Raw genomic sequence first — 57,264 nt, forward strand, 5'->3', positions numbered from 1 at the left:
GTGGCGCGGGAGAGCACCTCGCCGCGCTGACGCTTGTCGAAGTACGACAGCGGCAGCCGCGACAGCTTCGTCTGCACGTCCTCGCGCATCCGGAACACGGTGCGGTTGACGGCCCGGTTGACCAGGCGCGTCGCCCCCGCCATCAGCAGACCGGCGACCAGGAACACCCCGACCGCGAACAGCAGGACCTCACCGACCTGGTCGAAGTCGATGCCCTTGCCGGGTGTGAAGTCGGTGCTCCTGAGCATGTCGGCGACCTGACCCTCGCCGCGCTCGCGCATCGAGTCGAGCACCTGTTCCTTGCTCGCGCCGGCCGGCATCTGCCGGCCGATGATGCCCGAGAACACCAGGTCGGTGGCCTTGCCGAGGATCTTCGGGCCGACCACGTTCAGCCCGACGCTGACGACCACGCACAGGAGCATCACGTAGAGCGTCAGCCGCTCCGGCTTGAACTGGGCGAGCAGCCGCCTGCCGGACACCTTGAAGTCCAGCGAGCGGCTGTCGGGACCGGTGCCGGCCATCATGCGCCCCATGGGCCCGGCCATCAGGCAGCCTCCGCTTCCGTCAGCTGGGAGAGCACGATCTCCCGGTAGGTCTCGTTGTCCGTCATCAGCTCACGGTGGGTGCCGCTGCCGACGACCCGGCCCTCGTCGAGGACGATGATCCGGTCGGCGTCCCGGATGGTGGCCACCCGCTGGGCGACGATCACCACCGTCGCCTCGGCCGTCTCCCGGCCGAGCGCCGCGCGCAGGGCCGCGTCGGTGGCGTAGTCGAGGGCGGAGAAGGAGTCGTCGAAGAGATAGATCTCCGGCCGCTGCACGAGCGTCCGGGCGATCGCGAGCCGTTGCCGCTGACCGCCGGAGACATTGGTGCCGCCCTGGGCGACGGGGGAGTCCAGCCCGTTCTCCAGCTTGCTCACGAAGTCCTTGGCCTGGGCCACCTCCAGCGCGTGCCACAGTTCCTCGTCCGTCGCGTCCGGGTTGCCGTAGCGCAGATTGCTCGCGACGGTGCCCGCGAAGAGGTACGGCTTCTGCGGGACGAGCCCGACGGTCCTGGCGAGCAGGACCGGGTCGATGTCGGCCACCGGCACCCCGTCGACCAGCACCTCCCCGTCGGTCGCGTCGAACAGCCGGGGGACCAGACCGAGCAGCGTGGACTTGCCGCTGCCGGTGGAGCCGATGACGGCGGTGACCTCGCCGGGCCGCGCCACCAGGTCGATCGCCTTGAGGACGGGCTCCTCGGCCCCCGGGTAGCGGAAGCCGGCCGCCCGGATCTCCAGGTGCCCGTGCCGCCGCAGCTCGGTGACGGGCGCCACCGGCGGCACCACGGAGGACGAGGTCCCGAGCACCTCCTGGATGCGCTCGGCACACACCTCGGCGCGCGGCACCTGCATGAACATGAAGGTCGCCATCATCACGGACATGACGATCTGCATCAGATAGGCGAGGAACGCGGTCAGGTCACCGATCTGCATCTGGCCGCTGTCGATGCGGTGCGCGCCGAACCACACCACCGCGATCGAGGACAGGTTCACCGTGGTCATGACCACCGGGAACATCAGCGCCAGCATGTTGCCGGTCTTCAGCGAGATGCCGGTGAGGTCGCTGTTGGCCTTCCGGAACCGCTGCTGCTCGTACTCGTCGCGGACGAACGCGCGGATCACCCGGTTGCCGGTGATCTGCTCGCGCAGCACCCGGTTGACGGTGTCGAGGCGCACCTGCATCGACCGGAACAGCGGCCGCAGCCGCCGCACGATCAGCGTCACGCAGATGCCCAGCACCGGCACGACGGCGACCAGCACCCCGGACAGCGGCACGTCCAGGCCGAGCGCCATCACGATGCCGCCCACACACATGATCGGCGCGGACGCCATCAGGGTGAACGCCATCAGCGACAGCATCTGGATCTGCTGGACGTCGTTCGTGGTCCGGGTGATCAGCGACGGCGCGCCGAACTGACCGACCTCCCGGGAGGAGAAGGACTGCACCCGCTCGAAGACGCCCGCCCGGACGTCCCGGCCGAGCGCGGAGGCGGTCCGGGCACCGTGGTAGACGGCGCCGATGTTGCAGACGACCTGCGCCAGCGAGATGCCGATCATCAGGCCGCCGTAGGCCAGGATGTAGCCGGTGTCCCCCTTGACGACGCCGTTGTCGATGATGTGCGCGTTCAGCGTGGGCAGGTAAAGGGTGGCGCAGGTCTGCAGCAACTGCAGCAGCACCAGCACGGTGATGGGTTTCTTGTAGGGCCTGAGGTAGGTCCGCAGAAGTCGTATGAGCACGCTACGTCTCTCGGAGTCGGCGGTAGGGGGCATGGGTTGCCCCTGGCACCTATCGTCGGACACTCCACCCGCGTTACCTCAACCGATTAAGCCGAGAGCTGTGTGATACGGGGTTCGGCCAGGATGGGCCCTACCCCCGGAACGCCCCCGGGTGCGTCTGCTCCCGCACCGACACGTACTGCTGGCGCACCGCCTGCCCCACCGCCAGATCCTCGCCCGGATCCAGCACGACCGCCGCCGCGCCCTGCCACACCGGCGGGGTCCGCGGATCGAGGGTGCCCTGCTTCGCCCCGAGCGCCCAGGCCGCCTGCCGGGCCGCCCCGATCGCCGCGTAGTCCGCCGGCTGCGGTACGACGACCTGGGCGCCGAAGAGCGCCGGTGCCGCCGCCTGCACGGCCGGCAGCTCGGCCGCCGCGCCCAGCAGGAAGATCCGCTGCACGCTCACGCCCCGCCCGCGCAGCACGTCGAGCGCGTCCGCGAGCCCGCACAGCATGCCCTCGAACGCGGCCCGCGCGAAGTGCTCGGGCTTCATGGACTCCCGGCGCAGACCCGCCAGCGTCCCGGCGGTGTGCGGCAGGTTGGGCGTCCGCTCGCCCTCCAGGTAGGGCAGCATCACCAGCCCGTGTGAGCCCGGCGTCGACTTCATCGCCAGCTCGGACAGCCCCTCCAGATCGGGCGCGCCGAGCAGTTCGGCGGCGCCGCGCAGGGTCCGTACGGCGTTCAGGGTGGTCACCACCGGCAGGTGCATGCCCGTCGCGTCGGCGAGCGAGGTGATCATCCCGGACTGGTCGACCAGCGCCTCGGGATGCACGGCCATGACGGACCCGGAGGCGCCCAGGGACACCACCACGTCCCCCATCCCCAGCCCGAGGCCCAGTGCCGCCGCCATGGTCTCGCCGGTACCGGCGGAGATCAGCAGTCCCTCCGGTGTCGTACCGGCCGCGTCGGACGGCCCGATCACCTCGGGCAGCATGGCCTGGTGACCGAGCGCCAGCTCGACCAGATCGGGCCGGTAGCCGCCCATCGCGGCGGACCAGTAGCCGGTCCCGGAGGCCCCGCCCCGGTCCGTGGTCCTTCTCACAGGCCGGCCCAGCAGCTGCCACACCAGCCAGTCATGGGCCTGCATCAGCACGGAGGTGCGCAGCGCGGCCTCCGGCTCGGTCTTGGCGAGCCACCTCAGCTTGGTCACCGGCTGGGCGGCCTGCGGTACGCACCCCACGGCCTGCGCCCAGGCCTCGCGCCCCCCGAGCGCGTCGATCAGATCGGCCGCCGCGACCTGGGCGCGCTTGTCGCCGCCCACCATCGCCGGCCGCACGGTGTTGCCCTGCGCGTCCAGCGGGACCAACGCGTTCTGCTGCGAGGACACCCCGATGGCCTGCACCCCCTCCAGCAGACCCCCGCCGGCCGCCTCCCCGAGGGAGAGCAGCCAGGCCTGGGGATCGACGTCGCTGGGCCGACCCCCGCTGTCCGGATTCTCCACCGGGTGCGGCGCATATCCCTGCCTGAGCACGGCTCCGGTGTCCGCGTCGCAGACGACGATACGAGTGAAATCGGGCGAACTGTCCAGCCCGGCGACTATCCCCATACCGAAAATTCTGCCGCACGCGCCGCCGAGGTTTGGCCCTCGGGCGCCGTAGGGGCGCGGGTGGGGGGTCGTGGGCTGCCCCGTTGTGGCTGGTCGCGCGGTTCCCCGCGCCCCTCAGGTGGGATTCGGCACCCGGCGCCTACGGGTTACCGGTTCCCCAGTCGTCCTCGGCGCCGTTGTGCGAGCTGCGGTCGCGCAGGGAGCGGACCCGGCCGGCGACGGACTCGGGCATGCGGTCGCCGACCTTGGTGCTGACCGCGTGGTACGCCTTGCCCGCGTACTGGCGGCCCTGCTGGGCGGCCGTCTCGGCGGTGTTGCGCACGGCGGGGTTCTGCGCGACCTGTCGCGCGGACTTCTTCAACTGCTCGTAGCGCTCACGACCGGCGCGCGTGCCCAGCACGTAACCGACGGCGAGCCCGACGAGGAACGTCAGCTTGTAGCGCATGGCGGCCACCCTTCCCTTCCTAGGTCCCTGGTGCGGCGTCGGTGCCGGGGGGGAACCGATTGGCGGAGCACCCCCCTGCTTGCGCTAATGTATGTGTCGCAGCGAGCGCCCGCCCCCTGGCGAATACCCAGGTGGGTACGTTCGATGCAACGAGGCATTCCTCCGTAGCTCAATTGGCAGAGCAGCCGGCTGTTAACCGGCAGGTTACTGGTTCGAGTCCAGTCGGGGGAGCTCGGTCCTCCGTAGCTCAATTGGCAGAGCAGCCGGCTGTTAACCGGCAGGTTACTGGTTCGAGTCCAGTCGGGGGAGCATCGTGAACGAGGACCCCGTCGGGGTCCTTTTTCATGTCGGTTCCGGCCGGCGCCACGCCGACGGGAACCGCGCAGGCCGCAGCGGTGTCTCCCTGGTCGGGCAAGGTCGACCAGCCGAAGCGTGAGATCGTATGAGCGGCTATGCTGCGGCACACGGCGCGTACACATGTACGCGACACGCCGCTATGGGGCGGTAGCTCAGCCGGTTAGAGCAGCGGACTCATAATCCGTCGGCCGTGGGTTCGAGTCCCACCCGCCCCACCCCAAGGTTCTTCCAGAGAACCGTTTCTACCTGCGCATACGCGAGGGCGGGGGTCACCACTCCAGGGTGGGGACCCCCGATCATTCGTTCAGACCAAGATCCCGGGGACACGCAGGAGCGCCCGTACCCCGCTGCCGGCCATGGTTCTGCGGGCCGAGTCAGTAGTGGTATCGAGCCTGGACGATGATCAACTCAGGCGTGGGACGTGAACGAGATCTTCACGCACGCTCCGCGTCGGGGCCGATCAGCGCGCGATTGTGGGCCTTGCCGGCCTCCGCCCGGGATCAGCGCGCGGCTGGTCACCGACGCGGTCGAGGGTTCCTACGACTGGTCGCCGAGCGGCTGCCGCGATGCGACCGCCCCGGTGCCTGATGAGCACCGCGGGCTTCCCCGCGAACGCCTGAGCCCGCGCTCGGCAGCCGCCTCATCCCGATGCCGGTCCTACAGCCGGACCGTATGGCGCACCGGGAAGACGGCGAATCCCGTGCGGTGCGCCAGCGTTCCCCACAGCCCCCGCGGCAGGTACAGCGAAACCACGATGGCCGCCGCGCCCACCACGATCAGGTACCAGACACCGCTCTGTGCGAAGTACTTGTCGAGGAGGAAGTACGCGATCGCGCCGACGACGGGGCCCTCGATCGTGCCGATGCCGCCGATGATCACCATGAAGACCATCAGGGCCGAGTACTGCACCCCGAAGATCTGCGTCGGCGACGCCACTCCCAGGCTGTTGACGCAGATCACCGCACCGGCGGCGGAGCATCCGGCGGCCGCGGTGATGTAGATGATCCGCTTGCCGCGCGTGACGTTCACGCCGAGGGAACCGGCCGCGGTGTCGTCGTCGCGGATGGCCTGGAGGCTCAGGCCGAGTCGGCTTCGCAGGACGGCGTAGGTGCCGAGCACGGCCGCGGCCATGACGGCGAGCGCCAGCCAGTAGGTGAAGGCCCGCCGCAGCACCGGATCGGCGGTGACGTCCGAGAGGTTGCGTCCGCTCGCCGCGCCCAGGGAGTCGAAGCGCACCACGATCAGGCGTACGACCTCGGCGATCACCCAGGTTCCGACGGCGAAGTAGCCGCCGCGCAGCCGGAAGGCGAGGTACGACACCGGCCAGGCGAGCAGCGCCACCAGAGCGGAGACGACGAGCGTGCCCGCGTAGACGTTCACGCCGTGGTCGTTGACGACGAACAGGAGGTAGGCGCCCAGGCCGATGAACGCCTGCTGGCCCATCGACATCATGCCCGCGTACCCCGCGAGCAGGTTCCACATGGAGGCCAGGGCCACCAGGTAGCAGAGCTTGACGAGTTGGGCCGTGACGCCGGATTCGACGAGGTAGGGAAGGGCCGCCATCGCCAGCAGGACGACGGCCGTCGCGGTGAGGCCGAGGGCGGTGGCGCGGCCACCCCGGTGGACGGCCGGCAGCGCGGTCGTCTCAGCGGCGGGGGCTGTCTGGACGGTCATGCGGGAACGCTCCTGCCGAACAGGCCCTGTGGGCGGAACACCAGGACGAGGAGGAAGACCACGTGCCCCGCGAGCAGGGGAAGGTCCGGGGAGATCTGGGCGCCGACGGACTGGGCCACACCGAGCACCACACCACCCGCGAGCGTGCCCCACAGTGAGCCGAGACCGCCGATGATGACCGTCTCGAAGGCGAACAGGACGGTGAGCTGCCCCTCGAAGGGGGTGACTCCGCCCTGCCGCATCGTGTACAGGACACCGGCCAGGGCCACCGTCGCGAAGGCGATGACCGAGGTCAGGGCGTACACACGGCGGTTGTCGACGCCCATCAGGCGGACCACCGCGCGGTCGTCGGACGTGGCCCGGACGATACGGCCGGGCTGCGTGCGGAAGAGGAAGAGGTGGAGGGAGGAGAGGACCGCCACCGCCGCCGCTACCGTGATCAGCGGGAACCAGCCGATGGCCAGACCGCCGCCGAGGTCGATGCTCGCGGTGCCGAGCGAGCCGATGGGCAGGGGCTGCGCGTCGCTGCTGAACACCTGGACCAGCACGTTCGGGATGATGACCGAGATGCCGAAGGTGACCAGCATCGGGGCGAGTTCGCCCAGGCCCATCGCGCGGTCCAGCATGGAGCGTTGGACCAGGTAGCCGAGCCCGCCCACCGCGATCATCGACACGACGACGGTGACGGGGACGGGGACGCCGTAGTGCGCCGCGGTCACCGAGGCCACGTAACCGCCGAGGATCATCAGGTCCCCGTGGGCGAGGTTGGCGATCCGCATCACACCGAAGACGAGGGACAGCCCCGCGGCGGCCATGGCGAAGATGCCGCCGAGCAGGACGCCCTGCAGAATTGCGTTGAGCCAGGTCATGGGGTCTTCACCTCCGGGAAGGCACCGGTGCCGAAGTACGCGGCGGTCACCTGGTCGCGGGTGAGTCCGGCCGCCGTGCCGGTCAGCACGATCCGGCCCTCCAGGACACACGCGATGCGGTCCGCCACGGCGAACGTGCGGCCCAGGTCCTGTTCGACCAGGATCACGGTCGTTCCCTCGCCACGGATACCGGGCAGCGCCGTGTAGAGCTGGTCCACGACGAGCGGGGCCAGGCCCAGGGAGACCTCGTCGAGGAGCAGCAGACGCGGATTGCCCATCAGCGCGCGGCCGATGGCGACGGCCTGCTGCTCACCGCCGGAGAGCCGGGCCGCCTTGCGGGTACGGCGGTCGGCGACGAGCGGCATCGCCTCGTACACCGTGGCCAGGTTCCAGGGGCCCTTGCGCCCGGTGGCGGCGCCCACCTGGAGGTTCTCCTCCACGGTGAGCGACGGGAAGAGCCGGCGACCCTCCGGGACCAGACAGACGCCCTTGCGGGCCCGGCGGATGTCCGGCTCTGCGGTGACGTCCTCACCGGCCAGGCCGATCGTGCCGCGGAAGGGCTTCAGGGCTCCCGCCATGGTTTTCAACAGGGTTGATTTCCCGGCTCCGTTGGCGCCGACCAGGGCGAGCAGCTCACCCTCGGCCACCTCGAGGTCGATGCCGAACAAGGCCTGGAAGTCGCCGTATCCGGCGTCGACGGAGGCGACTCGCAGGAGGGGGCTCGTGCTCATGCCGCCGTACCCCCCAGATAGACCTCCGCGACCTCGGCGCTGGCCAGTACCTCGTGCGGGTCGCCGTCGACGCGGATCTGCCCGTAGGCGAGGCAGACCAGCCGGTCGACGACCTGGACCAGGGCCTTGACGACATGCTCGATCCACAGGATCGTCACGCCGGACTCCTTCAGGGACAGCACGGTGGCGACGAGTTCCTCCGCCTCGGCCTCGGTGAGACCGCCCGCGATCTCGTCGAGGAGCAGCAGGTCGGGACCGGTGGCCAGCGCCCGGGCCAGCTCCAGCCGTTTGCGGCCGAGCAGGGGCAGGGAGCCGGCGGGCTTGTTGGCGAGGTGGAGCAGTCCGGCGGTCTCCAGTGCGCGCAGGGCCTGCTCGCGGGCGGGGCCGCCCCGCAGCCGGGCCCCCCGCTCGGCGCCGACCAGTGCGTTCTCGAAGACGGTCAGGTCGCCGAAGGGGCGCGGTATCTGGAAGGAGCGGCCGACGCCGAGCCGACATCGCTGCGCCGCGGAGGTCCGGGTGACATCGCGGCCCGCGAGCCGCACCGAACCGGCGGTCGCGCGCTCGACGCCCGAGATCGCGCTGAGCAGGGTGGACTTGCCCGCGCCGTTCGGGCCGACGATGCCGACGGCCTGCCCGCGGGGGACGGCCAGCTCGACGTCCTCCAGGACCCGCAACTCACCGAAGTGCACGGCGAGATGGTCCACTTCGAGCAGGGGGGTGGTCACAGTTCCGCCGCCTTGGCGTCGGGCTTGACCTGCGGCAGCAAGCTGTTGCTGATGACCTTCAGTTCGTACGCGTCACCGCTCCCCTTGATCCACTGGGTGCCGACCATGGGGATGGTGGCGACGTTCTTGACCGGGTTGGCCGGACCGCCGCCGGTCCAGGTGAGGTGGCCGAGGACGGTGTCGAGGCTGGTCTTCGCGATCTGGGCGGCGACGGCCTCGCGGTCCTTGGGGTTCGCGTTGCGCAGGACGTGGTTGGCCACCTCGAACAGCGCGTGGTTGGGGCCGAGCCCCTGGTTCCACGTGCGGCCCTTCGCCAGCGGGGACTTCTCGTAGTCGTCGGCGAGCGCGGTGGCGGTCTGACCGGTGATCGTGGAGGTGAACGGGAACTGCGGCACCCACCAGCTCGCCGTGCACAGCCCGTTGCCGAGGTTGTTCGGCAGGGAGGCAACCGTCGACTCGAAGAGGATGGCCTTGGAGATGGTGGCGACCTTGGGCTTGAAGTTCTGCTGCGCGGCCTGGGTCCAGAACGTCGCGAAGTCGGGCGGCGAGGGCACGCCGGCGAGGATCTCGACGCCCTCCGTCTTGAACTTCGCGATGATCGACGAGAAGTCCTTGGTGCCGGGCTCGTAGGAACCGGGGTCGACGAACGTGAAACCCTTGGTCGAGGGCTGCGAGCGGTAACCGGTGGTCTTGTCCCGGAAGGCGTTGCCGTCGGAGTCGTTCGGCCACAGCACGCCGACCTTCTTGTTGGTGTCGTGCTGCCGCCACATGTCGGTCTCGACCCTGGACAGGTGCTCGATGCCGTCGAAGAAGTGGAACGTGTACTTGAAGGTCTTCTTCGGCGTTGCGCCACGCCCGAAGAACCAGGCCTGCCAGGGCTCGATGGTCGAGACGCAGGGCACGCCCTCGCTCTCGCACTTGGCCGCCACCGGGTGGATCGTGTCCGGCGTCGCGGTGACGAGGACCAGGTCGACCTGCTGCTGGGAGATCAGCTCGTCCGCGATGGTGGCCGCCTGCTGCGGGTCCGAGCCCGTGTCGCGGTCCAGGATCTTCACGTCGTACTTCTTGCCGTCGTGGGTGATCCCCTTGGCGAAGAAGGCACGCACCTGCTCGAGAATGTAGGCGTCGGACTCGGCGAAGGCAGCGTAGGCGCCGGTGCGCGGGCTGACGTAACCGATCCTGATGGTGTTGCCGGTCGAGCCGCCCGAGCCCTTGAGGCCGGAGGAACAGGCGGACAGGACCGGGGCGGCCACCACAGCGGTGGCTCCGAGGCCTCTGAGGACGGTGCGGCGGGAGGGCTTGATCGCGGGGTGTTCCATGGTGGGCTCCGGAGGGCCTTGAGCCGCAGGTCGGGGGCTGCGGCGGGCGGAGGAAGTGGCCGCGAACGTAGGCCCGCCGTCCCTGCCAGGACAGGGCACGGATTCGATATGAGAGACAGTGAAGCCGTCGGTGACCTTAATGAGACATCAGCTGTACGCAGAGAGACGCAGAGGAGATACGGCACGCCCATAACGGGACGGGTGGGATGCCTGGGGCTCCTGTGGCCGACTGGAGCTCCTGCGGCCGACTGGGGCTCCTGTGGCCGACTGGTTGCGGTGGTACGGCATGGTCGCCCGGCGGCTCACCCGCGCGGGCAGCGGTCGACACCCGCTCCACGACGCCGAAGCGTAGGGCATCGGCTGGACCACGGTCCGGGCCGAGTACTCCCGCGACGCACCCATAGTCTCGCATTGCGAAACAGCCCCGTTTCACCTGCGGCGGCGAGGCCCCTAGGGTCCGCCCATGCAAACCGCCCTCTCCCGGCTCGCCGCCGGGACGCTCACCAGCGTCTCGCTCACCGAGGAACTCATCGCGGGCGCGGAGCGGGCCGGTGACCTGGGTGCCTTCGTCACCCTCGACGCCGACCGCGCTCTCGCCGAGGCCTCGGCTGCGGACCGGGGCCCCGTGCGGGGCCCGCTGCACGGGCTGCCGATCGCGGTCAAGGACAACATCCACGTCGCCGGGCTCCCCAACACCGCGGGCTGTGAGGCTCTCGCCGGTTTCGTCCCGGACCAGGACGCGCAGGCGATCACCCGGTTGCGCGCGGCCGGCGCGATCGTGCTCGGCAAGACCAACATGCACGAGCTGGCCCTGGGAGCCACCAGCACGGGCGGCCCGTACGGCCCCGCCCGCAATCCGGCCGACCCCGACCGTTTCGCGGGCGGAAGCAGCGGCGGCACCGCCACGGCCGTCGCCGCCGGTCTGGCCCCGGCCGGGCTGGGCACCGACACCGGCGGCTCGGTCCGCGTCCCGGCCGCGCTCACCGGCATCGCCGGTCTTCGACCGACGACGGGCCGTTACCCCACCGGGGGCGTGACGCCGTTGTCGCGGACGCGGGACACCATCGGCCCCATGGCCGCGACCGTCGCCGACCTCGTCCTGCTGGACACCGTCCTCGCCGCCGACCACGGGCCGGCCGAGGCACCCGGCCCGCGCGAGGTCGTGCTCGCCGTCCCCGAACACCACTTCACCGAGCCGCTGCATCCGCGTACCGCCGAGGTGTGGGAGCACTGCCTGGACGTCCTGAAGACCGCCGGGGTCCGGCTCGTGCCGGTACGGCTGCCGGAGGTCGAGACGGCCGAGGAACGGGCCGGATTCCCCATCACCCTCCACGAGGCCGCCAGACAGCTGCCCGGGTACCTGAGCAGGGCGACGGGCGCGGAACCGGCGGCACTCCTGGCCCGGATCACCCACCCCGACGTACGCGCGACGATGGAACGGGTCGTGTTCCCGCAAGCGGTCACCGAGTCGGCGTACCGGGCCGCCCTCGACGTCCGCGACCGTGTCCTCGTGGACGGCTACCGGCGGATCTTCCGCGAGACCGGAGCCCACGCCGTGCTCTTCCCCACCACCCCCCTGCCCGCCGGACGGATCGACACCGACACCGAGCGGGTACCGCTCGACGGTGTCCTGCGTCCGGCCTTCCCCACCTACATCCGCAACACGGGACCCGGCAGCGTCGCCGCTCTTCCCGGCCTCACCGTGCCCGTCCGGTCGGCGGGCCCGGGGCTCCCGGTGGGTGTGGCGCTCGACGCGCCCTGGAACACCGACCGACGGCTCCTGGGCCTCGGCCTGCTGGTCGAAAAGCTCCTGGAAGCGGGAGCATGAAGAGAAGGAGACGATGGGACATGACCGAGACCACTCGCCGCTTCAAGGCCGCGGCCGTCCAGGCCGAGCCCGCCTGGCTCGACGCGGAGGCCGGCGTCGCCAAAACCGTCGCACTGATCGCGGAAGCGGCCCGGGGCGGGGCCTCGCTCATCGCCTTCCCGGAAGTGTGGATCCCCGGCTACCCGCACTTCCTGTGGCTGGGCGCGGTCGCCGACCAGGTCCCCTTCGTCGGCCGCTACCACGCCGCCTCGCTCGCCCCCGACGGCGACGGCCTGACCACGATCCGCCGCGCCGCCCGGCAGCACGGCATCACCGTCGCGCTCGGATACAGCGAGAAGGACCACGGCACCCTCTACATCACCCAGACCGTGATCGCCGCCGACGGCAGCGTGCTCCTGCACCGCCGCAAGCTCAAGCCGACCCATGTCGAGCGCAGCCTGTTCGGCGAGGGCGACGGCAGCGACCTCAAGGTCGTCGACAGCGCGCTCGGCAGGCTCGGCGCCCTGAACTGCGCCGAGCACGTCCAGCCGCTCAGCAAGTACGCGCTGTACGCGCAGAACGAGCAGGTACACGTGGCCAGTTGGCCGTGTTTCGGTCTCTACCGCGACCTCGCCTTCCAGCTCAGCGCCGAGGCCAACATCGCCGTGACCCAGGTGTACGCCATCGAGGGCAGCACCTTCGTCCTGATGCCCACGCAGGTCATCTCCCCGGCCGGCATCGACGTCTTCGCGTCCACCCCCGAGCAGCGACGCCTGCTCACGGCCGGCGGCGGCTGCTCCCGGATCTTCGGCCCCGACGGGCGTACCCTCACGAAGGACGTCGACGAGGGTGAGGAGGCACTGGTGTACGCCGACATCGACCTCGACGAGATCGCCCTCGCGAAGAACGCCTTCGACCCGGCCGGGCACTACGCGCGCGCCGACGCCACCTACCTCGTTCACCGACGCGAAGCCCGCCGGCCCGTGGTCCGGGAGGGAATCCCCGCCGAGAACGTGTCCCCGGCGTTTCCGGCGCTGGACGACGAGATCCCCGAGCCATGACCGGACCCGGCGAAGGCCCCCCGCCGCCGGGCCGGTCCCCCGTCCAGACCCTGGACCGGGGCCTTCGGCTGCTGGAAGTGATCGCGCTGTCGGACGTACCGCTGACGCTGGCCGAACTGAGCCAGCAGATGGGACTGCACCGCTCGATCGTCTACCGGCTGCTGCGCACCCTCCAGGACCACCACCTGGTCGCGCACACCACGCACGGGTACGTCATCGGCACCCGCGCGCAGTCACTCGGCCGGCGCACCCTGCCCATGCTGCAGCGCATCGCCAAGCCGGAGATCGCCAAGCTGGCCGCGCGCGTGGGCCTGACCTCCTTCTTCGTCGTCCGGGACGGCGAAGAGGCGGTCACGCTGGTCTCCGTAGAGGTCGAGAGCACCCGCTCGCGCACCGTCTACAGCCCCGGCGACCGGCACCCGCTGACCCTGGGCTCCCCGGGCATCGCCATGCTGTCCGCCGAACCGCAACTGCTCGGTGAGCGAACGGAGATCGGCCGGGCCCGGGCCTGCGGCTACGCCACCACACGAAACGAGGTCGTGCGTGGCCTCGGGACGGCCTCGGCGCCGGTCGTGTCGGCGCCGGGCCACGCCGTCGCCGCCGTGTCGATCGCCTTCACCGTCGAACACCCCGGCCCGCCGCAGATCGAGGCCGTCCTCGACACCGCCCGCCTCATCACCGGCCGGCTGCGCGCAGAGCTGTCCAGCGGAGCGGTCCTGCCCGGGGTCGACTGACCCGGGCGACTGCCCGAGGTACGGCACGTTTCGCATAGCGAACGTGCCCGTGGCCCGCCGGGGTTGGGCGGCTTAGCGTCCAGTCCTGCCAGAAAGGGGACCCGCGATGACCACGGCCGCCCACCCCAGGACCGTCAAGGAACAGACCTTCGACGTCCTGCGCCAGTACGACCTCACCACCCTCTTCAGCAACCCGGGCTCCACCGAGGTCGGCTTCCTCGCCGACCTGCCCGCCGACCTCTCCTTCGTGCTCGGCCTGCACGAGGGCTCGGTCGTCGGGATGGCTTCCGGCAGCGCCCTGGCCACCGGCCGCCCCGCGCTCGTCCTGCTGCACACCACCGCCGGATACGGCAACGCGGTCAGCGCCCTGGCCACCGCCCGCGCCAACCGGGCGCCCCTGGTGGTGATCGTGGGCCAGCAGGACCGCCGGCACCTGGCCCACGATCCGTTCCTGGCCGGGCGGCTGGACGGCCTCGCGGGGGAGTACCCGGTGTGGCAGCACACGCCGGCCCGTCCGCAGGACGTACCCGGTGCCGTGGCCCGCGCCTGGCACGAGGCTCAGGAAGGCCGCGGTCCGGCGGTCGTGGTGGTCCCGATGGACGACTGGTTCGCCGAGGCCGACGACGACGTCGCGCGGGCCGCGCCGCGCGGACCGCTCGCGGTACGAGGCGGTCGTACGGCCTCCGACGACGCCGTGTCCGCCCTCGCCACGCTGCTGACGGCCGCCGACTCGCCCTGTCTGGTGGCGGGCGCCGGCAACGACACCGCGGACGGCTGGCAGGCGCTCGTCGCGCTGGCCGAGCGCCTGGACTGCCCGGTCTACCAGGAGCCGTTCGGCGCCCGCGCCGGATTCCCCCAGGACCACCGTCTCTTCGCCGGCCACCTGCCCGCGGTGCGCCCCGCCCTGCGCGAGGTGCTCGCGCCGTACGACACGGTCCTCACCGTCGGAGCCGCCGCGTTCCGCCAATACCCGTACGCCCCGGGCGACTTCACCGAGCAGGGCACCCGGGTCGCCGTCATCACGGACGACCCGGAGGAGGCCCACCGCAGCCCGGCAGAGCTGGTGCTGCTCGCCGAACCGGCCGACACCGTACGCCGGTTGACCCCGCTGGTGCCCGCCGTCCCGCATTCCTCGGTGCCGAACCGGCCGACCGCGCCCCAGCCGCCCGTGCCCGGTGAACCACTGCGCGCCGCTCACGTCCTGGCCGCTCTTGCCGAGCGGCTCGACCCGAATGCCGTGGTGGTCGAGGAGACCCCCTCCAGCCGTCCGGACCTGCACCGGCTGCTGCCCGCCCGGGCGCCGCTCGGCTTCCTCAGCGCGGCCATGGGCGGACTGGGCTTCGCCATGCCGGCCGCGATCGGCGTCCGCCACGGCGCCCCCGACCGGCCGGTCGTCGCCGTGCTCGGCGACGGCTCCTCCCTCTACTCGATCCAGGCCCTGTGGAGCGCCGCCCACTACGGCATCGGCGTCCTGTTCGTCGTCCTCGCCAACGGCCGCTACGCGATCATGGACCGCCTCTCCGAGCGCGAGGGCGCCGCCGCTCCGGCCTGGCCCGCGTTCACCGAGCTGAGCGTGTCGACCCTGGCCGAGGGCCTGGGCTGCCCGGCCGAACGGGTCGAGGACCACACCGCGTTGCTGTCCGTCCTGGACAAGGTCCTGCCGTCACTGGCGGACCGGCGCGAGCCACTCGTGCTCGAGGTCGCCGTCGAGGCCGACGCCCACTACTCCTCCTGACCCGCAGAACCGGAAGGCACAGACACGTGAAGGTCGTCATCATCGGAGGCGCCGGTGGCATCGGCTCCTCCGCCGCGTTCAACCTGCTCTCCGCGCAGGGGACGTACGAGATCGTGCTCGTCGACACCCGCCCGAACATGATCACCAGCCACACCATGGACCTGGAGAACGCCCTCGGCCTCGGCGCCACCGCGGACACCGTGCGGGGCGGCACCCCCGAGGACGCGCTCGACGCGGACGTGGTCGTGCTGAGCGCGGCCGTCCCGCTGCGGCTGAACTCCTCCCGTTCCGTGTTCCTCGCCGACAACGCGCGGATCGTGAACGAGTGCCTGCGTCCCCTTCGGGAGGCGGGAGCGGACTTCGGCGGGCTGGTGCTCATGCTCACCAACCCCGTCGACCCGCTGCTGACCTGGGTGCACCGGCAGGGCTGGCTGCCGCGCGAGCGGCTGATCGGCTACACCCTCAACGACAGCCTCCGGCTGCGCACCGGTATCGCGTTCGCGCTCGGCGTGCCACCGAAGGACGTCGACGCCTGGATGCTCGGCGAGCACGGCGAGGGACAGGTGCCGTTGTACAGCCGTGTCACGGTCGGCGGGGAACCCGTCGTGCTCACCGACGAGCAGCGGTCGGCCGCCGAGGAGTACGTGGACACCTGGTACTCCAAGCACGTCGCCCTCGACTCCGGCCGCACCTCCACCTGGACCACCGGCCTGGGCACCGCCCGTCTCATCGAGGCCGTCGCCACCGGTTCCGGAACCCTCGTCCCGGCCTCCGTCGTGCTGGACGGCGAGTACGGCGTGCACGGCACCAGCCTCACCGTGCCCGTCGAGCTCGGCCCCGAGGGCGTACGCCGCATCGCGGCCTGGGACCTGCCGGCCGAGGAAGCGGACGGCATGGTCCGCGCCGCGGACCGTGTCGAGGCAGGAGCCTCCGAACTGGCCGACCAGGTCGTGGCCCAGCAGCCCTGACACCGCTCACCACGCATAACGAAGTATCACGATATATCACGACGCATCACAACGTATCAATGACGCTACGCAGCAAGGAGATCGACCTCATGGCCCTCACCCGAGACCTGTACATCGCCGGAAAAGACGTGCCCGCCGCCTCCGGCCGGACCGCCGACGACATCAACCCCTTCACCGGGGAGGTGTACGCCACCGTGGCCGCCGCCGGTCCCGAGGACGTCGTGCGTGCCGTGGACGCGGCCGACGCGGCGTTCGAGGAGTGGGCCGCGTTGGCCCCCTTCGCCCGTCGGGCGATCTTCCTCAAGGCCGCCGACCTGCTGGACGGGCGCGGCGCACAGGTCGCCGACCTGATGGCGCAGGAGGCGGGCGGCACACGGCCGTGGGCGTTCTTCAACGTGATGCTGGCGGCGAACATCCTGCGCGAGGCGGCGGCCGCGATCACCGCGCCGCGCGGTGAGGTGCTCAGCGCGCAGGAGCAGGGCGCGCTGGGCCTCGCGGTACGCGAACCACTGGGCGTGGTCGCGGCGTTCGCGCCCTGGAACGCGCCGGTCATCCTGGGCGTGCGGGCCGTGGCGGCACCGCTGGCCGCGGGCAACACGGTCGTCGTCAAGGCGAGCGAGGACGCGCCGATCGCCTGTGGGCTGCTGGTCGCCGACGTGCTGCGGGAGGCCGGGCTGCCGGACGGCGTGCTCAACGTCATCACCAACGCACGTGAGGACGCGGCCGAGATCGCCGAGACGCTGATCGCCGACGAGCGGGTGCGGGCGGTGAACTTCACCGGCTCCACTGCCGTCGGACGGATCGTCGGAGAGCTGGCGGCCCGTCACCTCAAGCCCGCGGTCCTGGAGTTGGGTGGCAAGAACGCGGTGCTCGTCCTTGACGACGCGGACGTGGACTACGCCGTGGACGCGGTGACGTTCAGCGTGTTCATGAACGCCGGGCAGATCTGCATGTCGGGCGACCGGATCCTCGTCCACGAGTCCCTGGCGCAGGAGTTCACCCGGAAGTTCGCCGCGAAGGCGGGTTCGCTGCCGGCCGGCGACCCCGGTGAGCCGTACACGGTCGTGGGCCCGCTGGTGAGCGCCGAGGCCGCCCGGCGGGTGGCCGACCTGGTCGCGGACGCCGTGGCCAAGGGCGCGAAGGTCCTGGTCGGCGGCGGCGAACCGGACGGCGCGGTCCACCCGGCGACCGTCCTCACCGACGTCCCGAGGGACGCGGACCTGTACCACGCTGAGGCGTTCGGTCCGGTCTGTGTGATCGAGACCTTCACCGACGACGACACCGCAGTGGTCCTCGCCAACGACACCGAGAACGGCCTGACCTGCGGCATCCTCACCGAGAACGCCACCCACGGACTGGCCGTGGCGCGCCGGATCCGTACGGGCATCGTGCACATCAATGATCAGTCGGTGGCCGACGAGCCGCAGGCCCCGTTCGGTGGAGCGAAGGCCTCCGGGTATGGGCGCTTCGGTGGCCGTTGGGGTGTCGAAGCGTTCTCGAACACCCGCTGGGTGACCATCGCCACGCAGCAAGCGCACTACCCCTTCTAGGGGGGTGCTGGAGCGTCGTACTCAAGCCCGTGGTCGTGGCGGCCGCTGAGGTCCGGTCTTTGGCCGCGCGGGTCAGTTCCCGCTGGACGGCGGGTGCATACGTTTCCTCGAACAGGCCCGAGACGGGACGAACGAGGAGGCAGGCCCGTGAAGGAAAGCCACACTGACACGTGCGTGATCGGGACGGGACCTGCCCGGCCGGCGGCCGCCAGGGCACTGGCGGAGCGGAATCTGCCGTACACGCATCTCGAGCGGCACACCGGGCCCGGCGGCATCACGAACGAGATGCTGCACGTCGTCAACCCCGCCACCGGGGAGCCGATCGCCTCCCTGGCCGCCGCGAGCGCCGAAGACGTCGCCAGGGCCGCCGAGCAGGCCCGACAGGTCCACGAGACCGGGGTGTGGTCGCGGCTCCCGGTCCGCGAGCGTGGCGCGGTGCTCCTGCGGCTGGCCGACCTGATGGAACGCGACGCCGAGATCCTCGCCCGGCTGGACAGCGAGGACGCGGGCAAGCCGATCACGGAGTGCCGTACGGGCGACGTACCGGAGGCGATCGAGTCGATCCGCTGGTTCGCCGAGGCTGCCGACAAGGTCTTCGGCCGCATCGCGCCGAACGGGCCCGACGCTCTCGGCCTCATGAGCCGCGAGCCGGTCGGGGTCGTCGCGGCGATCCTGCCGTGGAACTACCCCCTCGCCATGACCGCCTGGAAGGTCGGCCCCGCCCTGGCCGCGGGCAACTGTCTGCTCGTCAAGCCCGCCGAGGCGAGCCCGCGCTCCGCCCTGCACATGGCCGCACTCGCGACCGAGGCCGGCCTGCCCGAAGGAGTTCTCACCGTGCTGCCAGGGTACGGCCGGACGGCCGGGGCGGCCCTCGCCCGCGACCCCCTCGTCGGTGCGCTCTCCTTCACCGGGTCCACAGCGACCGGCCGCACCATCCTCAAGGCCGCCGCCGACAGCAACTTCAAGCGCGTATCACTGGAGATGGGCGGCAAGAGCCCCCAGGTGCTCATGGCCGACGCGCTCTCCTACGGCGATGATCTCATCGAAAACATGATCGAAGCCGCGTTCCTGACCATGGGGCAGAACTGCACGGCCGGCTCCCGGGTTCTGGTGCACCGCAGTATCGCCGAGGAGGTGATGGAGCGGTTCACGGCCGCGGCGAGGAAGCTGGTCATCGGTGATCCGGCCGACCCGCACACGCAGATCGGTCCTCTCATCGACCACGCTGCCTTCGATCGGGTCGCGGCAGCCGTGGAGGCCGCACGGGCCGGCGGAGCCCAGATCCACACCGGGGGACTGCCCCACGGGCTGCCTCCGCGCGGCGCCTATTACCCGCCCACCGTGATCACCCGAGTTCCTGACGGCAGCGACGTCCTCACCAAGGAGCTCTTCGGCCCCGTCGTCACCGTCCAGACCTTCACCTCTGAGGATGAGGCGGTACGCAGGGCGAACGCCACCGAGTACGGACTGGCCGCCTCCCTGTGGACCCGCGACCTCGACGCCGCGCTGCGGCTGGCACGTGGCATCGAGGCCGGCGTGGTCTCCGTCAACGCCTACAGCGAGGGCGACATCACCACACCTTTCGGCGGCTGGAAGCAGTCCGGATTCGGTGGCGTGGAGAAGTCGACCAACGCCTTCGACCAGTGGACCCGCGAGAAGACGATCTGGATCCGCACCCGCCGACCCGGGCCGCCAACCGGCAGCCACCGGTAGCCGACTCGTCATTCCGTGCGCCCCGCCCCCCGGAGCACCCGCTCCCGCAGGTGAACCGGGGAGGCGCCGTGCCAGCGGTGCACCGCGCGGCGCAGCGCCCCTTCGTCGGAGAATCCCCCCTGGTGGGCGATGTCGTGCACTGTCAGGTCCCGGCGGAGCGACAACTGCTCCACGCGCTCCCGGCGCACTCCCCCGACGAGTGCCTCGTACGTCGCGCCGCACTCGGCCGACCGACGGCGCGGCGTCCGCTCGGTCGTCGACCGTCCCCGCCGTGACCGAACGCGTCCCCGTGTGGCCCTGACCCTCGGTTCGTGGCCGGCCCGGACGGGGCCGTTAGTGTCGGGGCATGACGTCACCCCTCGCCGCAAGTGCCTTCGACTCGCTGCGCCTCGACGCCGTGCCCGACCAGGAGGCGCTGCGTCAGGTCTACGAGCTTCCCGGCGACGCGGCCGTGCGCAAACAGATGACCGAACTCACCGAGCAGACACGGAAGTTGATTGCGTGTTCGTCGCTGGTCCTGGTCGCCAGCGTGGACGCCGAGGGCAACTGTGACGTTTCCCCGCGCGGCGGCCCCGCCGGGTTCGTCGCCGTCCTGGACGCGCGGACGGTGGCGATACCCGACGCGACCGGCAACAAGCGTCTGGACACCCTGCAGAACGTCGTCGCCACCGGGCGGGCCGGGCTGCTGTTCGTCGTCCCGGGGCGCACCACCACTCTCAGGGTGAACGGCCGGGCCTGTGTCTCCACCCGCCCGGAGCTGCTGACGCAGCTGACGGCCGTGGGCAAGCCGCCGGCCAGTGCGCTGGTGGTGGGGATCGAGGAGGTCTACCCGCACTGTCCCAAGTCGCTTCTTCGCAGCGGGGCCTGGAAGCCGGAGCAGTGGCTGCCCGCCGACGCCCAGCCGACCTCGGCCGAGGTGACGCTGGCGCAGCTGCGTATGCCGGAGCTGACGGTCGCCGACATCGAGCAGGCGGAGGCGGATTCGCTGAGGTACCGGTACGAGTGACGCCGGCCGACGCCGCACCCGGTTACCGCGTGGTGCGGGGGACGGCGTTTGAGATGGTCCAGCAGCTCCCGTGAGGTGGAACACCAGGAACGGCACCTGCCGCTCGTACCCCGTGGCTCTCTCGCGCAGGATCGCCATGCCGCGCCGGTGCGCCCGGGCGCGGACCTCCTGACCGGGGGCGTCGGCGCGGCGATGAGTTTGTCCGGGTCCCCGGGTCTACCTTGCGACCGAAACGTGACTGACGTGACCGACGTGACCGACGTGACCACTCACCGGGAGCAGGACATGGGCCTCATTCATATCGAGATGTTCGCGACGCTGGACCTGGTCGGGCAGGCGCCCGGGGGGCCGGACGAGGATCCGGAGGGGTTTCCCTTCGGGGGCTGGCAGGCGCCGTTGCTGGACGAGGTCTCGGGGGCGCAGGTCGGGGCGGCGTACGAGGGGACGGACGCCCTTCTGCTGGGGCGGCGGACGTACGACATCTTCGCCGCCTACTGGCCGAAGTACCAGGAGGGCGGCGAGGACAACGAGATCGCCGAGCTGTTCAACCGTGTGCCGAAGTACGTGGCCTCGCGCGGTACCCCCGATCTCTCGTGGGACGGGTCCGTGCAGCTGGGCCCGGATCTGGCCGCCGCGGTGCGCGAGATCCGTGACCGGCATGAGCATGTGAAGGTCGTCGGGAGTCTGGACCTGGTGCAGACGCTTCTGCGCGAGAGGCTCTTCGACCGTCTCGACCTCTGGGTGCACCCGATCGTGCTCGGAGTCGGGAAGAAGGTGTTCGACGGAGGCGCGGTGCCCACGAGCCTCACCCTTCTCGAACCGCCGGCGGCCGGTGGGAAGGGGACGGTGTACCTGCGGTACGGGCTGGCCGAGGGCACGCCCGGTACCGGGGACATGAGCGCACCTGATCGGGGAGTGGGGCGCGACCACTGACGCCGTGTCGCGACGGATCGGCGTGCCTCGGATTCGGCAAGGGGCTTGTCACCGGCGCGGGCGACGTGCCAATGTCCGGCCATGGTTACGTAACCATGGCCGGTTTACGTGGGTCTGGGGGTCCGTCGGCGGACGCCCGGGCCAGCAGTGCCTCGGCTCAGGTGACGAACCCGCACTTCGCCCTCCGCGCTTCCCGTCACTGGAGACGACATGACGAAGACCCTGAAGGGGTCGAGAAAACTGGCCGGTGTGATCATGGCCGGTTTCGGTGCTTCCCTCATGTTCCTGACCGCCCCCGCCCTCGCCCAGCCGGCCACCACGGCGTCGGCCACCACGGCGTCGGCCGCGGCACACACGTCGGCGAGCCTCGCGGCGAAGCGCGGCACCAGTGACTTCCGCGGCGTGAACTGGGCGGACCCGCGGGACAACTACGCCAGTGACGCCGTCGTGCCCAGCGGGCTGTCGGTGACCGACGACTACCGCACCGTCTACCGCACCACGACCCGTATGGTCCGCGGCTTCAAGAAGAACCTGGGCGCCAACACGCTGCGCCTGCCGATCAACCCGGCGAGTGTCGGCACCACCTGGTGGAAGTCCTACCGGGCGACGATCGACGCGGCCACGGCCCACGGCGACAAGGTCATCGTCAGCTACTGGGAGGCGAACACCAGCAAGGACGGCCTGGTCGACGACCCGGCCGCCTGGAACGCGATGTGGAAGACCGTGGTGCGGGCGTACAAGCACAACCCGCGGGTCTACTTCGAGCCGATGAACGAGCCGCACGGCTACACCCTGGACCAGTGGGTGTCCGTCACCAGAGGCTGGCTGGCCCGGCACAAGGACGTGCCGCGCGGCCGGGTCGTGATCAGCGGTACCGGCTACAACGACAACGTCACCGGTGTCGGCGCGGCCCGCGCGCTGAAGGGGACGCTGCTCTCCCTGCACTTCTACGGCTACTGGAACAACTACACGAAGCAGGCGGACTGGACCGCCGACCTCGCCTCCCGGATCGGCGGCTACGGCGGCCGGACCATCATCGACGAGGCCGGCGCCCCGATGACCATCGGTCTGAACTACGGCGCCTGGAACGGCAACGTCTACACCTCCTACCTCGCGGCCGTGGCCAACACCGCCCGCAGCAAGGGCATGGGACTGGTGTACTGGCCGGGTCTGCGGTTCGGTGACGCCTACTCGATCGAGTCGCTGGACTCCGCGGGCAACCTGGTGGACAACAGCACCACCGGAGTCGCGCTGCTGCGCTGGGGCTACGGCTTCGGCACCACCCCTCCCGTCAACGACCTGCCGGCCGCGCCGCCCGGTGAGGTCCTGCGTGGGGTGGGCTCGGGCCGCTGCGTCGACGTGCCCGGCTTCAGCACCACGAACAACACGCAGCTCGACCTGTGGGACTGCAACGACGGCGGCAACCAGTCCTGGAACTGGAACGCCGGCAAACAGCTCACCGTCTACGGCAACAAGTGCATGACGCTGGGAGGCACCGGAGCCACCGCGGGAGACCCCGTGGTCATCGCCGACTGCACCGGCGCGGCGGCACAGCAGTGGAACGTGAACGCGGACCTCACGATCACCAGCGTCGCGAACCCGGCGCTCTGCCTGGACGCGTCCGGCGCGGGCACCGGCAACGGCACGGCGGTCGACGTCTGGTACTGCAACGGAGGCAGCAACCAGCAGTGGACCAGGAGCTGACGCCGGCACCCCCTCCCGTCGACCGCTGACCGCTGACTGCTGACCGCTGACCGCTCCGCACGGGCCCGCCGCGTACCCTCGGGTACGTCCGGCGGGTCCGTGCGTCGTTGCCCGCCCGTCATCGCCCGCCCGTCCCTGCCGGCCGTCAGTGCCCGAGGGGCAGGGCCGGGGGCGCCGCGGTGCTGGCGCGGACCACCAGCCGGGTCGGGACCAGGGTCTTGTCGATCACCTCGGGACCGGTACCGGCGATCTTGTCCAGCAGCTTCTGGAGGCTGAGCCGGCCGACCGCTGCGAAGTCCTGCCGTACGGTCGTCAGCGGCGGCCAGAAGGCGTGGGCCTCCTCCATGTCGTCGAACCCCACCACGCTGACGTCGTCGGGGATCCGGCGGCCGAGCTCGTGCAGGGCACGCATCACACCGAGGGCCATGTGGTCGTTGGCGGCGAAGATCGCCGTCACCTCCGGCCTGCGCCCCAGATCCAGGCCGTGCCGGTATCCGGATCTGGTGGTCCAGTCGCCGTACAGCACCGGCGGCGGGTCGATGCCCGCATCCCGCAGGGTGCACTGCCAGGACTCCACGCGACGGGTCGCGGAGAACGAGGTCGGGGGACCGGCGATGTGCCATACCCGGCGGTGGCCGAGTTCCAGCAGGTGTTCCGTGGCCTGACGGGCGCCCTGGGCCTGATCGGTGTCCACCACGGTGTAGCCGGGGCCGGTGTCCGAGTCGACGACCACCATCGGTACCCCCGGCGGGAGGCTGAACTCCGCGTCGTCCAGGAGATGCGCCTCGAAGACGAGGATCACCCCGTCCACGGCCGCCTCGCTGAGCCGGTCGTAGGCACCGGAGACCCGGCCCAGGGTCGGATCCGAGACGGGGATGAGGGTGACCGCGTACTTGGCACGGGCGGCTTCCTCGGCGATGGCGTCGAGCGTGCGCGTGTTGCCGAACGTCCTGAGCGTGAACGTGATGACACCGATCGTGTTGAAGCGCCCGCTCTTGAGGGCGCGCGCGGCTCCGTTCGGCCGGTAGCCCAGCGCCCGCATCGACTCCACGACCCGCTGCCTGGTCGCCGGGTCGACGTTGCTGTGGCCGTTGGACACGCGCGAGACCGTCTGCGGTGCGACGCCGGCATGCCGGGCGACATCCGCCATCGACGGCCGGGGGCGTCCGGGCACACGCTTGTCCGCCATCGCCATGATCCCGTGCTTCCCCTGCTCCTGGGGGTTTCCCCGGTTTTTCCGGGCCTGACCCCAGCCTAGGGCCTGCCGTCCGGATCAGGCCGGGCGCAGCGGCCGTCGCCGGTCTCGCCCAGGGCCTGTCGGTAGGCCCGCTCGTCGGTCTCCTCGTACACGGTGAACACCACGCGGTCGAAGCGTCCGGGACGGGCCGCGATCCAGTCCGCGACGGTCCGCAGCGCGACCGGGGCGGCCTCCTCCTTGGGGTAGCCGAAGACGCCCGGGCTCACGGCACAGAAGGCGAGGGTCCGGATGCTCTCGGCCCGGGCAGGGAGCGGTCAACCGGGGGGTGATGTCCCGCGTGCACAAGGAGTTGCGGTCCACCCGTGGGCCGACGCCGGCCGAGACCCTCCGGATGGAGACCGGCTCCTCGACCCGGCCCCCTCGACCCGGCCCCTCGGTCAGGTCGCCGACCCCGGCACCAAGCGCTCCCCGGGGACGACCCCGCCCCACCGCGTGCGACGGCTGAACGGGGCGGCTCACTCCCGCCGTCCCCAGAGGCGTACGCCGCCGACGCCGCCGCCGGTGAACAGAGAGTCGACCGTGTCGTAGAAACGCCTCAGCCGGGTGGCGAGCGGTGCGCCGTGCAGCCGTACGTGCTGGGGCAGGTCCCGTCGGAAGCGCTCGGCCCGGTCGCCGACGAAGGGCAGCCAGAGGTCGGTGACGTCCGTCCAGGTCACGTCCGTCAGGCCGGCCTCGGCGAGATCCTGGCGGTAACGGCTCTCGTCCGGGAGGTAGGGACAGGCGACGAGAGCGGCCAGGTCGGTCCGTTCCCCGTCGGTCAGCGGGCGGCGGGCGTAGAAGTCCTCGACGTAGAAGGTGCCGCCGGGCCGCAGCAGGCCGTGCAGGACGTCGAAGAGCTCCGCGCGGCGCGGGATGTGCAGGATCGTCAGGAGGGAGACCACATGGTCGTACCGCTGCGACCAGGGTGCCCCGCGCAGCGTCAGGGCGTCGGCCCGTACGGCGGTGACCCGCTCCGACAGCCCGCAGAGCGCGGTCAGTTCCGTGCTCAACTCGTGCAGTTCCGGCTGTAGTTCGACGGCGGTGACCCGGCATCCGTACCGCTCCGCGAGATAGCGGGCCGGCCCCCCGAGCCCGGCGCCGATGTCCACGACGCTCGCGCCGGGCGCGGCACCCAGGCGGGCGACGGCGTGGTCGAGGGCCTGGTGTCCGAGGTAGTGGAGCTGGTCGTACGGTTCGAGATCGGCCGGGGTGAGGGGGCCGGGGCGGGCCGGCCGGTCGGCCAGGGCGTTGCGGACGTGCTGGAGGTCGTACAGGGCCATGTCGTCGAGGCGAGGGCTGGGTGGTTCCGTCACGCGGGCATTCTCGCGGCGCCCCGGGTCCCCGGGGCGGACGTCGCCGGTGCGCCGCCCGGGTGGGTGACGGGGGTTGACGGGAGCGGTCCGCCATCCCGCGCCCGGGAGGCACGAGGTACCGTCGGTGGCGGTGTGGGCGGTCGGTTCCGGGCCCGCCCGTGGGAGAGGGGTCGGGAGAGGGGTTGGTGGAGATCGGCACGCAGGGCGGCTCCGTCGCGCAGCAGCGCGCGCCCCTGAGCCGGAAGCGGGTGCTGGACACCGCCGTGGCGCTGGCCGACGAGGGCGGGGTCGACGCGCTCAGCATGCGCAGGATCGCGCAGGCGCTCGGTGTCGTGCCCATGGCGCTGTACAAGCACGTCGCCCACAAGAACGCGCTGCTCGACGGCATGATCGACGCACTGGTCGCCGAGATCGACCCGCCGTCCCCCGACGCCGACTGGAAGACCGCCGTCCGCGGGCGGGTGCTGTCGGCCCGTCGCATGCTGCTGCGCCACCCCTGGGCGCCCGGGGTCATCGAGGCCCGCATGAAGGCGCGGGCCACGCCGACGCCCGCCGTCCTCGCGTACCTGGACTCGATGATCGGGATCTTCCGGGCCGGCGGTTTCCCGGTCGACCTCGTGCATCACGCGATGCACGTCATGGGCAGCCGGCTGCTGGGCTTCTCCCAGGAGCTGTTCGAGGACCGGACCGACCGCGTGCCGGATCCGGACGCGCCGTCGCCCGAGGAGATGGCGGCGCGCTATCCCCACCTCACCGAGCTGGCCAGGGCGGTCGCCCATGACGAGGCGTCCGTCGTCGGCTCGGGCTGCGACGACCAGTACGAGTTCGAGTTCGCCCTGGATCTGACCCTGGACGGCCTCGAACGGCTCCTGCGCACGGCCTGACGCGAGGCCCTTCGCACCCACCCCGGTCCACTGCGGCGCCCCCTTCCGCCCGCCGCACCCCTTGACGGGTGTACGCCGTACACCTACCGTGCCGTCAGGAGGTGTACGGCGTACACCAGAGGGAGGCGGGGGAGGCCCTCGGGGAGGATCGGAACGGCCAGTAGCGACATCTGGCCGATCTTGATCCCGGTTCGATGACTCTCCCTGTTTCCGCTGATCAGGGCCCCTACCTTCCGGGTCATGCCAGTTGAATTTCTCTCTGACGACCAGGTCTCGCGCTACGGCCGGTTCGCTGCCGCTCCGACGCCCGGGGAGCTGGAGCAGTTCTTCCGTCTGGACGCGAAGGCGGTGGAGTCGGCGCGGTCGAAGCGGGCGCCGGCGAACCGGCTGGGGTGGGCGGTGCAGTGGGGCTGTGTACGGATGCTCGGGGTGTTCCCTACCGAGGACTTGTCCGTGGTCCCGGAGGTGGTGGTCCGCTTCGCCGCCGAGCAGCTGGGTGTCGATCCGGGCGAGTTTGCTGCGTACGGGGCCAGGCGGCAGAGCCGGTACGAGCACGCGTGGGAGATCCGGGACTCGTATGCCTACCGGGAGTTCCCGGCAGCGGAGGCGGAGGTGCGGGAGTTTTTGGCGGCGCGGGTGTGGGCGTCGTTGGAGGGGCCGCGGGCGTTATTCGACCGGGCGGTGGTGTGGCTGGTCGACAACCGGGTGCTGCTGCCGGGGATCACGACACTGACCCGGCTGGTGGCGGAGGTCCGCGCGCGGGAGAACGCCTCGCTGTACCGGACGCTGGATGAGGCCGTGCCGGACGGGCTCCGGCACTCGATGCGGGACCTGCTGAAGGTTCCAGAGGGCAAGCGGGTCTCGGAGCTGGAGCGGCTGCGGACATCCCCGATGCGGGTGTCCGGGTCGGCGATGACAGCCGCGCTGGAGCGGGCGAAGGACGTCCGCTCGCTGGGTGCACATCTGGTGCCGGTCTCGGTGGTGCCGGCGGCGCGGATGGCGGGGCTGGCCCGGTACGGGATGGGGTCGAAGGCTCCGACGCTGCGAGAGCTGGAGGAGACGCGGAAGACCGCGACGCTGCTGGCGACGGTGCGGCATCTGGAGTCGGCGAGCGTGGACGACGCCCTGGACCTCCTCGACGTCCTGATGGCCTCGCGGCTGCTCGCGCAGGCGGACCGCGTCGGCAAGGAGGAGAAGCTCAAGGCGCTGCCGAAGCTGAAGCGGGCGGCCGGCCGGGTGGCGAAGGCGGTCGGGGTGCTGCTGGAGACCGCCCCGGCGACCGATACGGGGGAGCTGGTGTCGGTGGTGGACGCGTGGGCGGCGATCGAGAAGGCCGTTTCCCGCGAGAAGCTCGCCGAGGCCCTGGCCGTGATCGCCGAGGTCGTCCCGGACGAGGAGGGGGATGAGGACGCGGAGTGGCGGGCCGCGCTCGCCACCCGCTACGGCACGGTGCGCGGTTTCATCCGACTTCTGGTCGATGTCGTCGACTTCGGCGCCGTCGAGGCTGGCGCCCCGGTGGTGAAGGCGCTGAAGCAGCTGCCGCATCTGATCCACCGCAAGAAGCTCCCGGCCGCGGAGATCGAGCGGGATCTGGTGACCGGCTCGTGGCGGCGCCTGGTCTTCGCCGCCCCTGGCAGCGAGCCGGGCCTGGCGGACAAGGCGGCGTACTCGTTCTGCGTGCTGGAGCACCTCCACCGGGCCTTGCGCCGGCGGGACGTGTACGCGCGCGGCGGGGACCGGTGGGGCGACCCGCGTGCCAAGCTCCTGGCCGGGGACCGGTGGGAGAGCGCGCAGCCGACCGTGTTGAGGGCGCTGGGTCTGGAGGCGGAGCCCGCCGCCCACCTGGCCGAACTTGCCGGAGCGTTGCACGGGGCCTACCACCAGGTGGTGGCCGGGCTGCCGGGGAACACTGCGGTGTCGGTGAAGGACGGCAAGCTGTCACTGGACCGCCTGGGGCCGGCCGGGGAGCCGAAGCTGATGCCTGCCTTCCGCCAGCTCGCCAACAGCATGCTGCCCACGGTCGACTTCCCCGAGCTGCTCCTGGAGGTCGCCGAGCTGACCGGCATGACGTCGGCGTTCACCCACATCTCCGGCGCCGACCCCTCGATGGAGGAGTTCGAGCTCAGCGTCTGCGCCCTGCTCCTGTCGGAGGCGTGCAACGTGGGGCTGACCCCGGTGGTGAAGCCGAACGTGCCCGCCCTGACCCGCGGCCGGCTGGTCCAGGTCGACCAGGGCTACCTGCGTGCCGAGACCATCTCGGCCGCGAACGGGATGCTCATCGACGCCCAGCGCGGGATCGACGTGGTGCGGGCCTGGGGCGGCGGGCTGATCGCCTCCGCTGACGGGGTCCGCTTCACTGTCCCGGTGCAGTCCCTGCACGCCGGTTACAGCCCGAAGTACTTCGGGCTGCGCCACAAGGGCGCGACCTGGCTGAACGTCGTCAACGACCAGGTCATGGGCTTGGGCGGCGTCGTCGTCCCCGGCACGTTGCGGGACTCCCTGTTCATCCTGGACGCGCTGCACAACCGGGACGGCGGCCCGAAGCCGGAGACCGTGATCACCGACACCGCGTCGTACTCGGACATCGTGTTCGGGCTGTTCGCGATCTGCGGCTACCAGTTCTCCCCGCGGATCGCCGACATCGGCGACGCCCGCCTGTGGCGCACCCACGCCACCGCCGACTACGGGCCCCTCCAGGGCGCCTCCCGGCACATGATCCGCCTGGACCGGGTCCGGGCGCACTGGGGCGACATGCTGCGGGTGGCCGGGTCGCTGACGACCGGGGAGGTCCGCGGCTACGACCTGATCCGGATGCTGTCCCGCGACGGGCGGACGACGGGGCTGGGCGACGCGTTCGCGCACTACGGGCGGATCTTCAAGACCCTGCACCTGCTCCAGTTCGTCTCCGACACCGGATACCGCCGCATGATCGGCAAGCAGCTCAACATCACCGAGGCCCGTCACCGCCTGGCCCGGAAGATCTTCTTCGGGCAGCGCGGCGAGCTGCGCCAGCACTACCGGGAAGGGATGGAGGACCAGCTCAGCGCCCTCGGCCTCGCCCTGAACGCGGTGGTCCTGTGGAACAGCCTCTACCTCGACCGCGCGGCAAAGCAGCTCGCCGCCGACGGGTTCCCCGTCACCGAGGACCTCCTCGCACGCCTGTCACCACTCCAGTTCGACCACATCAACTTCCTCGGCCGATACGCCTTCTTCCGCCCCCAGGCCCCCGGCGGGCGCCCCCTGCGGGACCCGGCCGAAGTCGAGAGTCCGCACGAGTAGGGCGTATTCCATCGATCGTCGCAACATGTCGGTCGGTTGGGCCGTGCTGTTCTCTGGGCTGCGGGCGGTACCCGCCCCCAGCTGGCTCCTCTTGGGCTCCCCGGCCGGATGTCGGTGGGCGATGGCGCAGGGCCCTGCCGAGGGGCAGGGCCCTGGTGGTGTGATCACCAGTAGAGCCTGTGCAGGGTGCCTTGCGCGTGGACGGCGTCACGTTGCCTTTCCCCTGCCATGCCGGCCCCCGGAGCAGGTTCTGAGAACTCCGTCGGCTTCGGCCTGCGCTACCCGGGCACGCCAAAAGAGGGGGAGGCGGTGGGGTGGGTGGGTGGGTGTCAGGTGGCTGTGCGGCGGTAGATCACGTGGAGGTTGCCGCCGAAGTAGACCGCGGCTGGTGTCTCCTTCGCGGTGATGCCGGCGATTTTCTGGGCGCCGGCCCATGCGCCGTCGTATTCGGCGCTCCACAGGGCGGCGTCGGTGCCGCGCATGATCAGGGTCATGGTGCGGCCGTTGCCGGCGAGTGCGGGGGCGTGGGAGGCCCGCCAGTTGTCGTTGGGGATGCCCTCGCTGACCCAGACGCCGCCGCCGTTGATGGCGGTGTGGATCTTGTGGGCCTTGCCGGTGGCGATCCGCCACAGGCGCCGGTCGCGGGGGGCCAGCGCGACGTGGGTGTTCAGTTCCCAGCCGAGGTTGTCCTTCTGCCATCCGCTCCAGGCGGTGCCGTTGTGCCGGGCGTGGTAGAGGTTTTCGTCGAGTCCGTAGGAGACGAGCCACGCCTGGTTCTCGTAGGTGGCCAAGGCAGGGCTGAACTTCTTCCTCCCCGACATCGTGTGGTGTCCGCTCCACCCTGTGGCCGGGGTGTAGGTGCGGGTGTACACCTTGCCGTCCTTGCCGGTGACGGCGTAGTGCAGCTTGCCGTTGGCCGAGGTCAGGGTCGGGGCGTAGAAGGACTGGTCGCGGTGGATCTGCGCTGGCTGGGTCCAGTTCCCGCTCACGTCCGTGCTGGCCCACATGACCGCCTGGTCGCTGGGGCGCAGGAAGCAGATGTAGAGCCGGTCCCCGTGGACGGCCAGGGCGGGGGTGGTGATGGTCTTGTAGGCCAGGGGGATCCCTGTCCGCCAGGAGGTGCCCGAGCGGATGGAGTGTTCGAGGTATCCCTCGGCGAAGGGGATGGTGTCGCCGGACCACTTCACACGCAGGTCGTGGTCTCCGTCGCCGTCGAACCGCCAGCCGGCCCTGCCGACGCGGGAGAGGATGGCCAGTTCGTAGCGGCCCATCCCGATGGCGCGCTGGCAGGAGATGTCGCTCTTGTTCTGGAAGAAGCCGATGAACTGGGCGATGAACGAGGCCGCCGCGGTGGCCACGCCCACCCACGTGGGGAAGAACCCGTAGTAGTTGTCGAAGTCCAGCAGGAAGTTGATTTTGGCCATCGCATCGCTCAGCGCCTTTTGCAGGCCCGCCCACCACTCGTCGTTGACGTCGTCCTGCTCCCAGCAGATGATCTGCGCTCCCAGATAGTCACCGCTGGTGGTGCCGTCGAAGAGGACCTTGCGGCCGGGTGAGAAGAAGCGTTCGTCATGCTTGTCGACGTTGCCGAACGTCTCCGAACGGAAGGTACTGCCCGGGCCGACGCCCGTGCCGACCGATGCGGTCCAGAAGATCTCGTCGCTGGTCCCCCACCGGTCACCGACCGCCCGACGGACGTAGAAGCTCTCCGCCTCCAGCTTCGCCCTGTACGTCGGGGCAGCACCGGCCTCCGGGCCTTCGGCCGCTTCACCTTCCGCTTGCCCGGCACCCTCGGCCGTGGCGCTGCCGAAGCCGGCAGTTTCGCCGGTGACGGCAAACGCGCTGACCGCGAACTTCGACGCGCGCATGGCCTCCAGGAACGCCGGATCATCGATGTCCCGCTCCGGCCTGCGGGGATCGAGGATCTGCGTGTTCCCCGCCGCCATCGCCTCAGCGACCATGTCCGGAAGGTCGCTGCGGAGGTCCGCAATGGAGTAGCCCTCGCTGACGGGCCGATGCGCGAACACCTGCGGGATGACCGCCATAGTGGCGCCGCTGTCGGCCACCTCCCGGTACACCCGGCCCCACGCCTGGGTCTCCTCCTCGGAGAGGACCGACTCCACGGCCTCCAGCATCAGCTGCTCCAGATCGGTGGGCTCATGCCCCTGCCGGAGACGGTCCGCACCGTGCAGGAACACGCCCAGCAGCACGCTCCCGTACGAACTCTGCGCCTGGGGTTCCGCACCATCGGGTGTGTTCGTTCCAGACAACAGGGCCCGGACCCGTTCCAGCCGGTCCTGCTCCGTCTGCTCGACCTTCTGCTCAGTCACAGCACTCCTCACACCGAAGGCTCTCCGTAGCCGAATAGAAACGGAGAGTCACAGGCTATGGGGTGGGGGACGACGGAAAGCGCCAAAGCGCTCAACTAGCCACAGAAGGCCCTGAAATGGCTCATCAGGACGCCTTCGAAGGTCAATCCACGTGATTACCGCACCGCGCCCCGGCGGGGCCGGTCCGACATCGTCTGCCGGTCCAGCGCGGCAACCCGCCGCCTACCGCAACCAACCCCTCGGCGGCTCGCCTGACCCTCGTGGCGATCCTCCCCAATCGCGGGCATGGGCCAGAGCTGCGCCGGGGTGCTCTCACAAACGGTCCTTTCCCGGAACGGGATCACCGGCAGGCCGGGGAGACCCTCCAGCCCCCGGATTGGTTCTCACAACCCGCTCTCACTCAAGAGCACGACACGCCCTGTTCTGAGAACTGCATTGTGAGAAGATCCGGGGCCATGACGGACCCTCACGACCCCGCCCCGGCTGACGCCGGCGACGTCGAGCGCCACCCCTGCCCCCGATGCGCGGCCGAACCCGGATCGCCGTGCCGCTCGCGCGGCGGCGCGGTCACCGGGACCTACCACACCGGCCGTTTCACGAAGGTGCCCCGGCTCGCGAAGCTCCTGCGGGTCCAAACTCCGGCCGACCGGGGACCGGGACAGCCGTGGCGGCCCGGCACCCCGCCACCGGCGCCCGTCGATCCTGCCCTCCCGGGCGCGGACATCCGCATCGGATACGCCCGCTGCTCGACCCTGGGCCAGGAACTCGACTCCCAGCTCGACGCGCTCGCCGCGCACGGCATCGACCGCGACAAGGTGTTCAGCGAGAAGATCAGCACACGTATCCGGGTCCGCCCCCAGTTCGAGGCCGCGCTCGCCGCGGCCCGCGAGATCAAGGCCCATGCCCCGCACTGCCGGGTCATCTTCACGGTGTACGAGATGAAGCGGCTCGGGCGCGACGCCGCCGAACTCACCGCTCTCGCCGACCACCTCACCGCCCACGGCCTGGTCCTGGAAATGCTCGCCGGACCCCTGCCCGGCATGTACGACCCCAGCGGGCCCGGCCGACTGCTGTTCGCGTTCTTCGCCGCGATGGCGGAGACCGAACGGGAGAACGTCCGCGAATCCACCCTCGAAGGCCTCGACACCGCCGCCCGCAAAGGCAAACACGGCGGCCGGCCCCCCGTCATCACCGACGACATGCTCCACACCGTGCTCCGGCGCCGCGCAGCCGGCGAGTCCGTCGAGCAGATCCAGCCCGACCTCATCATCCCCACCGGCAAACGCAAAGGACACAGCCCCTCCATCGCCAGCATCTACCGCGCACTCGCCGAACACGAGAAGAAGCAGGCGTACCCCGAAGCCGTCGAAGCGGCCCACGCCGACTTCGCCGCCCTCCGCCAACGCTCGGCGGCTACGCCCACCACTGCTTAGCGGAGTCTCTACCCACCGGTCAGACCCTCCCCAACCAAGGGTCGGACGGGAACGTTCAATGGCTCACTTGGACCACTGTTCGATTTCGAACCTGTACTCGTGTTGGGAGATGTTCATCAGCCGGGCCTGGGGAGTCCTAGAGGCCGCAACAGCGTTCCCGGCAGCCACGACCGGCAGCGCCACCGGAACGTACTTGCCGCCACTGGCGACGATGATGGGCTGGCCATCGTGGTACTCGATCGCCAGCGTGGCGATGTCCTCGGGCCTGACCTCCGATGACAGGACCGGTTCGGCTACTTCCGGAGTGAGCTGGATCGGGGCCGGCCCCTTGGAATTGGGCGTGGTCTCAGTCATGGCGTCTCCTCGCTGGTCGGCTCCCTGCCTTCCTGTTCAGAGCGTTGCAGATCGGGGCTTCACCGGAAGGCAAAACGCGCCAGAACAGCTGAGAACCGACAGAGTGACGCGAAAGCGGCGTCCAGCACGCATCCTGACGCCGGGCGCCGAGTCGTAAGTCGCTACTCACCGGTCCGATCCTCCCCAAGGGCCGGGGAAGACCGATGAAGGCGATCGTCCAGGAACGGTTCGGCACGCCGGACGTGCTGCGGCTCGCGGAGACCGACCGGCCCGAGGCGGGACCGGGCCAGGTGGTCGTGCGGGTGAGGGCCGCCGCGCTCAACCCGTACGACTGGCACATGCTCCGCGGCGACCCGTACGTGGCGCGGCTGATGGGAGGCGTGGGGCTGACCCGGCCCAAGGAGCGGGTGGCCGGGATCGACGCGGCCGGTGAGGTGGCGGCGGTCGGCGCCGGCGTGTCCGGACCGCGGCCCGGCGACGCGGTGCTCGGGTTCTGCCCCGGCGCCTTCGCCGAGTACGCGCGCACCACCCCGGACCTGGTGGTCCCCAAGCCGGCGGGACTCACCTTCGAGCAGGCCGCCGCCGTACCCATGGCGGCGGTCACCGCACTGCGCGGCATCCGGACGGTGGGGCGGGTCCGGGCCGGGCAGCGGGTGCTCGTCAACGGCGCCGCCGGGGGCGTCGGCACGTTCGCCGTCCAGATCGCCGCAGCCCTGGACGCGGAGGTCACCGCGGTGTGCAGCGCGCGCAACGCCGGCCTGGTGCGCTCGCTCGGCGCCGCGCACGTCGTCGACCACGCCCGGGAGGACTTCACCGAACGGCGCGGCCATTACGACGTGATCCTCGACAACGTGGGGAACCACCCGCCGGGACGGCTGCGCCGGGCGCTCGCCCCGACCGGGACGCTGGTGGCCAACGCAGGCGGCTCGCCCGGCCGGGTGTTCGGGGCGGTGGGCGCACTGCTGCGGGTCGCGGCCGTGGATGTGGTCGTACGGCAGCGGCTGCGGCCGGTCCTTCCCTCGGCACCGGCCGGACCGGTCCACGAGGACCTGCTCGCGGTCACCGCCTTGATCGAGGCGGGCGCGCTCGCGCCGGTGGTCGACCGGACCTACGCCCTGGCCGACACCGCCGAGGGGCTGCGCCACGTGGAGCGGGGGCACGCCCGGGGCAAGGCCGTGATCCGGGTGGCCGGGCCGGCGGGGTGATCCGCGGCCACCGGCGCCACGAGAGGAGACCGGGGCCCGCGCGGGGCAACCGGGACCGCCCCTCGTGGGTCTAGGCAGCGTGACACATCATCAGGTCCGCCGCGCGCAGGAGCCGGCGGGCCCGAGCGTCCCGAAGGGGGAGTCCATGCGTATCCGCTCGGCCGTCGCCGTCGTATCCCTTGCCACCGCCGTGTCCGCCTCGATCGTCCCGGCCGCCGCCGGGGCCGCGGACGGCGCCGCGGCCGGCCCGACGACGTTCACGCACGTCGTCGTCAACGGTGGCAAGGACATCGTGCTCGGCCCCACCACCCGCAGGACCGTCACCCTCACCTGGACGGCGACCGACCCGGAGGGGGTCGCCAAGACCTGGGCCCATCTGTGGCACGGCCCCAACACCGACGACGCCGACGGTCATCTGCCGCACTACCCCCCGGCGGGCACCTGCACCGTCTCGCCCGCCGACCCCGCCACCTCCACCTGCACGCTGTCGTTCGAGGTGGACGCCGCGCGAGATCTCCACCGCAACAGTCTGGCCGGCACCTGGAACGTGCTCACCGAGGCGCAGGACACCACCGACGACTGGACGGACGTGGACGTCGCGGCCACCGCGAAGATCAAGCGGAACGCCAAGGTCACGGTCAACGCCTCGCCCGAGCCCGTGAGGAAGGGCCGGACCATCAGCGTCACCGGCAAGCTGACCCGCGCCGACTGGGAGACCGGCGCCTACGCCGGGTACCGGGGGCAGTCGGTGAAGCTCCAGTTCCGCAAGAAGGGCAGCAGCACGTACACCACCGTGAAGACCATCACCAGCGGTAGCGGCGGCACCCTGAGGACCACCGTCAAGGCCACGAAGGACGGCTACTTCCGGTACGTGTTCGCGGGCACGGGCACCACCGGTCCGTCCACGGCGGCGGGGGACTTCGTCGACGTGAGGTGAGACCCCGGCACGGAGCACGGGCCCGGCCTGCTCCGGGGGTGGGAGGCCCAGGTGTCGACGGTCCCTCCCGGAAGCGGGCCGGAAGCGGGCCGGAAGCGGGTGGTGGCTGTCGGGGGAAGCGGCTGCCGATCTTTGCTGGGGGAGTGACCAGCTCAACTCGTGTGCGTCGGCCCGATCGCCGACCGTTCGTCCAGGTCCCGCAGGAAGGCCTCGACCGCCGACAGGTCCGTCCGCTCCAGTTCGTCGTCCCGGATGACCACCCGCAGCTCGGGGGAGACGGCCGGGTCCTCGCGGAGGCTCTCCGTGAAGGTCTCGACGATCAGCAACAGCAGCTGGGTGCGGTCGAGTTCGACGACCCGGGCCAGTCCCGAGCCGATCAGCGGGACGGCCACCGGCTTGAACAGACCGTGCACCGCGACCGCAGGCCACAGGCGCTCCAGGCTCAGCCGCAGGTCCGCGGGGGCGGAGCGGGCGCGCAGATCGTTGCCCAGCCGGGAGTAGGCGAGGGCGAAGACCCGGCGGGCGCCGACGGGGACGACCACCGCCGTACCGACCGGATAGCGGGTGCGGCGGCCCCGCCGCTTCGCCCGGACGCTCTCCGTGGCCAGCGGGGCGACCTCCTTGAGCCCGCGGCGCAGCCCCTCGTCCAGCAGCCGGTGCCGCCCCTCGAAGAGCCGCTCCACCAACTGGCCCTGCACGCTCTCCCGGCTGATCACGACGTCGTCGGCGGAGGTGTCGAAGGTGTCGGAGAAGCCCACGACCAGATTCGCGTCCTCCTGGTCGAACAGGTCGCCGCGCACCACGACCACGTCCACCCGCAGTCCGCGCAGGGTGTGCCGCAGCAGCTCGCCGCCGTGCCGCTCCCGCAGCCGGGCGTGCAGCCGGGTGAGCGTGGCGGTGGCCTCGGGGTCGTCCGGCCGTTCCCGTGCGGTCTGCTCGGCGACCGGCAGCGCGAGGTCGTAGCGGCCCAACGCACTGTGTCCCGCGATCAGTTCACGCAGGGCCGTCTCGCGGAGCTGGGTCAGCCGCCGTACCGCGACGGCGGCGAACGCCTCGTCGTGCGCCTCGGCCAGCGGGCGGCCCCGCCACAGGCGCAGCGCCTCCGCCAGCAGCCGGACGGCGGAGGCCGGCGCCGCCCGCAACGCGTCACCGACCAGCCGGGTGAACTCGGCGCTGTCCAACTCCGCGGTGGTCAACACCAGTTGGTAGCTGCTCTCCACCCCGCGCGCGGTCGGCAGCTGAGCGGTGCGGACGATCCGGGCGCCGAGACCCGGGCCGGCGAGGTCGAGGGCGCGGCGCAGCTCCAGGATCCGTTTCTGCACCTCGTTGCGGCCGCGCAGGTCCTGGCGGGGCAGTTCGACGGTCGGCTGCCAGACGTCCCGGTAGAGCCGCCGGGCGGGTACGGCCTCGCCGTCGGCGGCGACCAGCCGCACCAGCAGCCGGGCGGTCAGCGGGGTGAGGTGGGCGTCTTCGCCGTTCACGCGCAGCCGGACGGGGCCCAGGACGCTCACCCGCACGCTCGGTGTCCGGGTTTCCACGCGCCCCGCCCCCTTCACCGCGTGATGGCCCGTCAGCAGTGAACTCAGCGTACCAAGGCGTTCTGGAGGGATGTATGCGATCGACCGGGCCGTCCGCGCCGCACCGGACCCCACGGGTGCGGCTGCCGGGATCACGGCGTGGCAGGCGGGTGTTCGCCGCGAGTGTGCTGGTGGCGTTCGGGGCGGTGTCGGCCGTCGTGCAGTTCGTCGGCCAGCTCTTTCCGGACCTCGTCCGCCGTCCGGGCTGGGTGCTGGCCGGCTCCGTGGCGCTGTGCCTGGCCTGGGGGCTGCTGCGGACCCGTCCGCAGGCGGCCGTACGGCAGGAGTTCGCACGCCCCGGGATGACCGTGGTGGTGGAGGAGGGCGATCTCTTCGACCAGCCCGGCCATCTGGTCGTCGGCTTCACCGACACCTTCGACACCCTCGTGGACGACGGCTTCGTCATCAACGACACCAGTGTGCAAGGGCAGTTGCTGGCCCGCCGCTACGACGGGGACGCCGCACGGCTGGACGCGGAGCTGGCCGCGGCACTGCACGGGGTGGCCCCGGTGCAGCGGGAACGGGCCCGGGACAAGCCGCGGGGCAAGCGCGACCGGTACCCGATCGGCACCGTCGCCGTCCTCGGCGCACGGCCGCGCCTGGTCTTCGCCGTGGCCTACAGCAGGATGGGCACCGACTGCGTCGCCTCCTCCAGCGTCCAGGACCTGTGGGTCGGCCTGGACCGGCTCTGGGACGCCGTCCGCCGCCACGGCCAGCTCGAACGCGTCACCATGCCGCTGACCGGGGCGGGCCTCGCCCGGCTGCACGACCTCGACGAGGACAGCCTGCTGCGGCTGATCCTGCTGTCGTTCGTCGTCCACGCCTGGGAGCGGCCGCTCAGCCGGGAGCTGCACGTGGTCGTCCGCCCCGGTGAGCTGGGGCGGATCGACCTGCCGGAGACCGCGGCGTTCCTGGCGGGCCTCGCGGCGAGCGCCCGGCGCCCTCTCTGACGCCGGGCGGCGGTACGGGCCCCTCCCCCGGCCGTGGACGACCACGGGGCCCGTACCGCGGTTCACGGGGTGGGCGGTACTCCCCGCCCGGTGCGGCCGTAAGCCGCCAGACGGCTGTACGGCCAGGTCTGACGCCAGTCGGAGCCCGTGTCGTTGACCCGGCAGCCGGCACCCTTCAGCCGCTCCACGATCTTGCCCAGGGCGGCCGCCGAGCCGTCGAAGCGGATGACGTTGCGGCCCCCGATGTCGGAGACCGGGCGCAGCTCGCCGATCTCCACGATCAGCGTCCGCTCCGGGTAGGCCATCAGCACCATGCCCAGTTCGATCAGCACGTTCGGCCGGGGCTGGCAGATCGGCTCCGTCTCGTACGGCGGCTCGACCGGGCCCCGCAGCGCCGGGTGCAGCTGGACCACGTCGTCCGGGGTGAGCAGCACCAGTGCGGCCTGCGCCCGCGCGGGGGCACCGGCGACGACCTCGCCGAGGAACGGCGCCGTCTGCCCGGTGGCCCGGACGAGGTCCTCCCACTCCAACGGACGCAGGTCGAGCAGGCGCAGCAGGTCGAACATCTTCATCCGCACCTCCTCGTCCCGCCCGTGCACGACGAAGACGTTGCGGCTGACGTCCGCGGCGGAACCGTCGTCGCCCGGCCCCGCCCCCGCCCCCGCCTCCGGCCGCACCCGCGCGGGTGCGGGGGCCGCGGGGGCCGGCGGGGCGTCGTAGAAGTTCTGCGTCCCGGAGTTGGTGGTGTTGTTGTTCCCGGTCACGAAGTTGTTGCCGTGCCCGAAGTCGTTGCCGTGCCCGTAGTCGCTGCGGTGACCGCCGCCCGTCGAGGTGTCGCTCATGCGGTGCCGCCCCCCTGTGCCGCGGCGGGGGCGCGGTGGAAGTTCTGCGTCCCGGAGTTGGCCGTGTTGTTGTCGCCGGTCATGAAGTTGTTGTTGCTCCCGTAGTCGTTGAGGATGTTCGTCTGGCGTGCCTCGTGCTCGGCCAGGTCGACGTGGTGCTCGTGCAGGAAGTCCCTGACCACGTGCAGGAGTTGGCGCTCCACGATCTGCGTGTACTTGATCGTGTCCGTCTCCTGGAAGAAGTGCAGGAAGTCCTCGCTGGTGGCCATCTCCCGGATGCTGGTGAGCGCCCCGAGGTCGAGCACGGTGTCCGCGTAGCGGCCGAGGCGGAACTCGCTGGTGTCCAGGGGCAGCGGCACCCGGATCCGGTTCCCGCGGCGCCAGGACAGCCGGCCGGGCAGCCAGGAGCCCAGCCGCGTGACGACGGGCCGCACCAGGGCCTCGGGCGCGCCGAGCAGGGTGTCCCAGCCGACGCGGGCCAGCAGCCGCGCGTCCAGGGCGGCGGGCAGCCGGTCCACCAGGTGGAAGTCGGCCTTGATCGGGGCCAGCACGTACGAGTAGAACTCGGTGTGCAGGGTGTTGCCCTTGAGGTCGAAGCCCACGAACGCCGTGGTGACCAGCTCCTGCTGCCAGGAGCCCACCCGCACGCACAGATAGGCGCGTGCGGAGTCGTAGACCTCGTCCCAGCGTCCCTCGCCGTCCGCCGGGGAGGGCCCGGCCGGGCCGCGCCGGGTCGTGACGCCCGTGGTGAACGCGGACCGCTCGACGGCGAGGCCGTCGATCCGCTCCGACTCGCGTGCCCGGTCGCGCAGTTCGGCGTTCATCCGGTCGGCGACGTAGGCGGTGATCTCCTCGACGGTGAAGGGGACCACCTCCTTGCGCTGCGGTTCCTGGACGTCCGGTGTCCCGGGGGCCGGTGGCGCGCCCGGCGGGCGGTGACCGTGCTCCACCACCGTGAGCGGCGCACCGGTCAGCAGTTCGGCGGTGGACCACCGCCGTACCGGCTCGCCCGCGCCGACGAACGGCTTGTACCCGCCGTAGCGGACCAGGGTGCCGTCCGAGGCCTGCTCCCGGTCGATCTTGGACGCCAGCTCGGGTGTCAGCCGGGGGTGCCGCGGGTACGCGCCGGTGAACCCGTCGCCGCCCCGTCCGAGCCGGCCCACCAGGGCCTGGAGGGTGACGACCCGCCGCAGGTAGGCGGTGACCCAGCACAGCCACAGCGCGGTCAGGAACCCGGTGAACCCGCCCAGGACGCCGGCCCCGGTCAGGAAGAGGGTGCCGACGAGACCGACGCCCAGGACGGCCAGCCGGATCCGCTGCAACCGGCGCGCGGCCAGGGCGTGCGCGAGCACGGGCACCGCGTCGTAGCCGTACGACGGTGCCACCACCCGGAACCGGTGCGTCAGTAACTCCCGTATGACGGAGGCGCGGTAGAGCGGATCGAGATAGGTGCCGGCGCACAGCAGCCGGGTCGCGTTGCTCGTGGCGTTGCTGGTGGCCTCGCGCGGCGCGCGGTCCGGGGCCGGTCCGGCGACGGAGAGGGTGGTGTCACTGGTCATGGCGTCGCTGCTCCGCTCTGGCCGGTCCGGTTCATCGAGCCCCTCGTGATGACGCCGTCCACCACGGTGTAGGTACCGCGGTACGTCGTCCGTGTGCCGTCGGTCCCTTCGGCGACGAGGCCGACGGTGACGGTGTCGCCGTCGACGGACTCGACGGTGGGCTCGGTACGTGCCGTGTCCTGGTAGCCCAGCACGAAGGCCTGGTAGCCCCCGCTGTTCGGGAGGTTCTTGCCGCCGAGCTCCCAGGCGGTCTCGTAGTCCTGCGCGTTGATGGCGTCGTAGTAGGCGAGGACGGTCGCCTCGGGCCCGCGGGTGGGGGTGACGGTCTCGGAGGGACTGGGGGAGGGCACCCCCTGCCCCGAGTCGTCGTCGGTCCCGGTATACCCCTCGCTGGGGTACGGCTCGGTCGGGTACGGGTCGGTCGGAGACGGCTCGGTGGCGTACCCCTCGCCGGGAGACGCGTACCAGGCACCCCCCGCCCCGCCGGATGCCCCGGACGACCCGGACGACCCGGAGGACCCGGAGGACCCGGAGGACCCGGAGGACCCCGTGTCCGCGGACGCCAGTGAGGGCAGGACGGTGATCAGCAGGATCAGCAGCAGCGGGATCCCCGCGACGATCAGGGCGTACGTCCGTTCCTGGCCGGCGGCGGGTAAGAGGGTCGGCGTCTCGTAGGTGCCGCCCGGTCTCGTGCGGGCGTCGGGATGGATCGGCTGGCTCATGGGCCCCTCGCAACTCCCGGCAGGCTGCCGGGTTTTCACTGTTCTCGCGGCACGACCAGAGTCACTCTGCCCGACATCCGTGGGGCGCGATCCGGTTTCGCGCTGACGAGATGTGACCAGAAGCCCCGCTTCCCGGACCAGCCTTTCCACCTGCCGATCCGCTTCCGATCCGCTTCCGGGAGCCCGGCGGGACACGGCCGGGTCCGCCAGGGCGGCGACCCACTCAGCGCAGCAGCGGCGTCCGGCCGCCCCGTACCGCGCACCGGCGGCGCCGGATTCGTCGGCCTCCGGGACACCGGGACGCCGACCGCCTGGAACCCGTATCGGTCCCGGGTTCGCAGTCCGTAAGCGCCGACCACGATCCGCTTCCGCGTCCCCGCGCCGGGCTGCGAAGACCCGCTTGCCCCGTGCCGCCGGGCGTGTCGGGAGCGCGTGGGCTTCGGGCTGGGTCCCGCCGGTTCGGCCTGCCCTGCGACGCCGGGCGGGTCGGGAGCGCGTGGGCTTCGGGCTGGGTCCTCCCGGTCCCGTCTGCCCTGCGACGCCGGGCGTGTCGGGATCACGGGCACTTGGGGCTGGGTTCGCGCAGGCCCGTCTGCCCTGCGACACCCCGCCCGCAGCAAGCTCCCCGCGCCGCGCAGCACCGCTTCGCTCCCTGGGGAGGGCCCCCGCGACGCCGTGCGGCCCGCCTCCCCCCCCCGGCCGAGGACCGGACGTCGCGGGCACCGCCTAGAGAGCGGGGGCCGGCCGTCCCAAGGCCCCCAGTACCGCCGCCAGTTGCCCCAGCGGTTCCGGGCCGATCACGCGGAGCACCACCGTGGCGGCGCCGGCCTTCGTGAGGTCGTCGATCGCGGCGGCGGCCTCGCGTGCGGTGCCGGAGACGGTGAAGACCTCCTCCTGCGGGCGCCCGAGCCAGGCGCCGTGGCCCTCGGTGTGCGGGTGGAGGGCGCGGGACACCTCGTCGGGGTCGTCGCCGACGCAGGCGAAGGAGAAGACGGTGAGCGTGTGCTCGGGACCGGCGCCGCCCCGCTCGGTCAGGGTGCGGACCCGGGCGAGGTCGTTCGGGCCGTGGCCCTCGGCGATCAGCGTGCCGTCCGCGACCCGACCGGACAGCTCCAGCGAGCGGGGCCGTACGACCCCCGCGACGACGGGCGGCACCTCGGTCGGCGGATGCACCAACTTGATCCCGTCCAGATGGACTTCACGCCCGTCGAGGTCCACCCGCGCACCGCGCAGCAGCGCCCGCACCGAGGTGATCGTCTCCTCCAGCAGCGCCAGCGGGGAGCGGGGCGCGACCCCGGCCCGGGCCATCCACTCCGGCACCCCGTGCCCGATCCCGGCCACCAGTCGGCCGGGGAACACCCGGGCCAGCGTGGCCAGTTCCATCGCCAGCAGCGCGGGGCTGCGCAGCGGGGCCGGGGCGATGCCGATGCCCACCCGGAGGCGTTCGGTCGCGCCGAGGGCCACGGCGGCCGCCGACACCCCGCCGTTCCAGTCGAGGTCCTCCACCACCCAGAGGTCGTCCGCTCCGAGCGCCTCGGCCCGCCGAGCGAACGCGGGCAGCCCCTCGGGCGCCCAGTCGCGGTCGTACATCACACCGATGCGTACGTTCGTCATGCTCCGGACCTTTGCGTGGGTGACGGGGGAAGCTCGACAGAAGGCACAGAAGGCGGTGACCGGCCCGCCGGTGTCAGGGACGGCGGGCCGGTCCGTCCGGGTCAGCCCTGGACGGGCCTGCCGCGGCCCCAGGCCCAGGCGAGGCGGTCGGCGCCGGACTGGTTGGTGGTCTCCAGCCACGGACGGCTGACCGGGCCGACGAGCTTCTGCACGGAGTAGATGTCGTCGGTGCGCAGCCCCGGCCAGTACACCGAACCCATCTTCAGTTCGCGGAAGGTGTCGGTGACGGCCTGGATGAAGTTGACGTAGTTGTTGTCCGGCGTCTTCACGTCGTAGTTCAGGCCGTCGGTCATGGGCGCGCCGAACTCGTCCGCCACGGTCCGGTTCGCGCAGTCCCCGATGCGCACCTTCAGGTCGGCGACCCACTGGTCGTAGGTGGCGTACGACTTCCAGAAGCCGTAGTGGTGCAGGGAGAGGTAGGTGCCCTTCAGGCGTGGGTCGGCGCAGACCGTGGTGACGTGGTCGTTGTAGCCGGCGCCGCTGACGAAGACCCGGTTGCGCGGCACGGACCGGTAGGTGTCGAGCCACTTCGCGGCGAGGTCGGCCCACTCGGTGTCGGTGTAGCCGTGCGGCTCGTTCATCGGCTCGAAGTAGACACGCCGGTCGCTCTTGTAGGCCTTGACGACGGTCTTCCACATCGGCCAGTAGGTGGCCTCGTCGTCGATGTAGCCGTCCTTGCGGGTGCCGGTGCCCTCCCAGTAGGACACGATCACTTTGAAGCCCCGGTCGGAGGCCGCGTCGATGACCCCGCGGTACGACTTCCAGTACGCGCCATTGACCGTGTACGGGTTGATCGGCAGCCGGACCGTGTTGGCGCCGAGGTTGGCGCGGAAGGCCGCGATGATCCGGCTCGCCTTCCTGTACGTCTGCCGGTAGGTGTCCGAGGTGGACAGACCGGACAGCTGGAGGTAGTCGTCGGCGAAGTTGTCCCGCGGGTCGGCCCAGTTCACGCCCTTGAACTGCGTGGTGTCGGCGGCCAGGCCCGACGCGGCAAAGGCGTGCGTGGCGGAGGCGGGGGCCGGGGCGGCGGAGGCGGGCGCGGCGGCGAGGGTGCTGCCGGCGAGCGCGGCCACCGCGACGGCGGCGAGAGCGGTCCGCAGCCGGGGCGAGCGGGAGGAGCGGGCGGTACGGGAGGAGCGGGAGGAGGCTCTGACGGGGGTCCTGCGCATCGACTTGCCCTTTCCGAACGACGATGTTTACGCAAACATCGCTCTCCGTCCAGGGGTGATGTTTACGTAAACATGGCGGCGCCGGAAGCTTGGCACTGTGCCCGGTGATCGTCAAGGTTTCGCGCACGTAACGTTTGCGGGCGAGGGGCATCGCGGGCGGCCTCGCGGGGCCCCTCAGGATGTCGCCAGCGGATTGAGGGTCAGCGGCGCGATCTTGCCCTCCAGCATGGCGCCGAGGCCCTGCGCGGCGCAGATGTCGGGCCGCTCCGCGATGTGGACCGGCATCCCGGTGGCCTGCCGCAGCATGTGGTCGAAGCCGGGCAGCAGGGCGGAGCCGCCGACCATCATGATCCCCCGGTCCGCCAGGTCGGCGACCAGGTCCGGCGGGCACTCCCGGAGCACCCTGCCGATGCCGTCGAGCACGGCCGTCAGCGGGGTCTCGATCGCGTCCCGCACGGCGGCGGTGTCGACGAGGACGGAACGGGCCAGGCCCGTCGCCACGTCCCGCCCGTGGATCTCCGTGGAGGCCGGCCCGTGCGGGGTGAGACCGTTGCCGGACAGGGCCAGCTGCAAGGGCCGTACGGACTGGCTCGGCAGCATCAACTCGTGCTCCAGCCGCAGGTGTTGCACGATCGCGTGATCCACGGCCTCGCCGCCCACCGGGATCCGCTCGGCGGTCACGATCGAGCCGAGCGAGAGCACCGCGATCTGGGTGGCGGCCGCCCCGCACACCATGATCATCGTGGCCTCGGGGTGCTCGACCGGCAGCCCGCAGCCGACGGCGGCGGCGATCAGGGTGTCCACCAGCTCCACCCGGCGCGAGCCCAGTCCGACGAGCGTCTCGATCGTGGCGCGGCGGGCCAGCGGGTCGGCGTCGTGCGGGGTGCAGGCGGCGGCCCGCAGGAACGGCTTGCGGCGCAGCTGCCGGCGCACCTTGTCGCCGAGCAGGTGCCGCAGCATGCGCTGCGCCATCTCGATGTCGACGACCGTGCCGCCGGACACCGGCCGCATCACCCGGATGTAGTCCGGGGTGCGGCCCGTCATCCGCTCGGCGAACTCGCCCACCGCGATCAGCGCGCCGGTACGGGTGTTCACGGCGGCGACCGACGGCTGGTCCACGACCAGCCCGGCCCCCCGCACGTACACCCGGGTCCGTGCCGCCCCGAGGTCGACGGCGAAGTGGCAGCGGCGCAACTGCTCCAGACTGGCGGTCATGGCGGGTCCTCCCGAGAGCGCAGACCATGGGGCCGCCTGGCCGGCGGGCCTCCTGCGGGGTGGGCCGCCGGGCGGCCGGCCTCCCTCGCATCCTGCGCGGGCCGTGCGGGGGGACGCCTCTTCAAGGGGGCCGGGCGGGGCGCGCCCGAATGGGGGGTTGTCCCGGCGGCGCGCCTCCCGCCCTGTCCGGCGGTGCCTCGGCTGCGGTCGGGGCGGGGCGCCTCCCGCCCTGTCCGGCGGCGCCCCGGCTGCGGTCGGCGGACGGTCTCCAGGACCTCCGAGGCGCCGGTGACACGGGCGCGGCGGCGGCCCCCGGCCCGCCGCCACGGGCCGACGGTCAGCGGCCCTTTACCGACTCTCCCCGGCCCCTGAGCGGGCCTACAACGACTCGCCCCAGCCCTTCGCCAGCCCTCACTGGCCCTTCAACGGTCCTTCCCGGCTCTTCCCGGCCCCCACTGGCCCTTCAACGGCCCTCCCCGGCTTCCCGGCCCTCAGTGGCCGTTCACCGGCCCTCGCCCACCCCCCCGGCCCCTCTCTGGCCCCTCACCGGCCGTTCGCCAGCTCTCATCGGCTCCTCACCGGCCGTTCGCCAGCCCTCCCCGGACCCTCACCATCCCTCACCCGCCCCTCAACACCGCTTCCGGAGCAGGTTCCGACGGCTCCCCGAGCCGGCCGCCGGTCCGGTGGAACAACCCGCTCGGCCACCACATCCACCGCCCCACGTCCAGCGTCAGCGCGGTGACCAGGACCGAGCGGACGACCAGGGTGTCCAGCAGCACCCCGAACGCCACCGCGAACCCCAGCTCGGCTGCGAACACCAGCGGCAGCGAGGCCATCGCCGCGAAGGTGCCCGCCAGCACCACCCCCGCCGAGGTGATCACACCGCCGGTGGCCGACAGCCCCGTCAGCGCCCCGCGCCGGGTGCCGTGCCGGACGGCCTCCTCGCGCACCCGGGTGACCAGGAAGATGTTGTAGTCGATGCCGAGGGCGACCAGGAACACGAACGCCAGCAGCGGGAAGGAGGCCTCCTCCCCGGCGAAGTGGAAGACGTGCTCGAACACCAGGGCGCTCACCCCCATCGCCGCCCCGAACGACAGCACCACCGTCGCCATCAGCAGCAGCGGGGCGACGACCGCCCGCAGCAGCAGCGCGAGCACGAGGAACACCGCCACCAGCACGATGGGGATGATCACCACCGAGTCGCGGTCGGCCGCCTCCCGTGTGTCGAGCAGCACCGCCGTGGTCCCGCCGACCTGCGCCCGCCCGCCCTCGACCTCGTGGACGGCGGCCCTGGCCCGCTCGACCGCCCGCATCGCGGCCGTACTGCTGGGATCGTCCCGCAGCTCCCCGGCCACCAGTGCCTCACCCCCCTTGACCACCGGCGCGGCGACGCGGGCCACCCCCGGGACACCGGACAGCGCGCTCCGCACCTCCTGTGCCGCGTCCGCCCGCGCCACCACCAGGACGGGGTCGCCCGAGCCGGCCGGGAAGTGCCGGGCGCGGATCTCCTCGCCCACGGCCGACTGCGGGCGGCCGGTGAACTGGTCCTTCCCGGCCAGCCCGTCGGCCCGCAGCGTGAACATCCCGAGCGTCATCGCGCCGAGGACCAGCGCGGTACCGGCCCACACCAGCCGCGGCCGCCCGGAGACCGCGGCGCCCACCCGGGCCCAGACGCCGCCGGCCCCCGCGCCGGCGGGCGTCGCGTCGTACGAGGGGGTCGTCGGCCAGAAGATCCAGCGGCCGCAGACCACCAGCAGCGCCGGCATCAGGGTGGTCATGGCGAGCAGACCGACGAGGACGCCGACCGCGCACGCCGGGCCGAGCCCCTGGGTGGAGTTGAGGGAGGCCAGGGTCAGCAGCGTCAGGCTGACCGCGACGGTCGCCGCGCTGGCGACGATCGCGGGACCGGAGCGCCGCAGGGCCCGCTCCATCGCCTCGTGCCGGTCCTCGTGCCGCCGCAGCTCCTCCCGGTAGCGCGAGGTGAGCAGGAGGGCGTAGTCGGTGGCGGCGCCGAACACCAGCACGGTCAGGATGAACCCGGTCTGCTTGTTGACGGTGAGTCCGGCGTTCCTCGCCAGGACGTAGATCACCGCCTCGGAGGTGACCAGTGCCGCGCCCGCGGTCAGCAGCGGCAGCAGCGGGAGGACCGGGCTGCGGTAGGTGAGCAGCAGGATCAGGACGACCACGGACGCGGTGATCGCCGTGAGCCCGCCCCCGCCGCCGAAGGCCTTGATGGAGTCGGCGGCCTGCCCGGCCGGCCCGGTGACATGGAACCCGGGACCGCCGCCGCCGTCCGTCTCGCCGACCTCGGTCAGCGCGTCGACGACCCTGCCGATCCCCTCCCATCCCGTGCGGTCCTTGTGCACCTGGACCACGGTCTGGATCGCCCGCCCGTCCGCCGACCGCACCGGGCCCTGCGGCGCGCCCTCGACCCCGTCGACCGTCCGGAAGGCCTCGGCGTCGGCGCGGGCCTTCGCCAGATCGGCGGCGGTGACGCCACCCGGCCGGTCGTAGACCACGATCGCGGGCACGGTGTCGGCGGGCCGGAACCGCGCCACCCGCTCGACGACCCGCGTCGACTCCGCGTCCCCGGGCAGCCAGGCCGAGTTGTCGTTCTGCTCGACCTCGCCCAGCCGCCCGGCCAGCATCAGGGCCGGGACCAGCAGGACCGCCCAGAGGGCGAGGACGACCCACTTGCCGACCCGGCCGCCCGGCAGGGACACCAGCGTGCCCGCCCTCACAGGGACCTCGCCGCGGTGCCGATGTGGGCGAGCTTGTCGGGGTTGGCGACGGCGTAGATCCCGCACACCCGGTCCCCGTCCGGGGTGAGGTCGAGGACGAGGACCGCGTACGGGGTGTCGCCGGCGAACAGCAGCGCCGACGGATCGCCGTTGACGCTGCGGTAGGCGATGCGCAGGCCCTGACCGGAACGCGGCGCGACCGAGGCGAGCAGCCGGGCCACCTTGTCCCGGCCCCGCAGCGGCCGGGGTCCGCCCGCGCCCTTGCCGCCGCCGTCGCCCCACAGCGTCACGTCCGGCGCCAGCAGCCGCAGCAGGGCGTCCAGGTCACCGCCGAGGGCGGCGTCCAGGAACCGCTCGGTCACCTGCCGCCGGACCTGCGGATCGGGCGCGTACCGGGGGCGCCGGGCGTGCACGTGCTCGCGGGCGCGGTGCGCGAGCTGGCGGATCGCCGAGGGGCTGCGGCCGAGGATCTCCGCGATCTCGGTGTGGGGGTAGCCGAACACCTCGTGCAGCACGAACACGCCCCGCTCCAGCGGGGTGAGGGTCTCCAGGACCACCAGCAGCGCCATCGACACCGACTCGGCACGCAGGGCCGCGTCGGCCGCGTCCGCGGTGTCGGCGGGGGCCGCGGCGTCCGGGAGGGGCCCGACCAGCGGTTCGGGCAGCCAGGGCCCGACATAGGTCTCCCGGCGTCGGCTGACGGTGGCCCGGTGGGCGAGCGCCCCGTTCACCGCGATCCGCACCAGGTAGGCGCGCGGATGCCCGATCCGCGCCGCGCCCTCCGCCTCGTGCCGTGCCGCCCACGACAGCCACGTCTCCTGCATCACGTCCTCGGTGTCGCAGACGCTGCCGAGCATGTTGTAGACGATGGAGAACAACAGCTCCCGGTGGTCGGCGAACACCTCGGTCGCGGTGCGTGCCACCGGGTGCGGTGGGTGGGACATCGTGGGCCTCCCGTCGCGGATGCTTTCGACACTGAGAGGGACCCGGCCGCCCGGAGTGTGACATGACCACCCTCGTATGTGACCCACGTCTCACCCCCGTGGGGGACTACAGCGACCGTGCGGGTACTGTCCTGTTCCCCGGCCCGTTTTCACGGCGTCTGCCGCTCCGGCGGCCGGATCACCCCGAGTTCCACCAAGTCCTGCGGTCGGATACGGAGTTGACCGGCCGTCGCCTCCACCTCCCCGGGCGGCCGCTTGAGGATCGCGGCGGCCATCTCGGGCGCGATCACGGAGAAGTAGCTGTCCGGCGCGGCCCAGGTGCGGCCGGGCGCGGCCAGCGCGAGCGCCCCGCCGGAACCGCCCTCGCCGATCACCAGGGTGGTGACCGGCGTCCGCACGGTGGCGAGGACCCCGAACAGCTCCGCGATCGCCGCGCCCGCGCCCTGCCGTTCCGCCTCGGCGTCGTTGGCCGCGCCGGGGGTGTCCACCAGGGTGAGCACCGGGATGCCGAGCCGGTCCGCGAGCCGGATCAGCCGGGTCGCCGTACGGTATCCGGCGGGCCGGGTGGCCGCCCCGGTCTGCGCGGCGTACGCGACGGTACGGCCGTCCTGCTCGCCGAAGCCGCACAGCATCCCGTCCGGGTCGGTACCCCCGCACCGGTCGCCACAGAGCGCGACCCGCCCGGTGAGACAGGCGTCCAGGTACTGCGCGGCGCGCGGCCGGTGCGGGGAGCGGGCCCGGCGTACCGCGTCCCAGCCGGAGACCGGCAGATCCCGCGCGCCGAGCGGCTCCGGCACCGGGGCCGGCTCGCCGGACACCCCGGTCAGCAGCCGCAGCCACCGCCCGAGCGTCTCCCGCAGCTCCCCCTCGGGCACGACGGCGTCCGCCGCCCCCGCCGCGACCTGCGCCTCGGCCGTGTACGCGGCCGGATCGGCGTCCGCCGGCCGCACCCGGGACCCGGCGAAGCCGACCTGGGCCCCGGGCAGCGCGAGGACGACGTCCGCCCCCGCGCCGAGCGTGGCCCAGCCCCCGCCGGTCGTCGGGTCCCGCACCACCGCGATCTGCGCCAGCCCCGCCTGCCGGGTCAGCGCCGACTCCCGCGCCACCCGCTGGAGTTGGCTGAGGGCGAGCATGCCCTCCTGCATCCGGCTGCCGCCCGTCGCGACCAACGGCACGACGGGCAGCCGGTGTTGGCGGGCATGGGCGTACGCCGCCGACAGCCGGTCGCCGGTGCGTTCGCCCAGCGAGCCGCCCAGGAAGCCGAACTCGAAGGCGATCAGGACCGCTTCGGTGCCCTCGACCCGGGCGGTGCCGCAGACGACGGACTCGCTCTCCCCGGTGCGCTCGGCCGCGCGGGCGCGCGCGAGGTCGTAGCCGGGCCAGGCCAGCGGCCCGTCGGGGCGTACCTCCCGCGCCGGGTGGGGGAGTTCGGTGAAGGAGTCGGTGACGAGGGCGATGATCTCGCGGGCGCTCGCACGTCCCGTCATGACGGCAGCGCCCGCTTCATGATCTTCCCCATGTCGTTGCGGGGCAGCGCGTCGAGGTACCGCACGTCCCGGGGCCGCTTGTGCGGCGCGAGCCGCCGGGCCACGTGAGCGGCCAGCTCGGCGGCGTCCGGCGGGGACTGCGGGTCGGCGGGGACGATCCAGGCGACGATCCGCTCCCCGAGGTCCGCGTCCGGCGCCCCCGTGACGGCCGCCTCGCGTACCCCGGGATGCTCCAGCAGCGCGTTCTCGATCTCCCCGGCCCCGATCTTGTACCCGCCGCTCTTGATGAGGTCGGTGGCCTTGCGCCCGACGATCCGCACGTACCCGTCCGGATCGCGCACGGCCACGTCACCCGTGCGGAACCAGCCGTCGGCGGTGAAGGCGGCGGCGGTCGCGTCGGGCCGGTTGAGGTACTCCGTGAACAGGTTCGGCCCGTGCACCTCGATCTCCCCGACGGTCTCCCCGTCGTACGCCGATACGGCCGCCCCGCCCTCGTCGACCAGCCGCAGCTCCACCCCCGGCAGCGGCACCCCGACGGTCCCCGGCCGGGCCTCCCCGTCGGCCCGCACCGCCGTGTTCATCAGGGTCTCCGTCATGCCGTACCGCTCGATCACCCGCCGCCCGGTCGCCGCCGCGATCCGCTCGTGGTCGTGCACGGGCAGCGCGGCCGAGCCCGACACCAGCAGCCGGGCCCCCGACAGCGCCTTGACCAGCTCCGGGTCGGCCGGGAGCGTCTCGGCGATCCGGTGGTACATCGTCGGCACCCCGAACAGCATGGTCGCGCCCCCGCTCAGCTCCCGGGCCACTCCCTCCGTGGTGAACCGCCCCAGATGCCGTACCGACCCGCCCCGCCGCAGCGGCCCGAGCACGCCCAGCACCAGTCCGTGCACATGGAACAGGGGCAGCCCGTGCACCAGCACGTCCTGCGCCGTCCACTGCCAGGCGTCGGCGAGGGCGTCCAGGGTGGCGGCGACGGCCCGCCGGGGGATGACCGCGCCCTTCGGGGGGCCGGTGGTGCCGGAGGTGTAGACGACGAGGGCCGGGTCCTCGTCGGCCACGGGCTCCGGGGCGGCGCCGCCGACGGCGCGCACGTCGACGTCCACGCGCTCCACCGGGTGCAGCGCGGCGGGCAGTTCGTCCCCCGACGCGGCGAGCACGAGCCCCGGCGCGCTGTCACCCAGGATGTGTGCCAGCTCCTTGTCCCCCGACTTCGGGTTGAGCGGTACGGCGGCGGCCCCGGCGAGCAGCACGCCCACCACCGCCACGGCGGTCTCCAGCGTGGGCGTGGCCCACACCGCCACCCTGCCCGCCCCGCGCACCCGCTCCGCGACGGCCCCGGCCGCCGCCGCGAGCTCGGCGTAGGTCAGGGCCCGCTCACCGAACCGCACCGCCGCACGTTCGGAAGGGTCACCCGTGAGGGCGGGGAAGAGAGAGGACACGCGGACGCTCCTTGAACCGGTGGACCTGAGGTCATGTGCCACCGATCCTGCCCCGGCTCAGGCCGCTTCCACCAGGCCGGCCGTCACACGGCTCACGTCGTCGCTGTTAGCCTTCCGGGGACCGGTCGTCGGACATGAGTACGAAGAGGGAGTTCCGCGTGTCCCGTATCGCCCTCGTCACCTGCCGGCCCGGACCCGAGGTCGCCGTCGACCGGGATCTGCCGGGGCTGGTCGCGGCGCTGACGGAGGCCGGGGCGCAGGCGCGGGCCGTCGTCTGGGACGACCCCGGGGCCGACTGGGGCTCGTTCGACCTCGCCGTCATCCGGTCCACCTGGGACTACAGCTGGCGCGCGGCCGAGTTCCTGGCCTGGGCCGGGAAGGCCTCGGCCGTCACCCGGCTGGCCAATCCGGCCGACGTGATCCGCTGGAACAGCGACAAGCGCTACCTCGGCGCGCTCGCGGCCGCCGGGGTCCCGACCGTCCCGACCCGCTACCTCGCCCCCGGCGAGCCGGCCGGCCTCCCCGACGACCACGAGTACGTCGTGAAGCCGACCTCCGGCGGCGGCGCCCGCTTCGCCGCCCGCTACACCCCCGACGAGCACGACACCGCCGTACGGCACCTCGCGCGCCTGCACGCCGAGGGCTTCACCGCGATGGTGCAGCCCTATGTGCGGGGCATCGACGCGGCGGGCGAGCGGGCCCTCCAGTTCTTCGGCGGACGCCTGCTGCACGCCAGCCGCAAGGGGGCCGTCCTCGCGCCCGGCACGCCGTACGACGAGCGCAAGGTGGCCCACCCGGGCCTGGTGGCCTGGCAGCCCACGGACGCCGAACTGGCCGTGGCCGAGCAGGCGTTGGCGGCCGTCCCCAAGGCCCCCGAGCTGCTGTACGCGCGCGTGGACCTCGTGGACGGCGAGGACGGCCGACCCCAGGTCATGGAACTGGAACTGGTCGAACCGAACCTGTTCCTGTCCCTGCACACCGGCTCGGTGGCGGCGGTCGTGACGGCCATCCTCGCGGCGGCCCGCCAGGGGGTGTGACACCCCCTAGGAATTCCCGTACTGCCCGTGGATTCCGTACAGCCGCTCGTGCTGTTGCTGCTGTTCGTAGAGGTCGTACTGTGCCCGCTCGTGCGGGGCGGGCCCGGGGCCGTTGCCGTCCCGGACGGTCGTCCGCTGGAGCAGCCCCCAGGTGAACTCGGCGACCGCCTCCCGGGGCGTGCCCAGGGCGTCCGGCGCCGTGAACGCCAGCCCCCAGCGGGTGGGGGCGGTCCCCTCCAGCGGGCGGGCCGGGGCGAAGGCGCGGGCGACCTCGTCGACCGTGCAGGACCAGGGGGCCAGGTCGTCCAGGGTGCGCGGCGCCGGGGCCGGCCGCTGCGGGGCGCGCACCAGCCAGTCGTTCCAGACGGAGTTGTCCGGCGCGAGCAGCACCTCGAAGCGCAGATCGGGCCAGAGCGGGATCGGCCACTGCCAGGACTCGCAGTCGACGTCGCCGACGCGGCGTGCGGTCCTCGACTCGGGTTCACCGAGGACCGAGCGGTAACGGGAGAGGGCGCCCCGCGCGTGCGGGGAGTGGATCATGGCCTGCCAGCGCTTGTTGGCCTCCCTCATCTGCGCCAGGGACACCCCCAGGCCATGGCGGGCGTCGTCCACCAGATCCGGGTTGTGGTCGGCCATGCGGCGCAGCAGTACGAGTTGGAAGTCGGCGACACTGAAGGTGCCGGCGAGACGTTTCGGGGTCGGCATACCCCCATCCTGGCCCACCGGAGCGTTTCAGGACCATTGCCCAGCGCAGCGCCATATGACAGCCTGTGTTCGTCATGCCGATCGCCTGTTGAAATTTCGAACGCAGGCCAGGGACGAAACAGGGAGGGGGCCGGTCGTGGGACGCCTCGTACCAGCCGTGACCCGAGCTCTCGACATTCTCGAGCTCTTCCTCGACGGGGACGGGACGCTCTCCGCCCCCGACATCGTGCGCAGACTCCAGCTCCCGCGCACCACGGTGCACGAACTGGTGACCACGCTCGCCGCGCGCTCCTACATCGTCCCCGTGCCCGGACAGCCCGGACGGTACCGCCTCGGGGTCCGCCCTTACCAGCTCGGCAGCCGGTACGCCGAGCACCTCGACCTCGCCGCCGAGGGTCAGCAGGTCGCCCGCAGTGTCGCCGAGACGTGTGACGAGACGGTCCACGTGGCGATCCTGGAGGGCACGGACGTCATCTACATCGCCAAGGTCGACTCCACGCACGCGGTGCGCATGGTCTCGGCCGCCGGCCGCCGGCTGCCCGCCCACTGCACCTCCGTCGGCAAGATGCTGCTGGCCTCCCTGCCCGAGAGCGAGCTCTCCGCCCGGGTCCCCGACGACGCCCACCTCGTGCGGATGACCCCGAACAGCATCACCGAGCCCGCCGCCCTGCGCGCCGCGCTCGCGGAGATCAGGGAACGGGGCGTCGCGGTGGAGAGCCGTGAGTCGAACCCCGACGTGAGCTGTGTGGCCGCGCCCGTCCGCGACCGCACCGGCCAGGTCGTGGCGGCCCTGTCGATCTCCGTCCCCATGATCCGCTGGAGCGACGAGCGCCGCATCGAGCTGGAGCAGCTCGCCGCCAAGGGCGCCGCGGAACTCTCCGAACTCCTCGGCTACCGGAGCGTGGCATGAGCATCTCCTACGACGTCGCGGTACGGGCCGAGGCCACCCTCGGCGAGGGCCCCACCTGGGACCCGGCCACCGGCCGTCTGCTCTGGCTCGACATCCTCGGCTCCCGGCTGCACACCTACGACCCCTCGACCGGCCGCCGCACGGTCCGGGTGACCGACCAGCACGTGGGCGCGGCCAAGCCCCGCGAGGGCGGCGGTCTCGTCCTCAACCTCCGTGACGGCGTGGCCCTGCTGGACGAGGACGGCGCCTTCCGCTGGCTGCACCACGAGCCGGTCCCCGGCCGCCGCGCCAACGACGCCGCCGTCGCCCCCGACGGCTCCCTGTGGGCCGGCACCATGCGCTACGACGAGGCACCCGGCGGCGGCACCCTGACCCGCCACACCGGCGACGGCACCGCCGAGGTCTTCCTCGACGACGTGGCGGTGAGCAACGGCACGGGCTGGAGCCCGGACCACTCGCTCATGTACTACGTCGACTCCCCGACCCGCCGGGTCGACGTCTTCACCTTCGCCGACGGCCGGATCTCCGACCGCCGCCCCTTCGTCGTGATCGAGGACGGCGCGGGCTTCCCCGACGGCCTGACCGTCGACGCGGACGGCTGCGTCTGGGTCGCCCTCTGGGACGGCGCGGCGGTACGCCGCTACACCCCCGCGGGCGACCTCGACCGCGTCATCACCCTCCCCACCCCCCGGGTGACGGCCTGCGCCTTCGGCGGCTCCGACCTCAGTGACCTCTACGTCACGACGGCGAGGGTGGGGCTGACCTCCCCGCACCCGGTGGCGGGCTCCCTGCTGGTGGTGCCGGGGGCGGGCAAGGGACTGCCGCAGCCGGCCTTCCGCGGCTGAGCGCGGGGGCGCGCCGCAGGCGGCCAGGTTCTGTCCGGCGGATCACTGCCGAAGCCAGAGGCGGATCGCTGCTGCGGTGACGTGCCGTGGAAGACGTAGGCCCGCTTTCCACGGCCCGTGGCGTTCCGGCAGGTCACGCCACCTCTCGCCGCCCAGGCGGCGTGCGGATGGGCCGGCAGATGCCGCCTGGAGGTCACTGGCGCCTGGGTATCAGGAGGGTGTCATGCCAGGTGGTTGTATGCCAGGGAGGGGTTGTGGGGGTAGTAGCGGATCCGCGACGTGAACGGTGCCGACGTGTTGCCGGTGCCGAGGTAGAGGTACGTCAGGTTCCGGCTCTTGTCGTATGCGAGCAGGTCGGGGCGGCCGTCGTGGTTGGCGTCGCCGATGCCCACGAGGTCGCTGTAGAGGTTCCAGCCGCTGCCGATCCTGACACGTGAGGCGAAGGTGCCGTTGCCGTTTCCGCGGGAGAGCCACAGCACGCCCCTGCTGTCGCGGGCGAGGAGGTCGCTCGCGGTGGTGCCGCCGACGTTCCCCACAGCAATGATCTTGTTGTAGGTGCCCCAGCCGCCGCTGACCTTCACCCGGGTCGCGAACGGAGCGGCGTGGTTGCCGGTGCCTTTGAAGAGCCAGAGCACCCCGGCAGCGTCGGTGGCGAGCAGGTCGGCCCGGCCGTCCCCGCTGTAGTCGCTGCCACCGGTGATCTTGTTGTAGATCTGCCAGCCGCCGCCGATCCTGATGCGGTTGGCGAAGCCCCCGGCGCCGTTGCCCGGGTACAGCCACAGCGCACCGCTGCCGTCACGGGCGATCACGTCGGCGTGCTGGGAGCCGCCTACGTTGCCGACGGCCTCGATCCGGTCGTAGATGCCCCAGCCCGAGCCGATGAGTCTGGTCTCGTGATCGCTCAACTGCCCGGGGTTGTGGGGGTCGTAGTAGGTGTCGCCGGTCCACAGGCGTCCGGCGGTGTCCCGTGCGAGCACGTTCGGGGCGCCGTTGTCGTCGAAGTCATGCGGTTTGGCGGTGCGCACGACCGTGAACGTGCCAGAAGCGGTGAGGTCGGGGCCGATGCCGTTGAGGGGCTTGGCGATGAGTGTCCAGGTGTAATCGCCGTTGTACGCGTTGCCCTGCTCCGGCCACTGCAGTTCGCCGTCCCAGTCGAAGGTGACGGATGTAGTCGGTGGATTCGGGAAGTACGCGGTCACGGTCCTGCCTGTGCGGACGTGCCGCAGTGTGACCGTCATGTCGACGTTGTCGCGGGACAGCTTCCATGCCATCGTGCTCTGGC

44 protein-coding genes, 3 tRNA genes and 3 pseudogenes (2 of these 50 cut by a window edge) are annotated in these 57,264 nt (G+C 72.0%); 22 read left to right on the plus strand and 28 right to left on the minus strand.

Annotated features, from left to right (window positions below):
* The 4 genes from AQJ58_RS03150 to AQJ58_RS03165 form a co-directional block, all read right to left on the minus strand.
* Window positions 1-545, minus strand: partial view of an ABC transporter ATP-binding protein gene (locus AQJ58_RS03150; RefSeq protein WP_067244521.1) — the start only. 1,384 nt of this gene lie to the left of the window's left edge; only the first 545 of its 1,929 coding nucleotides appear in the window; it begins with the start codon at window positions 543-545; the stop codon falls past the left edge of the window.
* Window positions 545-2,278, minus strand: a complete 1,734-nt coding sequence (locus AQJ58_RS03155) for an ABC transporter ATP-binding protein (RefSeq protein WP_067244523.1) — start codon at window positions 2,276-2,278, stop codon at window positions 545-547. Before AQJ58_RS03155 ends, AQJ58_RS03150 begins: the two co-directional genes overlap by 1 nt.
* A 130-nt stretch (window positions 2,279-2,408) precedes the next feature.
* Window positions 2,409-3,863 (minus strand): FGGY family carbohydrate kinase, encoded by a 1,455-nt coding sequence (locus tag AQJ58_RS03160; protein WP_067244525.1) that lies wholly within the window; start codon window positions 3,861-3,863, stop codon window positions 2,409-2,411.
* A 139-nt stretch (window positions 3,864-4,002) separates the two neighbouring features.
* Entirely contained in the window at window positions 4,003-4,308 is a 306-nt protein-coding gene (locus AQJ58_RS03165; protein WP_067245705.1) for a hypothetical protein, read from the minus strand.
* Window positions 4,309-4,466: 158 nt separating this feature from the next.
* Here AQJ58_RS03165 and AQJ58_RS03170 point away from each other — a divergent pair.
* The 3 genes from AQJ58_RS03170 (at window position 4,467) to AQJ58_RS03180 (ending at window position 4,880) form a co-directional block, all read left to right on the plus strand.
* Window positions 4,467-4,539 (plus strand) — tRNA-Asn (locus AQJ58_RS03170).
* Window positions 4,540-4,544: 5 nt separating this feature from the next.
* Window positions 4,545-4,617 (plus strand) — tRNA-Asn (locus AQJ58_RS03175).
* Between the two features lie 189 nt (window positions 4,618-4,806).
* Window positions 4,807-4,880, plus strand: a tRNA-Ile gene (locus tag AQJ58_RS03180).
* Between the two features lie 442 nt (window positions 4,881-5,322).
* Here the strand turns inward: AQJ58_RS03180 and AQJ58_RS03185 are convergent.
* From AQJ58_RS03185 to AQJ58_RS03205, 5 genes are read right to left on the minus strand one after another with little or no spacing between them, the layout of a single operon-like run.
* The gene (locus AQJ58_RS03185) at window positions 5,323-6,339 is read right to left on the minus strand and encodes a branched-chain amino acid ABC transporter permease (protein WP_067244527.1); all 1,017 of its coding nucleotides are present in this window, start codon (window positions 6,337-6,339) and stop codon (window positions 5,323-5,325) included.
* Window positions 6,336-7,208, minus strand: coding sequence for a branched-chain amino acid ABC transporter permease (locus AQJ58_RS03190; RefSeq protein ID WP_067244528.1), 873 nt, complete (start codon window positions 7,206-7,208; stop codon window positions 6,336-6,338). The genes AQJ58_RS03185 and AQJ58_RS03190 overlap by 4 nt, the downstream gene beginning before the upstream one ends.
* On the minus strand, window positions 7,205-7,939 hold the full coding sequence (locus tag AQJ58_RS03195) for an ABC transporter ATP-binding protein (protein WP_067244530.1): 735 nt from the start codon (window positions 7,937-7,939) through the stop codon (window positions 7,205-7,207). Before AQJ58_RS03195 ends, AQJ58_RS03190 begins: the two co-directional genes overlap by 4 nt.
* On the minus strand, window positions 7,936-8,664 hold the full coding sequence (locus AQJ58_RS03200) for an ABC transporter ATP-binding protein (RefSeq protein ID WP_067244532.1): 729 nt from the start codon (window positions 8,662-8,664) through the stop codon (window positions 7,936-7,938). The genes AQJ58_RS03195 and AQJ58_RS03200 overlap by 4 nt, the downstream gene beginning before the upstream one ends.
* Complete coding sequence (locus AQJ58_RS03205) at window positions 8,661-9,983, minus strand: ABC transporter substrate-binding protein (protein WP_067244534.1); 1,323 nt, start codon at window positions 9,981-9,983, stop codon at window positions 8,661-8,663. Before AQJ58_RS03205 ends, AQJ58_RS03200 begins: the two co-directional genes overlap by 4 nt.
* Before the next feature lie 463 nt (window positions 9,984-10,446).
* On the opposite strand from AQJ58_RS03205, the gene AQJ58_RS03210 reads away from it, so the two are divergent.
* From AQJ58_RS03210 to AQJ58_RS03240, 7 genes are all read left to right on the plus strand, one after another.
* Complete coding sequence (locus AQJ58_RS03210; RefSeq protein WP_067244535.1) at window positions 10,447-11,811, plus strand: amidase family protein; 1,365 nt, start codon at window positions 10,447-10,449, stop codon at window positions 11,809-11,811.
* Window positions 11,812-11,831: 20 nt separating this feature from the next.
* Window positions 11,832-12,851: a carbon-nitrogen hydrolase family protein gene (locus tag AQJ58_RS03215; RefSeq protein WP_067244537.1), complete on the plus strand. Its 1,020-nt coding sequence runs from the start codon at window positions 11,832-11,834 to the stop codon at window positions 12,849-12,851.
* Window positions 12,848-13,585 carry an IclR family transcriptional regulator gene (locus AQJ58_RS03220; RefSeq protein WP_067244538.1) on the plus strand — a complete coding sequence of 246 codons (738 nt, stop codon included), beginning with the start codon at window positions 12,848-12,850 and terminating at the stop codon, window positions 13,583-13,585. Before AQJ58_RS03215 ends, AQJ58_RS03220 begins: the two co-directional genes overlap by 4 nt.
* Window positions 13,586-13,691: 106 nt before the next feature.
* Entirely contained in the window at window positions 13,692-15,320 is a 1,629-nt protein-coding gene (locus AQJ58_RS03225; RefSeq protein ID WP_067244540.1) for a thiamine pyrophosphate-dependent enzyme, read from the plus strand.
* 26 nt (window positions 15,321-15,346) lie between these two features.
* Window positions 15,347-16,288 carry a malate dehydrogenase gene (locus tag AQJ58_RS03230; RefSeq protein WP_067244541.1) on the plus strand — a complete coding sequence of 314 codons (942 nt, stop codon included), beginning with the start codon at window positions 15,347-15,349 and terminating at the stop codon, window positions 16,286-16,288.
* A gap of 89 nt (window positions 16,289-16,377) precedes the next feature.
* Complete coding sequence (locus AQJ58_RS03235; RefSeq protein ID WP_067244544.1) at window positions 16,378-17,838, plus strand: aldehyde dehydrogenase family protein; 1,461 nt, start codon at window positions 16,378-16,380, stop codon at window positions 17,836-17,838.
* 285 nt (window positions 17,839-18,123) lie between these two features.
* Entirely contained in the window at window positions 18,124-19,551 is a 1,428-nt protein-coding gene (locus AQJ58_RS03240) for an aldehyde dehydrogenase family protein (protein WP_079078723.1), read from the plus strand.
* Window positions 19,552-19,559: 8 nt separating this feature from the next.
* On the opposite strand, the pseudogene AQJ58_RS40350 reads toward AQJ58_RS03240, so the two are convergent.
* Window positions 19,560-19,805, minus strand: a pseudogene (locus tag AQJ58_RS40350) (helix-turn-helix domain-containing protein); the annotation flags it as partial.
* Window positions 19,806-19,897: 92 nt separating this feature from the next.
* Between AQJ58_RS40350 and AQJ58_RS03250 the strand changes: the two are divergent.
* The 3 genes from AQJ58_RS03250 (at window position 19,898) to AQJ58_RS03260 (ending at window position 23,194) form a co-directional block, all read left to right on the plus strand.
* On the plus strand, window positions 19,898-20,557 hold the full coding sequence (locus tag AQJ58_RS03250; RefSeq protein WP_067244549.1) for an MSMEG_1061 family FMN-dependent PPOX-type flavoprotein: 660 nt from the start codon (window positions 19,898-19,900) through the stop codon (window positions 20,555-20,557).
* A 285-nt stretch (window positions 20,558-20,842) separates the two neighbouring features.
* Entirely contained in the window at window positions 20,843-21,490 is a 648-nt protein-coding gene (locus AQJ58_RS03255; protein WP_067245708.1) for a dihydrofolate reductase family protein, read from the plus strand.
* Window positions 21,491-21,700: 210 nt separating this feature from the next.
* Window positions 21,701-23,194 carry a ricin-type beta-trefoil lectin domain protein gene (locus tag AQJ58_RS03260; RefSeq protein ID WP_067244551.1) on the plus strand — a complete coding sequence of 498 codons (1,494 nt, stop codon included), beginning with the start codon at window positions 21,701-21,703 and terminating at the stop codon, window positions 23,192-23,194.
* A gap of 145 nt (window positions 23,195-23,339) precedes the next feature.
* Here the strand turns inward: AQJ58_RS03260 and AQJ58_RS03265 are convergent, their stop codons facing one another.
* From AQJ58_RS03265 to AQJ58_RS03275, 3 genes and pseudogenes are all read right to left on the minus strand, one after another.
* Window positions 23,340-24,383 (minus strand): LacI family DNA-binding transcriptional regulator, encoded by a 1,044-nt coding sequence (locus tag AQJ58_RS03265; protein WP_067245711.1) that lies wholly within the window; start codon window positions 24,381-24,383, stop codon window positions 23,340-23,342.
* Window positions 24,384-24,448: 65 nt separating this feature from the next.
* Window positions 24,449-24,685 (minus strand): annotated as a pseudogene (locus AQJ58_RS03270) (hypothetical protein); the annotation flags it as partial.
* Window positions 24,686-24,907: 222 nt separating this feature from the next.
* The gene (locus tag AQJ58_RS03275; protein WP_159056207.1) at window positions 24,908-25,744 is read right to left on the minus strand and encodes a methyltransferase domain-containing protein; all 837 of its coding nucleotides are present in this window, start codon (window positions 25,742-25,744) and stop codon (window positions 24,908-24,910) included.
* A 182-nt stretch (window positions 25,745-25,926) separates the two neighbouring features.
* On the opposite strand from AQJ58_RS03275, the gene AQJ58_RS03280 reads away from it, so the two are divergent.
* Both AQJ58_RS03280 and AQJ58_RS03285 read left to right on the plus strand, forming a co-directional pair.
* Complete coding sequence (locus tag AQJ58_RS03280) at window positions 25,927-26,628, plus strand: TetR/AcrR family transcriptional regulator C-terminal domain-containing protein (RefSeq protein ID WP_067244556.1); 702 nt, start codon at window positions 25,927-25,929, stop codon at window positions 26,626-26,628.
* 240 nt (window positions 26,629-26,868) lie between these two features.
* Complete coding sequence (locus AQJ58_RS03285; RefSeq protein ID WP_067244558.1) at window positions 26,869-29,907, plus strand: Tn3 family transposase; 3,039 nt, start codon at window positions 26,869-26,871, stop codon at window positions 29,905-29,907.
* Window positions 29,908-30,236: 329 nt separating this feature from the next.
* On the opposite strand, the gene AQJ58_RS03290 is transcribed toward AQJ58_RS03285, so the two are convergent.
* Window positions 30,237-32,237 carry a PLL family lectin gene (locus AQJ58_RS03290; protein WP_067244560.1) on the minus strand — a complete coding sequence of 667 codons (2,001 nt, stop codon included), beginning with the start codon at window positions 32,235-32,237 and terminating at the stop codon, window positions 30,237-30,239.
* A 455-nt stretch (window positions 32,238-32,692) separates the two neighbouring features.
* Between AQJ58_RS03290 and AQJ58_RS03295 the strand changes: the two genes are divergently transcribed.
* Window positions 32,693-33,670, plus strand: coding sequence for a recombinase family protein (locus AQJ58_RS03295; protein WP_067244562.1), 978 nt, complete (start codon window positions 32,693-32,695; stop codon window positions 33,668-33,670).
* Between the two features lie 63 nt (window positions 33,671-33,733).
* On the opposite strand, the gene AQJ58_RS03300 is transcribed toward AQJ58_RS03295, so the two are convergent.
* The gene (locus tag AQJ58_RS03300; RefSeq protein ID WP_067244564.1) at window positions 33,734-34,024 is read right to left on the minus strand and encodes a hypothetical protein; all 291 of its coding nucleotides are present in this window, start codon (window positions 34,022-34,024) and stop codon (window positions 33,734-33,736) included.
* A 203-nt stretch (window positions 34,025-34,227) separates the two neighbouring features.
* On the opposite strand from AQJ58_RS03300, the gene AQJ58_RS03305 reads away from it, so the two are divergent.
* Complete coding sequence (locus AQJ58_RS03305; RefSeq protein WP_067244565.1) at window positions 34,228-35,229, plus strand: NAD(P)-dependent alcohol dehydrogenase; 1,002 nt, start codon at window positions 34,228-34,230, stop codon at window positions 35,227-35,229.
* 145 nt (window positions 35,230-35,374) lie between these two features.
* Complete coding sequence (locus AQJ58_RS03310; RefSeq protein WP_067244567.1) at window positions 35,375-36,166, plus strand: hypothetical protein; 792 nt, start codon at window positions 35,375-35,377, stop codon at window positions 36,164-36,166.
* A 152-nt stretch (window positions 36,167-36,318) separates the two neighbouring features.
* Here the strand turns inward: AQJ58_RS03310 and AQJ58_RS03315 are convergent, their stop codons facing one another.
* Window positions 36,319-37,704 (minus strand): AfsR/SARP family transcriptional regulator, encoded by a 1,386-nt coding sequence (locus AQJ58_RS03315; RefSeq protein WP_234359940.1) that lies wholly within the window; start codon window positions 37,702-37,704, stop codon window positions 36,319-36,321.
* A gap of 74 nt (window positions 37,705-37,778) precedes the next feature.
* Here AQJ58_RS03315 and AQJ58_RS03320 point away from each other — a divergent pair, with 74 nt between their 5' ends.
* Window positions 37,779-38,693 (plus strand): macro domain-containing protein, encoded by a 915-nt coding sequence (locus tag AQJ58_RS03320; protein WP_234359941.1) that lies wholly within the window; start codon window positions 37,779-37,781, stop codon window positions 38,691-38,693.
* Between the two features lie 62 nt (window positions 38,694-38,755).
* Here AQJ58_RS03320 and AQJ58_RS03325 read toward each other — a convergent pair whose 3' ends face one another.
* From AQJ58_RS03325 to AQJ58_RS03370, 10 genes are all read right to left on the minus strand, one after another.
* Window positions 38,756-39,535, minus strand: coding sequence for a TIR domain-containing protein (locus AQJ58_RS03325; RefSeq protein ID WP_067244569.1), 780 nt, complete (start codon window positions 39,533-39,535; stop codon window positions 38,756-38,758).
* Window positions 39,532-41,094, minus strand: coding sequence for a hypothetical protein (locus AQJ58_RS03330; protein ID WP_067244570.1), 1,563 nt, complete (start codon window positions 41,092-41,094; stop codon window positions 39,532-39,534). Before AQJ58_RS03330 ends, AQJ58_RS03325 begins: the two co-directional genes overlap by 4 nt.
* Complete coding sequence (locus tag AQJ58_RS42275) at window positions 41,091-41,816, minus strand: hypothetical protein (RefSeq protein WP_067244572.1); 726 nt, start codon at window positions 41,814-41,816, stop codon at window positions 41,091-41,093. The genes AQJ58_RS03330 and AQJ58_RS42275 overlap by 4 nt, the downstream gene beginning before the upstream one ends.
* Before the next feature lie 726 nt (window positions 41,817-42,542).
* On the minus strand, window positions 42,543-43,430 hold the full coding sequence (locus tag AQJ58_RS03340; protein WP_067244574.1) for an LLM class flavin-dependent oxidoreductase: 888 nt from the start codon (window positions 43,428-43,430) through the stop codon (window positions 42,543-42,545).
* A 101-nt stretch (window positions 43,431-43,531) separates the two neighbouring features.
* Window positions 43,532-44,659, minus strand: a complete 1,128-nt coding sequence (locus AQJ58_RS03345) for a glycoside hydrolase family 5 protein (RefSeq protein WP_067244575.1) — start codon at window positions 44,657-44,659, stop codon at window positions 43,532-43,534.
* Between the two features lie 174 nt (window positions 44,660-44,833).
* Complete coding sequence (locus AQJ58_RS03350; RefSeq protein WP_067244577.1) at window positions 44,834-45,874, minus strand: rod shape-determining protein; 1,041 nt, start codon at window positions 45,872-45,874, stop codon at window positions 44,834-44,836.
* A gap of 617 nt (window positions 45,875-46,491) precedes the next feature.
* Entirely contained in the window at window positions 46,492-48,615 is a 2,124-nt protein-coding gene (locus AQJ58_RS03355) for an MMPL family transporter (RefSeq protein ID WP_067244578.1), read from the minus strand.
* Window positions 48,612-49,559 carry an RNA polymerase sigma factor SigJ gene (sigJ, locus tag AQJ58_RS03360; RefSeq protein WP_067244580.1) on the minus strand — a complete coding sequence of 316 codons (948 nt, stop codon included), beginning with the start codon at window positions 49,557-49,559 and terminating at the stop codon, window positions 48,612-48,614. Before sigJ ends, AQJ58_RS03355 begins: the two co-directional genes overlap by 4 nt.
* A 149-nt stretch (window positions 49,560-49,708) precedes the next feature.
* The gene (locus tag AQJ58_RS03365) at window positions 49,709-51,046 is read right to left on the minus strand and encodes a carboxyl transferase domain-containing protein (RefSeq protein ID WP_067244582.1); all 1,338 of its coding nucleotides are present in this window, start codon (window positions 51,044-51,046) and stop codon (window positions 49,709-49,711) included.
* Window positions 51,043-52,485 carry an acyl-CoA synthetase gene (locus AQJ58_RS03370; RefSeq protein ID WP_067244583.1) on the minus strand — a complete coding sequence of 481 codons (1,443 nt, stop codon included), beginning with the start codon at window positions 52,483-52,485 and terminating at the stop codon, window positions 51,043-51,045. Before AQJ58_RS03370 ends, AQJ58_RS03365 begins: the two co-directional genes overlap by 4 nt.
* Window positions 52,486-52,643: 158 nt before the next feature.
* On the opposite strand from AQJ58_RS03370, the gene AQJ58_RS03375 reads away from it, so the two are divergent.
* Complete coding sequence (locus AQJ58_RS03375) at window positions 52,644-53,522, plus strand: ATP-grasp domain-containing protein (protein WP_067244585.1); 879 nt, start codon at window positions 52,644-52,646, stop codon at window positions 53,520-53,522.
* Window positions 53,523-53,639: 117 nt separating this feature from the next.
* Here the strand turns inward: AQJ58_RS03375 and AQJ58_RS03380 are convergent.
* A pseudogene (locus tag AQJ58_RS03380) lies at window positions 53,640-54,227 on the minus strand (hypothetical protein); the annotation flags it as partial.
* 136 nt (window positions 54,228-54,363) lie between these two features.
* Between AQJ58_RS03380 and AQJ58_RS03385 the strand changes: the two are divergent.
* Together AQJ58_RS03385 and AQJ58_RS03390 are read left to right on the plus strand one after the other, a co-directional pair.
* Window positions 54,364-55,137 (plus strand): IclR family transcriptional regulator, encoded by a 774-nt coding sequence (locus tag AQJ58_RS03385; protein ID WP_067244587.1) that lies wholly within the window; start codon window positions 54,364-54,366, stop codon window positions 55,135-55,137.
* Complete coding sequence (locus AQJ58_RS03390; protein ID WP_067244589.1) at window positions 55,134-55,982, plus strand: SMP-30/gluconolactonase/LRE family protein; 849 nt, start codon at window positions 55,134-55,136, stop codon at window positions 55,980-55,982. Before AQJ58_RS03385 ends, AQJ58_RS03390 begins: the two co-directional genes overlap by 4 nt.
* A 221-nt stretch (window positions 55,983-56,203) precedes the next feature.
* Here AQJ58_RS03390 and AQJ58_RS03395 read toward each other — a convergent pair whose 3' ends face one another.
* Window positions 56,204-57,264: the final stretch of an FG-GAP repeat domain-containing protein gene (locus AQJ58_RS03395; RefSeq protein WP_234359942.1), read on the minus strand. 1,177 nt of this gene lie beyond the right edge of the window; the window shows 1,061 of its 2,238 coding nt (coding positions 1,178-2,238); its start codon lies off the right edge, out of view; it ends in the stop codon at window positions 56,204-56,206.

Origin of the sequence: Streptomyces sp. DSM 15324 (assembly GCF_001514285.1) — a bacterium.
Lineage (GTDB): Bacteria > Actinomycetota > Actinomycetes > Streptomycetales > Streptomycetaceae > Streptomyces.

What these genes read in the sequence shown, in the direction of transcription:
- AQJ58_RS03265 (WP_067245711.1), bottom strand. Translation starts at nt 24,383, where the DNA reads ATGGCGGACAAGCGTGTGCCCGGACGCCCCCGGCCGTCGATGGCGGAT.
- AQJ58_RS03160 (WP_067244525.1), bottom strand. Translation starts at nt 3,863, where the DNA reads ATGGGGATAGTCGCCGGGCTGGACAGTTCGCCCGATTTCACTCGTATC.
- AQJ58_RS03240 (WP_079078723.1), top strand. Translation starts at nt 18,124, where the DNA reads ATGCTGCACGTCGTCAACCCCGCCACCGGGGAGCCGATCGCCTCCCTG.
- AQJ58_RS03250 (WP_067244549.1), top strand. Translation starts at nt 19,898, where the DNA reads ATGACGTCACCCCTCGCCGCAAGTGCCTTCGACTCGCTGCGCCTCGAC.
- AQJ58_RS03195 (WP_067244530.1), bottom strand. Translation starts at nt 7,939, where the DNA reads ATGAGCACGAGCCCCCTCCTGCGAGTCGCCTCCGTCGACGCCGGATAC.
- AQJ58_RS03225 (WP_067244540.1), top strand. Translation starts at nt 13,692, where the DNA reads ATGACCACGGCCGCCCACCCCAGGACCGTCAAGGAACAGACCTTCGAC.
- AQJ58_RS03340 (WP_067244574.1), bottom strand. Translation starts at nt 43,430, where the DNA reads ATGACGAACGTACGCATCGGTGTGATGTACGACCGCGACTGGGCGCCC.
- AQJ58_RS03235 (WP_067244544.1), top strand. Translation starts at nt 16,378, where the DNA reads ATGGCCCTCACCCGAGACCTGTACATCGCCGGAAAAGACGTGCCCGCC.
- AQJ58_RS03330 (WP_067244570.1), bottom strand. Translation starts at nt 41,094, where the DNA reads ATGACCAGTGACACCACCCTCTCCGTCGCCGGACCGGCCCCGGACCGC.
- AQJ58_RS03215 (WP_067244537.1), top strand. Translation starts at nt 11,832, where the DNA reads ATGACCGAGACCACTCGCCGCTTCAAGGCCGCGGCCGTCCAGGCCGAG.
- AQJ58_RS03165 (WP_067245705.1), bottom strand. Translation starts at nt 4,308, where the DNA reads ATGCGCTACAAGCTGACGTTCCTCGTCGGGCTCGCCGTCGGTTACGTG.
- AQJ58_RS03345 (WP_067244575.1), bottom strand. Translation starts at nt 44,659, where the DNA reads ATGCGCAGGACCCCCGTCAGAGCCTCCTCCCGCTCCTCCCGTACCGCC.
- AQJ58_RS42275 (WP_067244572.1), bottom strand. Translation starts at nt 41,816, where the DNA reads ATGAGCCAGCCGATCCATCCCGACGCCCGCACGAGACCGGGCGGCACC.
- AQJ58_RS03210 (WP_067244535.1), top strand. Translation starts at nt 10,447, where the DNA reads ATGCAAACCGCCCTCTCCCGGCTCGCCGCCGGGACGCTCACCAGCGTC.
- AQJ58_RS03350 (WP_067244577.1), bottom strand. Translation starts at nt 45,874, where the DNA reads ATGACCGCCAGTCTGGAGCAGTTGCGCCGCTGCCACTTCGCCGTCGAC.
- AQJ58_RS03320 (WP_234359941.1), top strand. Translation starts at nt 37,779, where the DNA reads ATGCGATCGACCGGGCCGTCCGCGCCGCACCGGACCCCACGGGTGCGG.
- AQJ58_RS03205 (WP_067244534.1), bottom strand. Translation starts at nt 9,983, where the DNA reads ATGGAACACCCCGCGATCAAGCCCTCCCGCCGCACCGTCCTCAGAGGC.
- AQJ58_RS03260 (WP_067244551.1), top strand. Translation starts at nt 21,701, where the DNA reads ATGACGAAGACCCTGAAGGGGTCGAGAAAACTGGCCGGTGTGATCATG.
- AQJ58_RS03325 (WP_067244569.1), bottom strand. Translation starts at nt 39,535, where the DNA reads ATGAGCGACACCTCGACGGGCGGCGGTCACCGCAGCGACTACGGGCAC.
- AQJ58_RS03300 (WP_067244564.1), bottom strand. Translation starts at nt 34,024, where the DNA reads ATGACTGAGACCACGCCCAATTCCAAGGGGCCGGCCCCGATCCAGCTC.
- AQJ58_RS03390 (WP_067244589.1), top strand. Translation starts at nt 55,134, where the DNA reads ATGAGCATCTCCTACGACGTCGCGGTACGGGCCGAGGCCACCCTCGGC.
- AQJ58_RS03255 (WP_067245708.1), top strand. Translation starts at nt 20,843, where the DNA reads ATGGGCCTCATTCATATCGAGATGTTCGCGACGCTGGACCTGGTCGGG.
- AQJ58_RS03365 (WP_067244582.1), bottom strand. Translation starts at nt 51,046, where the DNA reads ATGACGGGACGTGCGAGCGCCCGCGAGATCATCGCCCTCGTCACCGAC.
- AQJ58_RS03310 (WP_067244567.1), top strand. Translation starts at nt 35,375, where the DNA reads ATGCGTATCCGCTCGGCCGTCGCCGTCGTATCCCTTGCCACCGCCGTG.
- AQJ58_RS03220 (WP_067244538.1), top strand. Translation starts at nt 12,848, where the DNA reads ATGACCGGACCCGGCGAAGGCCCCCCGCCGCCGGGCCGGTCCCCCGTC.
- sigJ (WP_067244580.1), bottom strand. Translation starts at nt 49,559, where the DNA reads ATGTCCCACCCACCGCACCCGGTGGCACGCACCGCGACCGAGGTGTTC.
- AQJ58_RS03185 (WP_067244527.1), bottom strand. Translation starts at nt 6,339, where the DNA reads ATGACCGTCCAGACAGCCCCCGCCGCTGAGACGACCGCGCTGCCGGCC.
- AQJ58_RS03190 (WP_067244528.1), bottom strand. Translation starts at nt 7,208, where the DNA reads ATGACCTGGCTCAACGCAATTCTGCAGGGCGTCCTGCTCGGCGGCATC.
- AQJ58_RS03305 (WP_067244565.1), top strand. Translation starts at nt 34,228, where the DNA reads ATGAAGGCGATCGTCCAGGAACGGTTCGGCACGCCGGACGTGCTGCGG.
- AQJ58_RS03295 (WP_067244562.1), top strand. Translation starts at nt 32,693, where the DNA reads ATGACGGACCCTCACGACCCCGCCCCGGCTGACGCCGGCGACGTCGAG.
- AQJ58_RS03285 (WP_067244558.1), top strand. Translation starts at nt 26,869, where the DNA reads ATGCCAGTTGAATTTCTCTCTGACGACCAGGTCTCGCGCTACGGCCGG.